The following is a 56262-nucleotide window of genomic DNA, read 5'->3' on the forward strand; positions in this document are numbered from 1 at the left end:
CGGCGGCGGTGCTTGGCCCGCTTCACGTACCAGTCCTGCAGCATCGGCTTGATCAATGCCGCGGCCATGGCGACGTCGCCCGATGCTCCCGGCAGGGTGAACAGGCCGCGGCGCGCGCCGTCGGCCAACGTATCGGCGATCAGCGATTCGGTCTTCATCTCGCTGGCCACCGCCAGCTCCCGCCCATCCCTGGGGAAGGCCTTGGCCTCCATGTAGGCGAAGACGAACCAGGGATGCATCGTCTCGGTCAGGTAGAGGTGCGTTTCCAGCAGCCAGCGCAGGCGGCCGGCGGGATCCTCGGCCAGCGCGTCCGGGGGATGGGCCAGCACCTCGTCCACCGCGCCGACCACCTGGCCGAGGATCATCATCAGCAGCGTGTCCTTGCCGTCGAAATAGGCGTAGAGCGCCCCCATGCTCAGCCCCGACTGTTCGGCGAGGTCGCGCAGGCTCATGGAGTGGAAGCCCTTGCGGTTGGCCAGCGTCAGCGTCGTCTCGACGATGCGGGCAAGGTTGGCGATGGCCACCGCCGGCTTCTTCACCCGGATCGTCGCGGCATGCCGGTCGAGGATACGGGCGCACAGCGCCTCCATCGACAGGTCGAACCGCTTCTGGAAACCCTGCAATCCGTTCATCCGCCCCATCCCGTCCGCCGGCCTATAAGGTGATCGTCGCCGCGTTTTTTCAAGGCCGCGCTGAGGGCGGGACGGCGCCCGCGAAAGGATGGGCGGCGGCATAGGCGGCGATCCGGGCCGCCAGATGGTCGGCCAGGGCGTCCACCCGCAGCGGCCGGTGGCGGCCGGAGGCGAAGAGGAGCTGCAGCGGCGTATCCTCGCGGGTCCAGCCGGGCAGCACCCTGTGCAGGCGGCCGGCGGCGACGTCGGCGGCGACGTCCAGCCAGGATTTGTAGGCGATGCCGACGCCGGCCAGCGCCCAGTCCCGCAGCAGGGCGCCGTCGTCGGTGACACGGTCAGCCTCGACCGCGACCGTCCGTTCGCCGTCCGCCATGGCGAAGCGCCAGCGGTTCAGCGGCTCGCGCCCGCGCAGCAGCACCAGGCAGCGGTGGCGGCGCAGCTCCTCCGGCGAGGCCGGCGTGCCCCGTGCTTCCAGATAGGCGGGGGCCGCCACCAGCACGCGGCCCGATGGCGCCATCCGGCGGCGGATGAAGGCCGAATCCGCCAGCGCGCCGTAGCGCAGGGCGCAGTCCACGTCGTCGCGCAGCAGGTCGGCCAGATGGTCGCCCAGCAGCAGGGTGACGCGGATGGCCGGATGCTGCTCCTGGAACGCGTCGATCCACGGCCGCAGCACCGAGCGCCCGAAGTCGGAGGGGGCTGCAAGCCGCACCGGCCCGGCGAAGCGGCCACGGTCGCCGGCCAGGCGCTCCGCCGCGCCGTCGAGCTGGTCCAGCGCCTGCCGGCAGCTCGCCAGATAGGTGGCGCCGGCATCGGTCGGCCGCACGCTGCGGGTCGACCGTTCGAACAGGCGGGCGCCCAGCGCCTGCTCGATGCGTTTCAGCGCGGCGCTGGCCGTCGCCGGCAGCAGGCCGAGTTGCCGTGCGGCCGCCGACAGATTGCCGTGGTCCGCGATGGCGAGCAGCAGCCGCAGGTCGTCGAGCGCAATCATTGTCAAACCCGGTTTGGCAATATGTCAAAAACACGGCGAATTATCACGCCCCGGCCGGCGATGCACAATCGCTTTCAGGACACGCCCCATCGCGGCCCGGCCCCTGCCAGGCAGCCCGGCGCTCCCGACGTTCGACAAGGAGAGGATCATGCAGAGTTCCCAACGGGCCACCCGTCCCCCGACGCTCCAGGGTCGCCGGGTGCTGGTCATCGGCGGCGCCTCCGGCATCGGCCGGGCGGTGGCGGCGGCGGCGCTGGCCGACGGCGCGCGCGTTACCATCGCCGGCCATGGCGAGGAGCGCGTCCGGCAGGCGGCGGCCGATCTGGGGGTCGAGGGGCTGGTCGCCGACCTCGCCGACCGCAGCAGCCTGGACGCCCTGTTCGCCCATGCCGGACCGGTCGACCATCTGGTGATCACCGCCGGCCCGCAGATCGGCTCGCCACCCTTCTCCCGCCTCGACCTCGCGGCGGCGCGCCGGGCGGTCGAGGTCAAGCTGTGGGGGGCGATGGAGGCGGTGCAGGCGGCGCTGCCGCATCTCGCAGCCGACGGGTCGGTGACGCTGACCTCCGGCCTGCTGTCCCGCAAGGCGGCGGTCGGCTCGCTGGCAAAGACGGTGATGAACGCGGCGGTGGAGGCGCTGGGCAAGGCGCTGGCGAAGGAACTGGCGCCGCGGCGGGTCAACGTCGTCTCCCCCGGCGTGACGGCGACCGACAACTGGCGGGCGATCCCCGCCGCCGAGCGCGACGCCTTCTATGCCAAGGTCGGCGCCGGCCTGCCGGTCGGCCGGGTCGGGCGGGCGGAGGAGGTTGCCGCCGCCTACCTGTTCGCGATGGGCAACGGCTTCGTCACCGGCACGGTGATCGACGCCGACGGGGGAGGGCTGCTGTGAGCGGCGCGCTGTTCTCGCCCTATCGGCTGGGCACGCTGGAGCTGCCCAACCGCATCGTCATGGCGCCGATGACCCGTGCCCGCGCCGGCGAGGACGAGGTGCCGTCCGACCTCGCCGCGGCCTATTACGCCCAGCGCGCCGGCGCCGGCCTGATCGTGACCGAGGCGACGCAGGTCGGCCCCGGCGCCAAGGGCTATTCCCGCACCCCCGGCCTCTACACCCCCGGGCAGATTGCCGCCTGGGGGGCGGTCACCGGCGCCGTGCACGACCGCGGCGGGCGCATCGTGGCGCAGCTCTGGCACACCGGCCGGGTGTCGCACCCGATGTTCCACGGCGGCGAAAAGCCGCCCGCCCCGTCGGCCATCGCCCCGGCCGACACCGCGATCTGGGCGCTCGGCCCGGACGGGCAGGGCGGCATGGTCCCCTGCGTCGAGCCGCGCGAGATGGACCGGGCCGAGATCGCCGCCACCGTCGCGCAGTTCGCCCAAGCCGCCGCCAACGCGGTGGCCGCCGGCTTCGACGGCGTCGAGCTGCACGCCGCCAACGGGTACCTGATCGAGCAGTTCCTGCGCGACGGCAGCAACCGGCGCGGCGACGCCTATGGCGGCTCGGTCGACAACCGCCTGCGCTTCCTCACCGAGACGGTCGAGGCGGTGGCCGCCGCCATCGGGGCGGAGCGCACCGGGGTGCGCCTCTCGCCGCTGATCACCTTGAAGGGCATGTCCGACAGCGACCCGCGCAGGCTGTTCACCCGCGTGGTGGAGCGGCTGGATGCGCTGGGCGTCGCCCGCCTGCACATCGCCGAGGACGACTGGGACAACGGCACGCCGCTGCCCGCCGACTGGCGCCGCGACTGGCGGGCGCGCTTTAGCGGCGCCATCATCGTCGCCGGCCGCTACACCGCGGAGCGGGCGGCGGCGCTGCTGGACGCCGGGCTGGTCGACCTCGTCGCCTTCGGCCGTCCCTTCATCGCCAACCCCGACCTGCCGGAACGGCTGCGGCGCGGCCTGCCGCTGGCGGCCTTCGACCCCGGCAGCCTGTTCGGCGGCGGTGCCGCCGGCTACACCGACCATCCGGAGGCGGCGTGAGGCGGCGCCCTCACGCCGCACCCGTCACGCCGTGACCACCAGCCGGACGTGCCGCTTGCGTCCGGCCGACAGCACGGCGTCCGCCGTGACGACCGCCGCCTCGTCGGTGACCGGCACGCCGTCCAGCCGGGCGCCGCCCTCTCGGATCAGCCGGCGCGCCGCACCCTTCGAGGCCGACAGACCGGCGGCGACCAGGGCCTCGGCTACCGTCACCCCGGACCCCGGCCCGGCGGCACCGTCGCGGGCCAGCACCACCCGCGGCAGGCCGTCGCCGCCGGCGAGGGGAGCCCCGCCGGCCGCGGCGGCGCGCTCCGCCTCGGCGGCGCCATGGCACAGGCGGGTGGCCTCGGTCGCCAGCACGATCTTCGCCTCGTTGATCTCGGCGCCGCCCAGCCGCTCCAGCCGGGCAATCTCGCCGAGCGGCAGCTCGGTGAACAGGCGCAGGAAGCGGCCGACGTCGGCGTCCTCGGTGTTGCGCCAGAACTGCCAGAAGTCGAAGGGGCTGCGCGCGTCGGCGTTCAGCCACACCGCCCCGCCGGCCGTCTTGCCCATCTTGGTGCCAGAGGCGGTGGCCAGCAGCGGCGTGGTCAGGCCGAACAGCGCCGTCCCGTCGACGCGGCGTGCCAGCTCGATGCCGTTGACGATGTTGCCCCACTGGTCCGACCCGCCCATCTGCAGCACGCAGCCGTGGCGCCGCGACAGCTCCAGGAAATCATAAGCCTGGAGGATCATGTAGTTGAACTCCAGGAAGGTCAGCGGCTGCTCGCGCTCCATCCGCTGCCGGACGGAGTCGAAGCCCAGCATCCGGTTGACCGTGAAGTGGCGGCCGATGTCGCGCAGGAACGGCACATAGGCGAGCCCGTCCAGCCAGTCGGCGTTGTCGACCATCAGCGCGCCGGCCGGGCCGCTGCCGAAATCGAGGTACTGGGCGAAGACGCCGCGCAGCCCCGCGGCGTTGGCGGCGATCCGGTCGTCGTCCAGCATCGGCCGGCTGGTGTCGCGGAAGCTCGGGTCGCCGATCCGGGTGGTGCCGCCGCCGATCAGCACGATCGGGCGGTTGCCGGTGCGCTGCAGCCAGCGCAGCGCCATGATCGACAGCAGGTGCCCGACATGCAGGCTGCCCGCCGTGGCATCGAACCCGACATAGGCGGTCAGCGCACCGCCGGCGGCCGTGTTCCGGCAGGCGGCGGCGATCCCGGAGAGGTCGTCGGCCGGGTCGCTGCACTGGTGCAGGAAGCCGCGCTCGCGCAGGACATGGAGGAAATCGGCGGCGGAGGAGGGGATGGTGGTGGGCCGTGTGGCCATGGCGGACAGTCTCGACGGTTGCGCCGTGCCTTCCGGAGACTGTCCCTTGCTTTTCGAGAACCATGGCCGCCGGAGTGCGACGGCATGGTTTCGGGTATGACCGATCGACGCCGCGCTATGTGAGCGGCGGATAATACATCGGGGCGGAAAGGGCGATGCGGTCGGTCATGCCGGCAGTCCTACACCCCGCCGCCGCGAAGATCCAGCGCCCGATGGCGACGCTGCCATTGACAACAGTTTCAAGTGAAACTAAAAGCCGGAGTGGCGAACGCCGATCACCGGGGAGGGGAGCATCATGCTGGTCGAGAAGATCCACCACGTCGCCTACCGCTGCAAGGACGCCAAGGAGACCGTGCAGTTCTACAAGCAGGTCCTCGACATGGACCTGATCGGCGCCATCGCCGAGGACAAGGTCCCCTCGACCAAGGAGCCGGACCCCTACATGCACCTGTTCCTGGACGCCGGGAACGGCAACATCCTGGCCTTCTTCGAGCTGCCGAACTCACCGCCGATGGGCCGCGACCCCAACACGCCGGAATGGACGCAGCACATCGCCTTCCAGGTGAAGGACATGGACACGCTGCTCGCCATCAAGGAGCGGGCGGAGCAGGCCGGCCTGGCGGTGCTCGGCCCGACCGACCATGCCATCTTCAAGTCGATCTATTTCTTCGACCCCAGCGGCCACCGGCTGGAGGTCGCCGCCTGGACCGCCACCGGCGACATGATGCAGCGGATGAAGGACGTCGCCCACGACATGATCGAGGAGTGGAGCGTCACCAGGCAGCCGCCGCGCCACACCGCCTGGCTGCACAGCAGCGAGTTTGCCACCTGATACAGCCCCGCCGCCGTCAGGCCGCCATTACGCCGCCGCCAGCGGCGCCGGCTTGGCGGCGCGCAGGATCATGCCGAACAGGTCGCGCGGCTCGTCGGGATCGGCCAGCATGTCGAGATCCTGGTACAGACCGGTGCCGGCCAGTTTGTCGCGGACGTAGCGCAGCGCCGAGAAATCCTCGGTGGCGAAGCCGACGCTGTCGAACAGGGTGATCTGGCGGGCGTCGCGGCGGCCGGGGGCGGCCCCGGTCATCACCTGCCACAGCTCGGTCACCGGATGGTCGGCGGCGAGCTGCTGGATCTCGCCCTCGATCCGGGTCTGCGGCGTGTATTCCACGAAGATGTCGGAGCGCAGCAGGATGTCGCGGTGCAGCTCGGTCTTGCCGGGGCAGTCGCCGCCGACCGCGTTGATGTGGATGCCGGCCCCGACCATGTTGTCGGTCAGGATGGTGGCGTACTGCTTGTCGGCGGTCACCGTGGTGACGATCTGCGCCCCCTCCACCGCCTCCTCGGTCGAGCGGCAGGCGGTGATGTCGAAGCCGCGGCCGGCGAGGTTGCGCAGGCACTTCGCCGTCGCCGCCGGGTCGATGTCGTAGAGGCGCAGCCGCTTGATGCCCAGCAGCGCCTTGAAGGCCAGCGCCTGGAACTCCGCCTGGGCGCCGTTGCCGATGATCGCCATGCAGGCGGCGTCCTTCGGCGCCAGGTGCCTGGCGACGACGGCGGAGGTGGCGGCGGTGCGCAGCGCCGTCAGGATGGTCATCTCCGACATCAGCACCGGATAGCCGGTGGCGACGTCCGACAGCACGCCAAAGGCGGTGACGGTCTGCCGCCCCTCGCGGGTGTTCTTGGGATGGCCGTTGACGTACTTGAAGCCATAGGTGCGGCCGTCGCTGGTCGGCATCAGCTCGATCACGCCGTCGGCGCTGTGCGAGGCCACCCGCGGCGTCTTGTCGAAGCTTTCCCAGCGGCGGAAATCCTCCTCGACATAGCCGGCCAGCTCGGACAGGAAGCGCTCGACGCCGACCTGCAGCACCAGCTTCATCATGTGGTCGACGCTGACGAAGGGAACGAGGTTCAGGTTCGGGATCATGCGGTGAACTCCGGTCGGAAGCTGCGGGTGGGATAGTCGAGGACGCGGCGGCCGAGCAGGCTGGCCAGCAGGTCCACCATCAGGAGCGCGGTGCGCCCGCGCTCGTCCAGGAAGGGGTTCAGCTCCACCAGGTCGACGCTGCTCACCAGCCCGCTGTCGTGCAGCATCTCCATCACCAGATGCGCCTCGCGGAAGGTGGCGCCGCCGGGCACCGTGGTGCCGACGCCGGGGGCGATGCCGGGGTCGAGGAAATCGACGTCCAGGCTGACATGCAGCAGGCCGCGCGCGTCCGCCACCTTGCGCAGGAAGGCGCGCAGCAGCGGGGCGATGCCGTATTCGTCGATGGTCCGCATGTCGTGCACGGTGATGCCCGAGGTTTCCAGCGCCAGCCCTTCGGCCGGATCGACGCTGCGGATGCCCATCATGCAGACATTCTCCGGCCTGATCCGGACGGCGGCCTCGGGAAAATAGCCGTCGAAGCCGCCGCGTCCGGTGGCGTAGGCCATCGGCACGCCGTGCAGGTTGCCGCTTTCCGAGCTGTCCAGCGTGTGGAAGTCGGGATGGGCGTCCAGCCACAGCACGAACAGCTCGCGGCCCTCCTCGGCGGCCCGGCGGGCCAGTCCGGTCAGCGTCCCGGCGGCCAGGCTGTGGTCGCCGCCCATGAAGACCGGCAGGGCGTCCGGCCCGGCGCTCGCCGCGTAGGCGGCCTCCGCCAGCGCCGCGGTCCAGCCCGCCACCTCCGGCAGCAGCTTCAGCGCCGCGTTGCCGTGAACCGGCGGCCGCAGCGCCAGCGGCGCCACGTTGCCGAGGTCGCTCACGCCATGGCCGAGCGCGGCGATCGCGCCGGCGATGTCGGCGGTGCGGAAGGCGCTCGGCCCCATCTCGCAGCCGCGCCGCCCGGCGCCGTCCTGCACCGGCACCCCGATCAGGCGGCACTGCTTCGGCTTCATCATTCCGCGTCCCTCGCCCGCTTGTTCTGCCCTGCTATCCTGCTGGGGCTTATCCGTTGCCCGACCCGGCAATCAGATCATGGGACGGCGGCGGACTGGACAGGGTAAATTGACAAAAGCACTGCTTGTGCTTAGCAAATCGGCAGCTTTCCCTTTCCAGAACGGCAGGCGCCCGCCATGTTCACGCTCGACCCGCTGGATGAGAAGCTGATCACCCTGCTGCGCCACGACGGCCGCCGCAGCATCTCCGACCTCGCGCTGGAACTGGGGGTGTCGCGCGCCACGGTGCGCGGGCGGATGGAGCGGCTGGAGCGCGGCGGCGTCATCATCGGCTACACGGTGATCCTGCGCGCCGACACGGTGGAGGCGCCGGTCCGCGGCATCATGCTGATCGAGGTGGAGGGGCATTCGGCCGACCGCGTCGTGCGGGCGCTGAGCGGCTTCCCCGAGGTGCTGGAGATCCACACCACCAACGGCCGCTGGGACCTGATCGTCGAGCTGTCGGCGCCCAGCCTGCCGGACCTCGACGCCATCCTGCGCCGCATCCGCCTGATCCCCGGCATCACCGGCAGCGAGACCAACCTGCTGCTGAACACCCCGCGCAGCACGCGCGCGCGGCTGTAGGCCGCTTTTCCCCCTCCCTAACCCTCCCCCGCTCCGCGGGAGAGGGAACTCCGCCGTCCCTGCACTTACTCCCTCTCCCGCGAAGCGGGGGAGGGTCGGGGAGGGGGAAAAGCGCCGTCCTCAACCGCCCGCCCCCGCCCGCAACGCATCGATGAACGCGCGCAGCGCCGGCGCCATCTGGCGCTGCTGCGGGTAGCACAGGAACAGGCCGGGGAAGGGCGCCGACCACGGCTCCAGCAGCGCGCGCAGCCGCCCGGCCGCGATGTGCTCCGCCACCGTGTCCTCGACGGCGAAGCCGATCCCGACGCCCTGCAGCGCCGCCCGCAGCGCCATCCGCTTGTCGTCGACGATCAGCGGGCCGCCGACCGCCACCTCGAACCACGCCCCGTCCTCGAAGAACTCCCAGGCGTAGGGGGTCGGGCGGCCCGGCCAGCGCCAGCGGATGCAGCGGTGGTTCACCAAGTCGCGCGGATGCTCCGGCACGCCGTGCAGCGCCAGATACTCCGGCGCCGCCACCGCGAGCTGGCGCAGGTCGGGACCCAGCCGCACCGCCACCATGTCGCGCTCGATCACCTCGCCGATGCGGATCGCCGCATCATAGCCGCCGGCCACCAGGTCGATCACCGCGTCGTCCAGCGTGATGTCGACGATGATCTCCGGATAGTCGCGGGCGAAGGCCGGCAGCACCGGTTCGATGTATTTCTCGGCGGCCGAACGGAAGGCATGAATGCGCACGGTGCCGGCCGGCCGGCCGCGCTGCTGGCGCGCCTGGTCGATGGCGCCGCCGAGTTCCGAGACGGCCGGGCGCACGCGGCGGAACAGCGCCTCCCCGGCCTCGGTCAGGACGACGCTGCGCGTGGTGCGGTTAAACAGCCGCACGCCGAGCCGCTCCTCGAAGCCGCGCACCGTCTGGCTCAGCGCCGACGGCGACACGCCCAGCAGCTCGGCGGCGCGGCTGAAGCTCAGGCTGTCCGCGACCGCCAGGAAGGCGCGGAGCTGGTTGAAGTCGGTGCCGGACAGCAGGGGTTCCATCCCGCGAGCCTAGCGACTTTTAAGCCTACCTTACAAGGCCTGTCAGAATCGCCGCCATTCTGAACCCGGCCCGCCGGGCGTATCTCCTGGGGCGAAGGAGACAGCACATGAAGACATGGTTCATCACCGGCATCTCGCGCGGGCTCGGCCGGGCCCTGGCCGCCGCCGCCCTGGCGGAGGGCGACCACGTCGTCGGCACAATCCGTGGCGGAACCGTCCGCAACGGCACGCCCGACCTGCCGGCGGGTCCCGGCAGGCTGGAGGTCCTGACGGTCGACCTGACCGACGGCGCCGCCGCCGAGGCGGCGGTCGGCGAGGCCTTCGCCCGGCTGGGACGCATCGACGTCCTCGTCAACAACGCCGGCTACGGCCTGCTGGGGGCGATCGAGAACGCCAGCGACGCCGAGGCCGAGCGCCTGTTCAACGTCAACCTGTTCGCACCGTTCCGCATCATCAGGGCCGCCCTGCCATACCTGCGCGCCCAGGGCTCCGGCCACATCGTGAACGTCACCTCGATCGCCGGGCGGGCGCCGGGCAGCGGCTCCGGTGTCTACGCGGCGACCAAATATGCGCTGGAAGGGCTGTCGGCCAGCCTGGCGCAGGAGGTCGGCCCCCTCGGCATCAAGGTGACCGCGGTGGCGCCGGGCGCCTTCCGCACCGATTTCCTGTCCACCCATTCGATCCGCAAGAGCGGCAGCGCCGACGCCGCCTATGCCGACAGCGTCGGGCGGATGACCGCCGCCTTCGACGCGGCGGACGGCCGACAGCTCGGCGACCCCGACCGCGCCGCCCGGGCCATCCTGGCGATGCTGCGCTCGGACGACCCGCCGCTGCATCTCCTGCTCGGCTCCGACGCCCTGCAACGCGCCCGCGCCAAGCTCGCGGCCGTCACCGCGGAGATCGACGCCTGGGAGGAGCTGACGCGCAGCACCGACTTCCCACCGGCGGACTGACGGCGGGGCAGGGGGCGGGCAGGGGGAATCGCATCTGGCGACAATCGCCCTCTCCCGCCCCGGGAGAGGGAAGGGGCCCATGCAAAGCATGGGAAGGGTGAGGGGCAATCCAAGGCTCAAGAACCGCATGGTTTCTTGGGCCACCCCTCACCCTCCCCACTTCGTGGGTCCCCTCCCTCTCCCGGGGCGGGAGAGGGCGCCGTATGGCTCTCGCCCGCTCAGTCGGCGCCGCAGGCCGACTCCGCGACCCGCGGCCGGGTCGTCCGTCCCAGCCACACCAGCCCCAGCCCGGCGGCGGCCAGCAGGCCGCCCGCCACCGGCACCGCGGCATAGCCGAGCCCGAGGCTGACCACCCCGCCGCCGACCGCCGCGCCCAGCGCGTTGCCGAGGTTGAAGGCGCCGACATTGATCGAGGAGGCGAGGCCCGGCGCCTCGGCCGCCGCCTGCATCACCCGCATCTGCACCGGCGGCACGATGGCGAAGGTCGCCGCCCCCCAGGCGAGCAGCCCGACGGCGGCACCGATATGGCTGGTCAGCAGCAGCGGCAGCGCCAGCATGATCAGGGCCAGCGTCGCCAGGAACAGCGTCGTCGCGCCGTCGAGCGACCAGTCGGCCAGCCGGCCGCCCAGCCCGTTGCCGATGGTGAAGCCGACGCCGATCAGCACCAGCGCCAGGGTCACGAAGCCGTCCGAGGCGCCGGTCAGCTCGGCCAGCACCGGGGCGACATAGGTGTAGAGGGTGAACATGGCGCCGGCCCCCATCACCGTCGTCGCCATCGCCAGCAGCACCGCCGGCCGCACCAGCACGCCCAACTCGCGCCGCAGGTCGGGCATCCGCCCCGGCTCCCCCTTGGGCAGGGCGAGCCACAGCGCGGCGATCGCCACCAGCCCCAGCACCGCCGTCCCGGCGAAGGCCATCCGCCAGCCGACCTGCTGGCCGATCCAGGTCGCCGCCGGCACGCCGCCGATGTTGGCGATGGTCAGCCCCATGAACATGGTGGCGACGGCGCTCGCCTGCTTCTCCTTCGGCACCACGCTGGCGGCGACGACGGCGCCGAGGCCGAAGAAGGCGCCGTGGTTGAGGCTGGTCACCAGCCGCGCCAGCAGCAGCGTGTCATAGCCCGGCGCCAGCGCCGACAGCAGGTTGCCGACGGTGAAGATCCCCATCAGCAGCATCAGCGCCGCCCGCTTGCCGAAGCGGCTGAAGGCGAGCGTCATCACCGGCGCGCCGGCCATCACGCCGATCGCATAGGCGCTGACCAGCAGCCCGGCGGTGGGGATCGAGACGTCGACGCCCTCGGCGATCACCGGCAGCAGCCCCATCGGCGTGAACTCGGTGGTGCCGATGCCGAAGGCGCCGATGGCCAACGCCAGCAGCGGCCAGTTGGCCCCCTGCCGGCCGCCGTCCCGATCGCTCTTGGAAAGGGTTGCGTTCATCGAACCTGCTCCTCACTTGTCCCAGGCCGGCGCCAGCCCGGCCGGGCTGACGATCCGGCCGTCCGGCCGGGCGAGTGCGCCGATTGCCGCCATGTCGGCGTCGTCCAGCGCGAAATCGAAGATCGCGATGTTTTCGGCGACCCGCTCCGGCCGCGCGGTCTTGGACAGCGCGACATGGCCCTGCTGGACCAGCCAGCGCAGCGCGACCTGTGCCGCGCTCTTGCCGTATTTGGCGCCGATCCGCTGCAGCGCCGGGTCCTTCGGCACCGCGCCGTCGGCCATGCCGTAATAGGCGGTGATCGCCACGCCGGCCGCCTTCGCCGCCGCCGCCATCGCCCGCTGGTCGAGATAGGGGTGGACCTCGATCTGGTTGGTGACGATCGGCGCCCGGCTCAGCGCCACCGACTCCCGGAGCTGCGCGATCGACTGGTTGCTGACGCCGATGTGGCGCGTCAGGCCGGCCGCCTGCACGGCGTTCAGCATTTCGATCTGCTCGGCGATGGCCACCGTGTCGCCCGGCCAGTGCAGCAGCAGCAGGTCGACATGGTCGACCTTCAGCCGGTCGAGGCTCTCCGCCACCGAAGCGGTGAAGCGGTCCGGGCTGTAGTTGTCGACCCACACCTTGGTGGTCAGGAACAGCTCGTCGCGGCGGGCGCCGGCCGCCTGGAGCGCGCGGCCGAGCGCCGCCTCGTTGCGGTAGATCTGCGCGGTGTCGAAATGCCGGAAACCGGCGTCGAGCGCCGCCGGCACCACGCGCTCGACCTCGGCGTCCGACATGCGGAAGACGCCGAAGCCCAGCGCCGGGATCGCGGCGCCATTGGCAGACACGAGGGGGGCGGAAATGGTGGGAATGGTCTGCATCTTGCCTCCTGGACCGATCGGCCTCGCGGCCCCTGGTCATCGTCGAAATCTTGACCGGGGAGATACGGCGCATCGGGGCGCTTGAAAACCGCCCCCGCCGCCACATCATCCGTGAACCGAATTCACAGGTCGGACAGCCGAATGGACAACCGTGCCGGCGAGATGCAGGTGTTCCTGCGGGTGGTGGAGGCGGGCAGCTTTTCCGAGGCGGCCCGGCTGCTCCAGATGACCCCTTCCACCGTCAGCAAGCTGATCGGCCGGATCGAGGGCCGGCTCGGCGTCCGCCTGCTCGAACGCTCGACCCGCCACCTCTCGCTGACCGCGGAGGGGCGGATCTATTACGAGAAGAGCCTGGCGCTGCTCGCCGAACTCGACGGCTTCGAGCGCGAGCTGTCGCACGGGGCGGCGAGCGCCGGCGGCACGGTGCGGGTCAACGCCTCGGTCGCCTTCGGCGTGCACGGGCTGGAACCGCTGCTGCCGGCCTTCTGGCAGGCGCATCCCAACATCCAGGTCGACCTGTCGCTGTCCGACGAGATCATCGACCTCTATCTGGAGCGCACCGACGTCGCCTTCCGCGTCGGCACCCTGCAGGACTCCAGCATGGTCGCCCGCCGGCTCGGCACCAACCGGCGGCGGATCGTCGCGTCGCCCGCCTACCTGGAGCGCCACGGCACCCCGGCCGGCGTCGACGACCTCGCCCATCACAACTGCCTCGGCTTCAACTTCCGCCGCGCCGTGCCGGTGTGGCCGCTGAAGGAGAACGGCCGCGTCGCCGACCGCGCCGTCAACGGCTCGCTGCTCGCCAACAACGGCGAGACGGTGCGACGGATGGCGCTGGCCGGCGTCGGCCTCGCCCGCCTCGGCAGCTATCACGCCCGCGCCGACCTCGCCGCCGGCCGCCTCGTCGAGGTGCTCGCCGACGCCGTCGACGGCGACGAGGAGCAGATCCACGCCCTTTATTTCGGCGGCCCCCGCCTGCCGCACCGCGTCCGCGCCTTCCTGGATTTCGTCTGCCCCCGCCTTCAGGACTTCCTCAATCCCCCTCCCGCCGCGGGAGAGGGCTAGGCTCCGGAGCGAACCGGGGCGCACGCCACCGCCCGCCTTTCCTATCCTCCACCAACCGCAGGCACCCACGATGCCCGACCCCGACACCCCGATGGTCACGCTCGGTCCCGCGCCGAAAATCATCACCTTCGACTGCTACGGCACCCTCGTGCAGTGGTACGAGGTGCTTCTGCGCGAGATCGGCGCGACGCTGGCGGCCCACGACGCGCCCGGCGCCAGCGCCCCGGCGATCCTCGACAGCTTCTCCGCCCAGGGGCGGCGCCTGACGGCGGAACGGCCGCACCGCCTCTACAAGGACATCCTGCGCACCGGCTTTGCCGCCGCCTTCGCCGAACACGGCCTGACCCCGACCGCCGACGAGATCGAACGCATCGCGTCATCACCGATGACGATGGGTCCGCACCCCGACGTTCCCGATGCCCTGCGGCGCCTGCGCGAGCGCTACAAGCTCGCGATCTTCACCAACTCCGACGACGACCTCATCGCGCCGACGGTGGCGCGCATCGGCGTGCCCTTTGATTACGTCATCACCGCCGAACAGGCGGGCGCTTACAAGCCGTCGCGGCAGCTTTTCGAGTACGCCCACCGCAAGATGGGCGTGACGCCGGACGAGACGGTGCATGTGGCGATGGGCATGTACTGGGACATGAAGGCCTGCCATGAGCTGGGCCTGCGTGGCATCTGGGTGAACCGGCGCGGCGAGACCGGCAACCCGGACTGGCTGCCCTATGCCGAAGTCCCGGACCTGACCGCCGCGGCCGCCCTGCTCCTGCCCTCCTGACGCCGCCCCCGCATGCCCCCATCCCCCCGCCCCCCATTACCCCCTTGCCTCCCGCCCGCGTCGGATTAGAGTCCCCAGCGGTCGCCCGCCGATCGCGCCGAGAGGTCCGGGCGAAACCCAATCGCGAAGAGAGCCGCCATGCTTCCTGTCGATGCCGTGCTGCGTACCGTGGATGCGTCCTTCGAGGAGTCGGTCGGCCGGCTCTGCGACCTGCTGCGCATCCCGTCGGTCAGCACCGACCCCGCCTATGCGGGCGATGTCCGCCGCGCCGCCCACTGGTGCGCCGACGCGCTGACGGCGCTGGGCTTCACGGTGACGATCAACGAGACGGCGGGCCACCCCATCCTGGTCGCCCATCACCCCGGCCCCGCGGGCGCCGAAACGCCCCACGTCCTCTATTACGGCCACTACGACGTCCAGCCGCCCGACCCGGTCGAGCTGTGGAACAGCCCGCCCTTCGAGCCGGTCGTCGTCGAGGCCGAGCGCGGCCGCCGCGTCGTCGCGCGCGGTGCCGCCGACGACAAGGGCCAGACCATGACCTTCATCGAGGCGTTCCGGGCCTGGCATGCCGTCCACGGCACCATCCCGATCCGCGCCACCGTCCTGCTGGAGGGCGAGGAGGAAACCGGCAGCCCGTCTCTGCCGAAGTTCCTGAAGGAGCATGCGTCCGACCTCCAGGCCGATTTCTGCCTCGTCACCGACACCAACGCCTGGGACGTCGACACCCCGGCAATCACCACGCGGCTGCGCGGCCTGCTCTATCTGGAGGCGACCGTCACCGGCCCGAGCCACGACCTGCATTCCGGCCTGTTCGGCGGTGCGGTGCCCAACCCGATCAACGTGCTGACCGGCATCCTCGGCCAGATCCACGATGCCGACGGCCGCGTCCGCTTCGACGGCTTCTATGACGGCGTGCGCGAGCTGCCGGCCGAACTGTCGGCGCAGATCCGCGGCCTGCCGCTGGACGAGGCCGGGTTCCTGGCGTCGGTCGGCCTGAAGCACGGCCATGGCGAGGCGGGCCGCACGCTGCTGGAGCGCATCTGGACGCGGCCGACCTGCGACATCAACGGCATCTGGGGCGGCTACACCGGCGAGGGCTCCAAGACGGTGATCCCGGCCAAGGCGTCGTGCAAGCTGAGCTGCCGCCTTGTTCCCGGACAGGACCCGCAGGCGATCGAGGCCGCGGTCCAGCGCTTCTTCGAGGAGCGCCTGCCGCCCGACTGCACCGTGAGCTTCCGCCGCTTCAGTTCCTCCCCCGGCATCGAGGTGCCGGTCGACACGCCGTGGATGCAGGCGGTGCGCGCCGGCCTGAAGGACGCGACCGAGCGGGACGGCGTGCTGATCGGCGGCGGCGGCTCGATCCCGATCGTCGGCTGGTTCCGCGAGCATCTGGGACTGGACACGATCCTGGTCGGCTTCGGGCTCGACGACGACCGCATCCATTCACCGAACGAGAAGTTCGAGCTGAAGTGCCTGCGCAACGGTATCCGCAGCCATGCGGCGATCCTGGGACGGCTGGCGGCAGGGCAGGTGGGCTGATCTGGCGGGGGAGGGGCTTGCACCTCAATCTGCAGATTTGCAAGGCAATCCGTCATTGAGACGGGCTGCCTTGCCGAGCAGACGTTGGTCATCAAGCCGCGAGGCAACACTCTGCGAGTGCCGTCTGCTTTGCGCAAAAAGCGAACACTGCACCTCCTGGAAATCTACTGAAATCGGGCGTTTTCTGGATGGTCTAGGCTGGGGCGATTATGTGGTCGACGCCCTTGTGGTATTCGGCCACAGTCATGCTGTCAGCATGTCGGCAGGCAATCTGCTTACAGCTTCTGCTCAAGGGGTGAAAGACGCAAAGGCAGGATCCTTGACCAACGTTAACGTCGTCGGATCACTCGGCTGCACGGCTCCGTAAGGAATCGCGAACGTGGATACCACGTTCGTGTTGGTCAGCGACGCCAGTGCCGATGACACGGCCTGATGGTTGACCGGCAGCCCGTGGCTCTGGCAGTGGTTGAGCATTTGAGCATGGGTTTCGACGTATGCTTTAGCGATCCGGCGAATAATAGACGCTTGTAACCCGCTCGGTGTGGGGGTGTTTGCAGCCATGTGATAGCCCCCAAGACCAGCCGCAGTAAGCCCAAGGCCGATACCATGCCGCGCGGACCAATCGTCATCGGGCATGAAGTCGCCTGTATTGGGATCAAGCCATAGCATCGCACTGGCGTAATTCATGGTCAGGGTCCAGGCCGCGTCCGCGATGATCCCGATGTCCGTGGCCCCACGCGTAGGGCTGAATTCGTACCACGACAACCCGTCGTGTCCGATCGCATACATCTTGGACAATAGCGGATTCCTGTCCACAAGTCCAATATAGTCGCTAACGCTAAATGGCCGGTTACTGGGATGGTTGTGGTAAAGCTCGCATGAGGCCGACTTCAGCAGTGCATCGGCGTTGCCTCCACCACAATACACTGCGTCGGGCTGCCCGGTTGTGGCAATCCAGATCGTGTGCGGCGCCGCGACACTATAGACCGCCAAGTGCTCGTTACCTGTAGCCATGAGCGAGCGAACTTGGTTTTCGGCCACCGTTGCCGCCGTGGAGCCAACGGGCACGGCGACTTTAATTTCTTTTAGGTTTGGGTGCGGCATACGCTGGTTCGCTTTATATGTTATTAGGGGGCAGGATAGAGCCACCGGGGCAGAGGCGGTGGCGCTCGGCGTCGATTTGGTGTCATCGGCCATCACCGCGTCCAGGGCCAAGGCGGCGATGCCGAGCAGTTTCTCCCGGTAGTCCGGGAAGGGCTGGCCGGCGCAGTCGATCAGGCACTCCGCGGCGTCGGCCAGCTCGCGGTAGTGTCGGGTCGACGGGCCAACGGATCGATCCTTCGGGCATTGTCAAAGTTGCATCTTATGCACTTCTGACTGCTAGGCCGTCGCCGGACAAGGCGCGAAGACGGTCGAAGCGTGCAGTAGCATCGCTAAAGGCGTGCTCGATCTCGGATCGCATCTCTTTTTCCCCGATCTTCATGCGCCGGAGGAATCGCGCCAGATAGCGGCACGAGTAGTCAGGCCAATCATGGAGAAATCCTACATGGCAGGCCAAGAGAACAGCCGTCATTTCAGCACGCATCTCCTCCCGACAGTATGGCTTTTGGTACTTGTGACGGAGATTAATGCCTATAATGACGGCGCCTGAAATAAGAGTCCCAAGCGATGCGCCGGCTAGACCATTATAACTCCAGCCAATTGGAGCCCCAGATATAAAGGGTATTAAGTCACGCGCGTAACCTGCTCTTATTTTATATCTGTTCCCTGCCCAATGGCCCAACTCATGACCAACTGTCATGTGCCACTCTGTGACGCGTTCGAATTCTGTCTTGCCAGCAGCTCGTTGCTTGTGCGGCAATCTAAGGGTCGTAAGCCTGAGCGCCGACTCACCCCTTATTTTAAAACAATGCCGCGTATGAGCAAGGATGGACTGATAGAATGGATGGATCCGAAAATCATCCAACCCGTTTTCCCCGTCGGGACATCTATCCGGATAGCCGTCGGGACCACCGACCAACTCCAACAGGCGGTTGTTAAATTCTGGAGTTATAATTAGGGAGGGGGGCATGGACGTAAACTCTTCTAGTTATTTGCATCAGTTCAATTTCTGCATTCTAGGAAGACCGGAATGCTGACATATCCCGGTGTCATGTTGGGAACGGGGCGTTTTTCTGGAAACGCCGGAGGGCGTTAGCTGCTGCTCCAGGGGTTGAACAGCGGAACGCCCATCGGTTCGAAATCACGCACATTGCGGGTCACGACGGTCAAGCGATGAACCAGCGCGGTGGCCGCGATCAGGCTGTCCCCCTGTGGCCGAGGATCAGGAACGTGGAGCGTCGCGCAACGCTGCGCCACATCCGCATCGACCGCCAGGATACGGCCCCTGAAGGCCGGCATCACCTGGGTGTCGATCCAGTTGCGCAGCACTGCCCCTTGCGCGGCATCCCTGCGGCCGATCTGCCCGGCACCCAGCTCGATCTCGAACAGGGTGATGGCGGAGATGAACAGGTCGGACGGCGGCACGCCGCCCGCCCAGGCGAGAAGGCCAAGGTTGGCCCGTGCCGGCCGCCGCAATTCAGAAATGGCATTGGTGTCGAGCAGGAACATCAGTCCAGCACCGCCGGCCGGGCAATGTCGCCGATCCGCGGCGGCTCGAAGTTGAAATCGGCCCCGGCCTCATCCTGGCGCAGCATCTCGACGATGGAGCCCCCCTGTTCGCCCGACAAGCGCCGATAGGTGTCGTAACGCAGAAGCACATAGGCCGGCTCGCCGCGATCGGTGACGATCACCGGGCCATCCTCGGCCGCTCGCTTCGCTTCGCTGGGATTCTGGTTGAACTCTCTGCTGGACATCATTCGGCCCATCCTATGCACTCCAGCCATTATGATGATGCTACAATACTACATCAAAGCGAGGGCTACCAAACGAACTGTAGACACAATCCTACAAAGTGGCGATTTCCGGATCTCGGCAGAAGGCGTTCAGTTAACCCCCAGCGCCTCATCAAGCAGAAGCTGCGGGCCGTCGGCAAAGGGGTTCACGATGGTGACTCCACCCAGCGTACGACCTGCCTGACCATCTTCCGAAAGGAGGAGACGGCACCCGTGACGCTTGGCCGTCGCCCAGATCATCGCATCCCAAAACGACCAACCATGATGGGTGACCGCATCCATTGCATCGGTGAGGCACGCGTCGTCGGCCACCACCACCGGCAATGTGTCGCGCCACTGCTGGACAATGTCTGTTGCTCGCGCTGGCGGGAGGCCCTGCTTAGCGCTGGTGAGGGTGCGGAAGAGTTCCGCCAGAGACTGGAGCGTCAGCACGCAATCCCGGCCGGGGAGACGGTGGATCAGGGCAACAGCCTGATGGTGCCGCTTACCGGCGGACCGGTCGACCGCATAGACCAATATGTTCGTGTCGAGCGTGAAGCGCATGGCGGTCACCGGTCATACAGAGCGTCACGGTCAAACCGCTCGCCCCCGAGGTCCACGCCGTCTTCCAGTGTCTGGAACAGACGGGTCCAGGCCAAGCCGCCATCGGCTTTGGCGGCAGACCGGTCATAGGGCGCCAACTGCGCCACGGGCTGTCCACGCTTGGTGATGATCACGGTGTGCCCACTGGTGGCCTGCCCGAGGATCTCGGAGAATTGCCGGTTGGCGTCGGCTGCGGATACGATGCGAGGCATCTCGGCATCCTTGTAGTGATCTTACTACAATACGAGCGCGGCTGTTTACCGTCAATGATAAAGTAGTGTATCCACTACTTTAAGGCGGCAGCTTCTGGATCAGTCGTTGCGAGTTATCGCCAGGCCCGGCCCAGCACCTGCGGAAGCTGATGTTGGATGCGACCGAGGGAGAGCAGCAGCACGGCCTCCCGCCGACTCCGGGAAGTCCTCCAACAAAGTTCCTGAAGGAGCATGCGTCCGACCTCCAGGCCGATTTCTGCCTCGTCACCGACACCAACGCCTGGGACGTCGACACCCCGGCGATCACCACGCGGCTGCGCGGCCTGCTCTATCTGGAGGCGACGGTCACCGGCCCGAGCCACGACCTGCATTCCGGCCTGTTCGGCGGTGCGGTGCCCAACCCGATCAACGTGCTGACCGGCATCCTCGGCCAGATCCACGATGCCGACGGCCGCGTCCGCTTCGACGGCTTCTATGACGGCGTGCGCGAGCTGCCGGCCGAGCTGTCCGCACAGATCCGCGGCCTGCCACTGGACGAGGCCGGGTTCCTGGCCTCGGTCGGCCTGAAGCATGGCCATGGCGAGGTGGGCCGGACGCTGCTGGAGCGGATCTGGACGCGGCCGACCTGCGACATCGACGGCATCTGGGGTGGCTACACCGGCGAAGGCTCCAAGACGGTGATCCCGGCCAAGGCGTCGTGCAAGCTGAGCTGCCGCCTTGTTCCCGGACAGGACCCGCAGGCGATCGAGGCCGCGGTCCAGCGCTTCTTCGAGGAGCGCCTGCCGCCCGACTGCACCGTGAGCTTCCGCCGCTTCAGCTCCTTCCCCGACATCGAGGTGCCGGTCGACACGCCGTGGATGCAGGCGGTGCGCGCCGGCCTGAAGGACGCGACCGACCGGGACGGCGTGCTGATCGGCGGCGGCGGCTCGATCCCGATCGTCGGCTGGTTCCGCGAACATCTGGGACTGGACATGATCCTGGTCGGCTTCGGGCTCGACGACGACCGCATCCATTCGCCGAATGAGAAGTTCGAGCTGAAGTGCCTGCGCAACGGCATCCGTAGCCATGCGGCGATCCTGGGACGGCTGGCGCCGGGGCAGAGGGGCTGATCTGGTTGGGGAGCTTTCATTTCCATCTGAAGATCTGCAAGGTAATCTCATAATTAAGGTAAGTTGCCTTGCAGCACATAAGCTAGTAGCTCCACTGCTCTCAAGCCGTGTAAGGGCGTGCAACTCACGGGCATTCTGCTCCGCCCCGCTGTGGACGGGGGATTGAATTATGGATTGAGGAGCTTGGAAATACCCCCCCCGTGAGTTGCCGCTTCCGGTCACCGGTATGATAGCTGACATAGAAGATATTTGTCCGCAGAAGCATTTTGATGAGAATGATGGCTACCCCAAGAAAACACTTGCCCTGTGATAGTCTAAGTAAGGAATTTGCTTGGGCGAAAAGGCAAGCGGTGGGGCTAAAGGCGTTCTTCTTAGCCCAAGCAGCATAAGTTCACTCTCTTTAATTTTTTCCGAAAAAATGACGGCGCCATCATTATCAAAGCTAATATACCCGCGGTCGAATAAAAGGTCGACATGAGGCGTCAGTAGAAGTCCGTTATTTCCATCGAGGCGTTCGAAAGAGCTTGAACATAACCTCCAAGGTTTTATGTGACTAGCGATAAGGAATGATGGTGTCTTTACGGTCGTTATACGGCACATTGTCTCAATGGATGCCACATTCCTTCGAAATAATCCCTGTCCTCTGCGGGCCAAAATAGATTGGCATCTCTCTGTTTCCGACAGTGTCTGATCAGTCTCCAAAAAATATTGCATCTTATTTTCTTGCCCCGCGATAAAATCTCCATAGAGGTTTGCAGCCGGAAAATCTATTTCCGATGCCTTGCCAAAGCCAGCGCTTAATAGAACAAACTCAAACGCAGCTTCGCTGATTTCCGCCAAATATGCCTTTTGAGTTCCGAGTCCTATTTTATTGAAAGGAGAGTATTTTTCTGGAAGCAGCGGCTGCAATCCTAAAATAATGCTGCCAATCGGAGTTGCTTTTTCAGCTCTGAACCAAGAAACTGGCAAGAGCCATCCCTCCTGACTCCAGTTCTCACCAGTTCCACGAAATTCTGCCGGCTTCATTGCGGTAAACGAAAAATCAGAGACCTGACCGACACTAATTATTCGTCCTTTAGCGTAGGATATAATTCGCTCCCCTGGAGCAGCAATTCTAAGGTTGTCATAGAATTGGCTGCGCCTGCCTCCGCGCTCCTTTTTAGGGGACCACAGATATCCTCCCTCAATTTCTTGTCGATAGGTTTTGCTATGGTTCACCCACCAATACCGCATAGTCAAAAACTCTATTTCCGAATAAGATTCAGGGGAAAATCCGTCTGCAAAGCGCGAGATAGGCTTTCTGAACCACGATAATAAATTATCGCGGGCGCTAAGCGTTCAACAATCTGCACATAATTTCGCGTTTCACATTCCCAGATAACTATATGCTGCCAGCCAGATTCAATAAGATGACTTTGTGTCTCTGCATCACGCATTTGATTGCTTTGGATTTTTGCTTTCCAGAATTCACTGTTGGTTGAAGGTAGCTTAGCCTTCCGACAGCCTTTGTGACCGTGCCAGAAGCAGCCATGTACAAAAACGGCTATTCGGGCGCGCGAAAAGCTAAGGTCCGGTCGGCCCAGGACACCTCTTGGAGCTATGCGGTACCTCAGACCACAGCTATGAGCGACCTTCCGGACGCGCATTTCCGGTACAGTTCCTACTGTGCGGACCGACGCCATTAGCGCCGAGCGCTTTTCTCGTGAAAGTATGTCCACCATACGCACCGCGTTCAGAGAGTTTGCCTCGACCGTCCGACATGCTATAACTCGGACGTATATATAGCAGGATTCAGAGCTTTATGGCCAAATTTTGGGTGAGAGCACGAGCTGTTGATATGCTTGGACGCCAGCAGATTGCTGGCATTCCGACAGCCTTGCATGAACTTTTCAAGAACGCTCACGATGCTTATGCCCGTCGTGTTGAGGTAGACTACTTTCGGGCTGACAGGCAGCTGATTCTGCGGGATGACGGCGATGGCATGAGTAGGCTCGACTTTGAGCAAAAATGGTTGACTCTAGGAACTGATAGTAAGGTTAACGCAAACCGAATTGATGAAGCCTCTCTGACGGTGGGGCCTCGTGGCCTTAAAATACGAAAAATACTTGGGGAAAAGGGGATTGGCCGGTTGGCTGTCGCCGCCATAGGACCGTTGGTTTTGGTGCTGACACGGTGCGATCCGAAGGCGTCTCAACTTGATGAGATTACTGTAGCCCTAGTTCACTGGGGTTTATTCGAGATTCCGGGTATAGACCTAGGTGAAATCGATATTCCCATCGTCTCTTTGCCTGGCGGTACCCTTCCTGGACGCGGTGTCATTGAGAGTTTGGTGGCGAAGGTAGCTGTTAGTATCAACAAACTTGTTCCAACTCAGTATCAGAGAGCTCTCACAGACGCGCTGCAGGCTATGAGCGAAGTGGATCCTGTCAGTATGGCGGATTGGCTCGCTGCTGCGGCTACTCGTGACGGCCGCTCTGATCTAAGCTTGCGACGAAATGGGCACGGTACTCATTTCGTAATTGTCCCGGTCGACCCGATTCTCAATGCTGACATTGACGTGACCGGCTATGCTGGGTCATCACCTTTTCAGCGATTGCTCCTGGGATTCGGCAATACATTGGCAGAAGACAACGTTGAGTTCTCTGCGGAATTTCGAGATCACCGTGAAGACGGAGTAGTTGAAGAGTTAATCGGTAAGAAGAGTTTTTTTAGTTTGGAGGAGTTCGAATCTGTAGATCATCATTTTGAAGGTCGATTCGATGAGTTTGGCAATTTCACCGGCACTATTCAGCTCTATAGAGGGGAAAAGCAGCACTACGCACTGAGCTGGCCCCAATCCGGGGGGCGTGAGACGGACTGTGGACCTTTCCGCCTGAGACTCGGCTATCTCATGGGGCTAGCTGATGAGAGCCGTTTACCACGGGACGAACATGGCGTGATGTTCGCAAAGCTGCAACGTTTTGGCGGGCTTTATATATATCGTGACGGCATTCGCGTGTTACCATACGGGAATTCTGACTATGACTTTCTAAACATTGAGCAAAGAAGAACGCTTAAGGCGACAGATTGGTTCTTTTCCTACCGGCGAATGCTTGGCTGGATTGATATCACACATGGCGAAAATAGTGCATTGGTTGAGAAGGCAGGGCGTGAGGGCTTTCGTGAAAACAAGGCTTACCGTCAGTTTCGTGACATTCTAGAAAACTTCTTTAAGCAACTCGCTATAGATTACTTCAGGCCCACATCAGATTTAGGTGAAGATTTTCGTCTGGAGCGCCAAAGGCGTGTTGAGGATGCAGATCGTCTTAAGCAGCGAGAAGCCTCAAGTCGTGAGAGGAAGAAAAAATTTGCTATTATATTAGGCAGGCAGCTCGACGCAATTGAGCGTGGCGAGCCTGCGGATAAAGTTAATAGATTGAAGTTAGAGTTTGATGAACGGTTGAGTTTTTTAGATTCTATCGAGCCTGATATTGCGGCTACTCGCTTACTTGATATTGAGGCTGAGTTTCTTGGTAAGCTGCAAGCACTCGAAAGCGGCATGGCTCTGGTGCGGCCACGCGGCATCGCGTTAGCTCGCTCTATGGAAGCTGCTTGGAAAGCTTATGATCAGGCAATGATCAATATTCGTGCCACGTTATTCGAGCCTGTACGGATCCATTTGGTTCAGACCGCTGCAAATTTCCGAACCGCTCGAGGGTTTGGGGTTGAACGACAAAAGCAGGCTAGGGCAACATTAGAACGAGAAAAGGCAGAGTCTTTAAGCGAAGTGAGGCGCCTGAGGCGCGAAGCAGAACAGGCTATGATGCGTGTTGAGCAGGCGGTGCGTGAAGTAATGCGTGATGAGGTTAATAAATTTCAGAGGTATACTGAGGAAATACTTATTGATCTTGGGAGAATGAATCTTGATCGACTTGATGACATTGAGGCTTACAGTCGGCAACGTGATCTGGAGCAAGCCATTGCTAACCGTCTTAACCAGGGACGAGTTTTACTCGAAGGCATGAGGGACCAGCTTACCGGTGTTGCCTCGGCGATTGTTGAGCGCAATGATCTGGAAGAAACCGCCGCCGCTCTTGAGCGTCGTGCTATCGAGTTGCAAGACCGCCTTGACCTGTATACTGATTTGGCTCAGGCGGGTTCGGCAATTGGCATTGTCGGCCATGAGTTTTCTAATGTTGCAGATGGCCTGCGGAATAGTGTCCGCCGTCTCAAACCATGGTCGGACGGCACTCCAGCATTAAAGGTTATCTATGACGATCTAGTATCTTATTTCGATGAGCTGGATAATTATCTTGGTCTTTTCGCCCCGTTGAGCCGACGCCGATATAGGAAAAAAGCATCTGTGAAAGGGGCCTTTATTGAAAAATACCTGTTGGAAGCACTGGCTTCAAGAATGCACGAATCTCACATAAACTTAGAGGTGACCGACAGTTTCCGTACAAAATCGTTAGAGGGATTTTTATCTACAATTCTGGGCGCCTCTCTGAACATAGTGGATAATGCTCTTTATTGGGCAACCTTGAGCAATGATGATGATAGGCGGATAATTTTGGATGCGGATGAAGTAGGGTGGCTATTCTCAAACAATGGACCAGGAATTCCTTTAAGAATGGCTGAACGCATCTTTGATTTCGGTGTAAGCACAAAACCTGGTGGAAGAGGTATGGGGTTGGCTATATCCCGCGATGCCTTGCAAAAAATAGGATGTGATCTGGAGCTTCTAAATCCGGGGGCACAGAACCATCCGATCTTCCGTATTGCGCCTAACGCCAATATGACTGAGGAAAATGTAAAATGACCCGCACATTTAAGTCGTTACAGGAACTGCGCCGGGATGCAGTTGAAGCTTTTGTGCGTACCGCCATTTTGATTGATAACGAACCGCTAACCGAACAGAGTTCAGACATAGTTGAAGGATCCTCTCGGACAGCGCATTCAGCTGCCTATCGGTCTGGAGGATCAGCCAGATTGGAGACTCCTGCAGAGGGTGGTACCACCTATGTTGAAGCAAGACGCCCTATCACAACGTATCCTCATCAACTCAATGTGAAGCCTGTAACGAATGCTTTTGCCGGTCGTAGAATAACCTGCGGGTTTTATTTTCCTTCTGATAGTGACACAGATATTGTCGAAACTGCGTTTTCTGCTGCTAAACACGTTGATGTTACGATCTTAGATTGGCAGTTGCGTGTAGGCGATACCACACCTGCGAAGGAGTTGATTGTCCGACTGTTAAACGATGACCAAAATGCTGGCGGGCGACTGCGCCTTATAGTTGTATATACTGGCGAAAGGCCACTGAATGAACAGTGTGAAAATTTAAATAAGCATCTTATTGCTCACGGATTCAGCAAATTTAGAACTATAGATGATGAGCGCAGTCTGTGCGGCAATAATATCATGATCACATTTGCCAACAAACCTGCCAAGGGCCCGAAGGTTGAGCAAGTCGGTCCTGCCGCTCGCCCTATAGCTTGGGATGATCTTCCTCAGTTCGTATTAGATCAGTTTAGCATTCTAACACAGGGAATTCTTCAGGCTTTTTCTTTAAAGAGCATTGGCGCTGTTCGCGATGACACACACCACCTACTCTCGGTTTTTTCCGAAGATCTTGATGGGGCCTATCTTGCCCAGCGTGCTGGTATCGGCTCTCCAACTGATGCCGAAGAAATGATGGTGTGGTTACTTGCTTCGGAGTTTGTTACCTCTATTACTGATCGCGAGATAGGAAGAGAAGTTCTTGGGGCGGAGTCTTGCATACACGCAATTAAACCGCGAACAATTCCTGAGCAGGTAGTGGTTAAGGAATACAGTGAGGAGGACAGCTACAAGAATATTGTGCATAAGCCTAACGGAAAACCCAAATATATACAAGCTGACGGGGCATCACTTCAGCGTTTGACCCAAGTTGGATTGAACAGCGGCGTATTAAATCTAAAATCGGTTAACATAAAAAAGCTGAAAAGGCAATTTTTTGAAAATGATGTGGTGGCTGATTCGGCGTTGGTTAAGTTTGCGAGATTGACGTCATTCACTCGGGAGTCCGATGGAGTACGCAAATCCGGTAAAGATCCGATTATTTTGACCGGAGGCGTTATTGTGCGGAAAGAAACCAAGGGCGTGGATAACTCTATTACGGAAACATATCTCCTTTGTATGCAACCAGGGTGTGACGCGGTCCGATTGTCCAACCCGACGGCCTTTCCGTTCTGCAAAATGACAGTGAACAATAACTGCTTTGATCTTGTTGTTCATGTAAATGAAAATAACATTTTTCTTCTGGTTGATCGGCGTCCAAAAAATATGAGTCTTATTGAGTTTGAGGTTGACACAACTGCGATGGTCGTAAAAACGGAGATGAATGGTGGGAAGCGAGGATTTTGGACCAAGGAGCGCAAGGAGTTTTGGGAATTTGTAGCTGAGTTGCGCCCCTTGGAGGCGCAAAACTTTACCACCCAGCTTGTTGGGCAGTTTAATCGTGTAGCCTTAAATGGTTCCGAGTGGTTGCGATTGAGCGGTAAAAATGATGAGCGCTAACTTCTTGAAATCGAGGACAAGAGCTTTAACTGGCGGAGACTCGCTGAACAGGCCTATTGCTATTGATCTTTTCTGTGGCTCTGGAGCGGTCACCACGGCGATGAAGGAAGATGGATATCGTGTTGTCGCTGCAGTCGATATGAACCGAATCTGTGGCGTTACTTATAGAAAGAATCATCCAGAGGTTCTATTTAGGAAAAAAGACATTCGCTCTCTTCAGCCGTCGGAGCTTTTAGTTGCAATCCCTAAGGGTAAGAAGTTGAAGTTGATGGCTGTTTGTGCTCCCTGTCAACCTTTTAGCTCACAAAACCGTAGGCGAGGAGCCTCGGATACACGGGCCCCTTTGATTCTCGAATCTGTCCGTTTAGCAAGGGCACTGAAGCCGCAGCTCATCATTTATGAGAATGTGCCAGGAATTGTCGCCAGCGCCATATTTCAGCGGCTTAAACGCTCTCTTGCCTCGGCAGGATATATCTTAGGAAATCCACAGCGAGTTGATGCTGCAGATTTCGGTGTGCCTCAGCGGCGTGTCCGATGCATTGTGGCAGCTATACGTGCGCCAGGTAGAATTAAAGACTTTGTGGTACCGGCGCAAGGTGCTGAACGCGTAACTGTACGTGATGCTTTGGCAGATTTGCGACCTCTTTCGTCGGGAGAAAGAGATCCTCACGATCTTTTGCACACTAGTCGTGCCCACCATGAGATCACGCTCAGGCGATTGGCTGCTATCCCGCAGGACGGCGGCAGTCGTGACAGCTTGCCACCTGAGCTGCAGCTTGAATGTCATCGAAATCGAAATAAAGGGGATTTTTGTGATGTTTATGGGCGCATGCGGTGGGATAGTGTTGCTCCGACATTGACTACTGGATGCACCGATGTGACTAGGGGACGTTACGCACATCCTCGTGATGATCGTGCAATTACGTTACGTGAAGCCGCGCGCCTGCAAACTTTTCCAGACTGGTACCAATTTGCGGGCAATCGTTCGGAAATCGCTGAACAGATAGGTAATGCTGTTCCTGTAGAGATGTTTCGTCGTTTGGTAGCGATATTGAGGAAATCCTACCCAGAATTGTAGAATGCAGGATGGAAATCAGTATTTTGTTCGGTTGGCGCTGACAGAATATTAGTGAGAGTACTCTTCATGTGATGTTTATGAGGCGCTGCCAGTGAAGGCTGGTGCTATGTAGTCAGCGGCAAGTTACGGGAGATTCTGTGCTGCCCCCCTTCCCCCCGGCACCTCTCGGTCATGAAACTCCCAAAACTCCCGCACGAACCGGTCCACGATCACTGACTGCCCCTGTCCCGGCGGCCGGATCACCAGAAAGCTCGCATCGATAAAGGTCCCGAACGGCCGGGTGACCAGCCCGCGCCCCTCGAACTCGCGGGCCGCGGTCGGGTCGATGATGGCGATCCCGGCCCCCTCGCTCACCAGCGTCAGCGCCGTATGCGATAGACGGGTTTCCAGCGTCGCCCGCCGCGGCACGCCGGCCAGTGCCACCTCGACGCGGGACGCGAAGATGGTGCCGGGTTCCAGCGTGATCATCTTCTCCCCCGCAAGATCGGCGGGCTGGATCACCGGCCGGCCCGCCAGCGGGTGGCCGGCCGGGATCGCCACCACCGCGGCCAGCGGGCGGCTCTCGATCAGGAAGCCCGGCCGGTCGAGCGGCCCGTCGGCGAAGCCGACGTCGGCCTGACCCGCCGCCACCGCCTCGATCACCATTGAGGAGGGTAGGCCGTTCAGCGCCGCGTGCAGCGTATCCTTGTCGCGCAGGAAGCGGGCGAGGAAGCGCGGCAGGATGCCGTTGCTCAGCGCCGGCATCGCCGCGATGCGCAGGGTGCCGGCGGAATGGCGGCTGATCTCCTCCGCCACCATGGCAATGCGCCCCAGCCCGACGAAGGAGCGCGTCACCTCCTTCATCAGCGTGACCGCCTCCTGCGTCGGGATGATCTGGTTGCCGCGTCGCTCGAACAGGTGCAGGCGGGTGGCATGCTCGAAGTCACGGATCAGTCGGCTGACCGCCGGTTGGGTGATCGCCAGCAGCTCCGCCGCCGCGGTCACCCGGCCGGTCAGCATCACCGCGCGGAACGCCTCGACCTGCCGCAGGTTCACCGCCGCCTCCATAACATCTGCTTATTCTCGACCGGCGATTACGCATTTGACCTCATGGCTAGGCGATGGGGATGATGCGGTCAAGGAAAAGGGATGTATCGAAAAAGGACGAGGCGGCGCCCTTCGCGGCCAAGGGTCCGGGCGCCCGGCGCATCCGCGGAATCTCGGCCGGGCTGCGTCTGGCGACGCCCGGGCGCGTGCCGGTTTCCCGCCCGAACCAGGCGCCCGGCACGGCATCCGCACCGGCGTGCATCCGCAACGCGCACCGGCGCGCATTCGCAACGACAAAACCATAACGACGGAACAGAGGTGGGTTTCATGACGCTGAAAAGGATCATCGCGACGACGGTGCTGGCCGTCACCGCCTTCGCCTTCTCCCTGCCGGCGGCCGAGGCGGCCGATCGCACGGTGCGCATCGCCACCGAGGGCGCCTATGCCCCGTGGAACTTCGCCGCCCCCGACGGGTCGCTGCAGGGCTTCGAGATCGACCTGGCGAAGCTGCTGTGCGAGCGCATGGGCACCAAGTGCGAGATCGTCGCCCAGGATTGGGACGGCATCATCCCCGGCCTGCTGGCCGGCAAGTACGACGCCATCATGGCGGCGATGAGCGTGACGCCGAAGCGCCTGGAAGCGATCGGCTTCTCCAAGCCCTATGCCGCCGGCATCAACGGCTTCGCCGTGCTGGCCAACGGCCCGCTCGCCAACATGCCCGGCACCGGCGAGACCTATTCGCTCGACAGCCAGGAGGCCGAGGCCAAGGTCCGCATCGCCGAGATCGCCAAGCTGCTGAAGGGCAAGTCGACTGGCGTCCAGGGCTCCACCACCGCCTCGACCTTCATGGAGACCTATTTCAAGGACGGCGTCGACCTGAAGGAATACCGCTCCACCGAGGAGCACAACTTCGACCTGATGAACGGCCGGCTCGATTCCGTGCTCGCCAACGCCACGGTGCTGGCCGCGGCGCTGGAAAAGCCCGACATGAAGGGTGCTGTGATGTCCGGCCCGCTGTTCTCCGGCGGCGTCTTCGGCGTGATCGCCGCCGGCCTGCGCAAGGACGACAGCGAGTTGAAGGCCAAGCTCGACACCGCGGTCACCGCCGCCATCGCCGACGGCTCGGTGCGCGCGCTGTCGATGAAGTGGTTCAAGGTCGACGTCAGCCCGCGCCCGTAACGGCGCGGCGGCGGACGGAGCGGACGCGGTCATGACGAAGCCAGCGGCGACGGCGGATATGGCGACAGCGGGGGCGGCAGCGGCAGCGGCAGCGGCAGCAGCAGCAGCCGGCGACCGGCCCGCCCCCCTGCGCGGCGATTGGGACGTCGCCGTCGTCGGCGGCGGACTGGTCGGCGCGTCCATCGCGCTCGGCCTGTGCCGCAGCGGCCTGCGGCCGCTTGTGCTGGACGGCGAGGATCTCGACCTGCGGGCCTCACGGGCCAACTTCGCGCTGGTCTGGGTGCAGGGCAAGGGGGTCGGCGCGCCGCACTATGCCCTGTGGAGCAAGGCGTCGGCCGAGGGCTGGCCGCAACTGGCCGCCCTGCTGCGCGAGACGACCGGCATCGACGTCTCGCTCAACCAGCGCGGCGCCTTCAGCTTCGCCCTGTCGCAGGGCGAACTCGACCGCTACCGCGACGAGATGGAGCGGGTGGCGGCGGAGACCGCCGGGGCCGCCGCCCCTTACGAGGTGCTGAGCCACAACGAACTGCGCGACCGCCTGCCGGCGGTCGGGCCGGAGGTCGTCGGCGCCATCTATTCGCCCGCCGACGGGCATGTGAACTCCCTGCGCCTGCTGCGCGCCCTGCATGCGGCGCTGCCGGCGCTGGGTGCCGGCTACCGCGCCCATCACCGGGTCGAGCGGATCGAGCCGCTGCACGCCGGTTTCCGCCTGTTCGGCCCCTGGGGCGATCTGGTGGTGCCGCGGGTGGTGATCGCCGCCGGCACCGGCGCCGAGGCGCTGGCGCCGATGGTCGGACTGCGGGTGCCGCTGACCCGCAGCAAGGGCCAGGTGCTGGTGACCGAGAAGTGCGAGCCCTTCTTCGACTACGCCTCCGCCACCATCCGCCAGACCGACGAGGGCGGGGTGATGATCGGCGACAGCGAGGAGACGGGCACCGACTCCATCGCCGCGCGGGCCGACATCAGCGCCGTGCTGGCGCAGCGGGCGATCCGCGTCTTTCCCCGGCTGGCCGACGTCAACGTCGTGCGGAGCTGGGCCGGCTTCCGCGTCAAGACGCTGGACGGGCTGCCGGTCTACGAACAGTCGGCGCGCCATCCCGGCGCCTTCGCCGTCGCCTGCCATTCCGGCGTCACGCTGGCCGCCGCCCATGCCCTGACCGTGGCGCCGCAGATCGCCGCCGGGGCGCTGGCGCCCGACCTCGCCGTCTTCGCGTCCCGGAGGTTCGATGTTCCGCCGTCTGCATGAACCGGCCGAGCCGGTGCGCTTCACCTTCGACGGCCGGCCGCTCACCGCGGCGGCCGGCGACACGGTGGCGGCGGCCCTGCTCGCCGCCGGCGTGCGCGAGGTCCGCCGCAGCGTGGTCGGCGGCGAGCCGCGCGCCCCCTACTGCCTGATGGGCGTCTGCTTCGACTGCCTGGTCACCATCGACGGCGTGCAGAACCGCCAGAGCTGCCTGACCGAGGTTCGCGAGGGCATGGAGGTCCGCAGCCAGCAGGGCCGCCGCCGGCTGGAGGGCGCGGAATGACCGCCGCCGCCGCGTCGCGCGACATTGCCGGCCCGATCACTCACGCCGCCGATCTCGCCGACCGCTACGACGTGGTCGTCGTCGGCGCCGGGCCGGCCGGCCTGTCGGCGGCGGTCGAGGCGTCCGGCCGCCTCGCCGCCTCGGGCGGCAGCGTGCTGCTGCTCGACGAGAACCCGTCGCCCGGCGGCCAGATCTACCGTGCCGTCACCCGTCGCCCACGGCGGCCGGACGATTGCCTCGGCGCCGACTACTGGGCCGGCCTGCCGCTCGCCGACGCCTTCGCCGCCAGCCCCGCCGCCTACGCCCCCGGCGCCACCGTCTGGGGAGTGGAGCCCTGCGGGGCAGGGGAGGGCGGGGCAGGGAAAGGACATGAGCCCCCCCTCGTCGGCGTCAGCCTCGGCGGTGCCGCACGCCGCATCGCGGCCGGTGCCGTCATCCTGGCGAGCGGCGCCATGGAGCGGCCGATGCCGGTGCCGGGCTGGACGCTGCCCGGCGTGATGACGGCCGGCGCGGCGCAGATCGCCCTGAAGTCGGCCGATGCCGTGCCGGCCGGCCGCATCGTGCTCGCCGGCTGCGGGCCGCTGCTCTACCTGCTGGCCTGGCAGCTTCTGCGGGCGGGGGCGGAGATCGCCGCCATCCTCGACACCGCCGACCCCGGCCAGCGCCTCGCCGCTCTGCGCGCGCTGCCGGACTTCCTGCGCTCGCCCTACGTCGCCAAGGGGCTGTCGCTGCTGGCGCAGGTGCGCCGCCGCGTTCCCGTCCATGGCGGCATCGAGTCCCTGGCGATCGAGGGCGACGGCCGCGCCGAGCATGTCCTCTACCGCCAGCGCGGCCGCGCCGGCAACATCGCTGCCGCCAGCATCGACGCTGATTGCGTGCTGCTGCACCAGGGCGTCATCCCCTCGACCCACCTCGCCGCCGCCGCCGGCTGCCGCATCGAATGGAACGCCGTCCAGCGCGCCTTCCAGCCGGCGACCGACGATGTGGGGCGCAGCTCCGTGGCTGGCATCCTGGTCGCCGGCGACGGCGCCGGGATCGGCGGGGCGCCGCATGCCGCGGTGGCCGGGCGGATCGCCGCGCTGGCGGCACTGGCCGACCTCGGCCGCCTCGCGGACGCCGATTGCCGTCGCGCGCTGGAGTCGCTGCGGCGCGAGCGGGCGCGCTGGCGCCGCGGCCGCGCCTTCCTCGACCGGCTCTACCAGCCGGCGGCGGCCTTCCGGGCGCCGCGCGACCCCGCCACCATCGTCTGCCGCTGCGAGGAGGTGACGGCCGGCACCCTGCGCAAGACGGTGGCGCTCGGCGTGCCGGGGCCGAACCAGCTCAAGACCTTCCTGCGCTGCGGCATGGGGCCGTGCCAGGGCCGGCTCTGCGCCCAGACCGTCACCGAGATCATGGCCGAGGAGCGCGGCGTCGACCCGTCGGCGATCGGCACCTACCGCCTGCGCAGCCCGGTCAAGCCGCTGCGCCTGTCCGAACTCGCCGCCCTCCCGGTCCCGCCGGACGCGGTGAGCGCCGTCACCGGCGAGCCGCCGGCCAAGGGGCCGTCCGAGAGCCCGGCCGACGCCCGGTAACACACCAAACACCCTTTCCAATCCCACACCGAAGGACACCGCCATGGCGACCCGCCACCTGCGCACGCCCATCATGCACCGCGTCGTCGAGAAGAACGGCCTCGTCTTCGTCGGCGGCACCACCTGCGACGACGAGAGCCTCGACATGGCCGGCCAGACCCGCGAGATCCTGGCCAAGATCGACGGCTACCTCGCCCAGGCCGGCAGCGACAAGAGCAAGCTGCTCTCCGCCACCATCTTCGTCACCGACCTGTCGTTGAAGCCGCAGATGGACGCGGTGTGGAAGGAGTGGCTGGCGCCCGAGAGCCTGCCGACCCGCGCCACCGTCGGCGTCGCCGACCTCGGCGGCACCACCCTGATCGAGATCGTGGTGACCGCCCACACCTGAAAAACTGCCCCAGGGAAGATGGTCAGGGAGGAAGCCGGCGATGAAGATCGAGCGCGTCAGGATCACCAGTGTCGAGGGGGGCGGGCTGCGGCCCGTCCTGGTCGAGATCGTCGCCGACGGCGTCAGCGGCTTCGGCGAGGCCGGGGTCGCCTACGGCTACGGCGCGCCGGCGGTCGCCGGGATGCTGTCGGACATGGCGGCCGAGATCGTCGGCCGCGACGCCACCGCCATCCGGGCGATCTGGCAGGACCTCTACGACAACGCCTTCTGGACCAAGGGGGGCGGCGCCATCGCCTTCGCCGCCCTCAGCGCCATCGAACTGGCTCTGTGGGACCTGCGCGGGCAGGCACTCGGCCTGCCGGTGCACGCGCTGCTCGGCGGGCCGCTGCAGCGCTCGATCCCCGTCTACGCCAACGGCTGGAACCACGAGCACGACGACGTGGTCAAATGGGCCAAGGCGGCGGCGCGGCCGCTCGCCGACGGCTACCGCAGCCTGAAGGCCTATCCCTTCGCCCACGAGCTGCCCGACGGCACCTTCCGCCACGTCCCGGCCCGCGCCGTCGACGACGGCCGCTTCCGCCGCGCCGTGGAGCGGGTCAAGGCGCTGCGGGCCGAGGTCGGGCCGGAGGTGCCCCTGATGCTCGACCTGTCGGGCGGGGTCTGCGACGACCAGCTGCTGCGCTTCCTCGACGTCTGCGCCGGGCTCGACATCGCCTGGATCGAGGAGCCGCTCGACCCCTTCAACCTGTCCGGCCTGCCGCGCGTCGCCGGGCTGACCCGCATCCCGATCGCCGCCGGCGAGCGCGTCTACGGCCGCGCCGGCTTCCGCAACCTGCTCGACACCGGCGCGGTCTCGATCGTCATGCCGGACATCGCCAACTGCGGCGGCCTGCTGGAGGCCATCCAGATCGCCGGCTTGGCCGAGACCCACAACGCCCGGGTGGCGCCGCACAACTGCGCCTCCAGCCTGTGCACGGCGGCGTCGCTGGCGCTGGCCGGGCTGGTCCCCAACATCATGACGCTGGAACTCTACCCCTACTTCCTGGACTCAGCCAGTTGGGTCCATCTCGTCGAGAACCCGCCGGAGCGGGCGGTGCGCGACGGCCGGCTGGAGCTGTCCGACCTTCCGGGCCTCGGCGCCGTGATCGACCGCAAGGCGCTCGCCCGTTTCCCCACGCGCGAGGTCGCCTGACCGGACGCCGCCCGGCGCGTGCTACGCCGCCGCCCAGCGGTTGCGCCCGGCGCGCTTGGCGGCGTAGAGCGCGTCGTCGGCCGCTTGGATGCTGGCGTCGGCGCTCCAGCCCGCCCGGTGGGTGGCGACGCCCAGGCTGAGCGTCACCCTGACGACCCGCTCGCCATAGAGGACGGCATGCCGCTCGACCAGCTCGCGCAGCTTCTCGGCGACCGTCTCGGCTTGGCTCTGGTTGGCGCCGGCCAGCAGGATCAGGAACTCCTCGCCGCCCCAGCGGGCGCACAGGTCGTTCCCGCGCAGGTTCCGGCGCAGCAGGCTGGCCAGCTCCACCAGCACGAGGTCGCCGACCGCGTGGCCCAGCTCGTCGTTGACCGCCTTGAAATGGTCGATGTCCAGCATGATCAGCGCCAGCCCGCCTGCACCTCCGGCCCCGCCATCCCGGTGGGCGTCCTGTGCCAGCTCGGCTTCCAGCCGCTCGATCATGTGGCGTCGGTTGGGCAGGTCGGTCAGCGGGTCGGTCAGCGAGGCCGTGTGCAGCGCCAGCGTCATGCGGCGGGCGTCGGTCTGGATGTGGTCGCTGATCTTGGCGATCTTGGTGAGCTGCCGCATCAGCTTCAGGTGCTCGCCGGCGAGCGCCCGGAACTCGGCCATCAGCGGGTGGCCGGCATAGTCCGCGGTCTCCGACAGCCGGCGGATCCAGTCCTGGACCTTCTGCTCCTGCGCGATCATGCCCGCCGTCCCCCGCCCGGATCCACACCCGGATCCACGCCCAGTTCCACGCCCGATCACCCGCCTGATTCCCCGCTCGGTCCCCCGGGGCGGCGCGCAGTGCCCGTCCGGGGGCGCCCCCGGTCCACCTGCCGTCATGCCGGCACCTCGGCCGTTTCCGCCCCGGCCGCCTGGACCGCCTGCGCCGCCGTCGGCAGGCGGACGGTGAAGACGGATCCGCGCGCCGGCTCGCTCGCCACCGCGATGGTGCCGCCGTGCGAGTCGACGATACAGCGCGCCAGATGCAGCCCCAGCCCGGCCCCGGTGGTGCCGGCGGCGTTGGAGGCGCGGAAATACTTGTCGAACAGCCGGGCCGCGTCGGCGGCGTTGACGCCGATGCCGTCGTCGGCCACCTGCACCGTGGCCTGGCCGTCGGCGACCGCCAGCGTCAGGCGCACCGTGCCGCCGTTGGGCGAGTACTTGACCGCGTTCTCCAGCAGGTTGGAGAAGACGACGGCCAGCAGGTCGCGGTCGCCCGGCACCGGCACCGGCCGCTCGGCGCCGGCCAGCTCGATGCGGTGGACGGCGCTGCCGCTGCCGACCTCGCCGGCGACGCAGCGCAGCAGCGCCGACAGGTCGACCGCCGCCGACCGCCGGGCGGTGCCGGGGCCGAGCCGCTCGTCGGTCAGGCAGCGCCCGATCAGGTGCAGCATCCGCTGCACGGCGTTGCGGATCTTGACCACCCGCGGCACCGCCGACGCCGGCAGCTTGGGCTCCAGCTCCAGCATCTGCGAGGCGCTGTCGATGATCGCCAGCGGCGTGCGGAACTCGTGCCCGACCATCAGGACGAACTGGCGCTGCTCGCGCGCCATCTCCTTGGTCTCGGTCTGCAGCCGGTCGCTGATCTTGGCGATCTTGCGGAACTGGCGCAGCAGCTTGCCATGCTTCTCCGCCAGGCCAAGCAATTCGGGCAGCAGCGGGTTTCCGGCATTGGCCGGGTCGTCGGCCAGCCGCTGCACCCACTGACGAAGTTCCTGCTCCTGGGACCGCATCGGCATCTCGGGTGACTAGTGCGCCAGGATTTCGAAGGGAAGCGACACGTCCTCGGCGAACTCCTCGGCCATGTCGAGCGCCCGGTCGTTGTCGCTGTCGTAGTGCCAGCGCACCGACACCGTGTGGCCCTTCTGGTGGGCGCCGTCCAGCATCTCCAGCACGTCGATCATGCACTTGATGCTGCTGGTGTTGAGGTAGCTGAGGCCGATCTCCAGCACCACCGGCGGCGCCGGCTCCTTCAGGAACTCCTCCAGCCAGGTGAACACCGGGGCATAGAAGTCGAAGGAATTCTCCGGGTAGGATTCGCCCTCGATCCGCAGCACGCCGGCGGCGGCATCGAAATCGATCAGGGGCGAGCAGGAGGTTGCCTCGATCCGCAAACTGTCCATTATTCGTGTTCCGTCGGTCTTATCGCTGGACTTAAAGCTGTACTTCCAGGCTGAAGAAGAAATAGGTGTCGTCGACCTCGCGCAGCGAGTAGTCGAGCGGCCGGCTGGCCTTGCGCGCCATGTCGATCAGCCCCAGCCCGGCGCCGTTGGCCGCCGCGTCGCGCGGCTTGCGCGACTGTTCCTTGTAGGCTGCCTTCAGCCCCGCCTTGTCCAGCCCGCGCAGCTTCTCCAGCATCGCCTCCAGCCCCTCGGCGTCGTCGCGCTCCACCAGGTTGCCGGAGCTGACCACGTAATGGTCCTCGTCCTTGCCGATGACGACGATGCCGCTGTTGGCCGGGATCGGCCGGCCCTGCGCCTCGCGCGAGGCGGCGTAGTTGCGGACGTTCTGCGCCTGCTCCACATAGACCGAGAAGACGTCCATGATCGCCGACTTCTCGATCCGCTCGTTCTCCAGGTGGTTGCGGACCGCCTTGCCCAGCTCTTCGATGACGCTGTGGCTGAACGGCCCGCTGAAGCAGATCAGCAGCTTCTGCCGCGACAGAAGCTCTTGCAGGTTGAAGAGTTCGTTGCCTTTCATCGTGCCTTGGAAACCTGCCTTACGGGTGGGAAGAGGGAGTTGCGGCCGGCGCGAAGCCGACCAGCGTGATGTCGTCGCGTTGCGGCCGGTCGCCCTGGTGGTCGGCCAGCGCCTGCACGAAGGCGGCACGGCGCTCCGCCATCGGCAGCCCGCGATGCTCCAGCAGCAGGGCGTTGAAGCGGCGGTTGCCGAAACCGAAGCCGCGCGGCCCGCCGGCCTGGTCGAGGAAGCCGTCGGTGGTCAGGTAGAAGCTGCGGCCGGCCGCCAGCTCGACCCGGTGGGTGGCGAAGCGGTGGTCGCCGTCGGAGCGGCGGTAGCCCAGGCTCTGCGCGTCGCCCTTCACCTCGCTCACCGCGCCCTCTCCGGCCTCGTCGACGATGTGCAGGCCGATGCGCCCGCCGGCGAACAGCAGGTCGCCCCGGTCCGGCCGCACCAGACACAGCCCGATGTCCAGCCCGTTGTCGAAGCGCGGATTGTCGCGCCCGCGCGCCAGCGCGGCGCGCACCATGCGGTTCAGGCTGCCGAGGATCGCCGCCGGGTCGCTGTCGGGGATCTCCGACAGCACGTGGTCCAGCACCGCCGACACCATCATGGTCATGAAGGCGCCCGGCACGCCGTGGCCCGAGCAGTCGGCGACGCCGACCAGGAAGCGCCCGCCCTCCAGCTCGCGGAAGATGTGGAAGTCGCCGCCGACCACGTCGCGCGGCCGCCACAGCACACAGACGCCGTCCAGCCGCCGCGCCATCGCCCGCTCGTCGGGCAGGATCGCCGACTGCAGCAGGCTGGCGTACTGGATGCTGTCCATCACCTGCCGGTTGACCACGGCGAGCTGCTCGCTGGAGCGGTGCAGCTCGTCGGTCCGCTCGGCGACGCGCTGCTCCAGCCGCTCGGTGTAGTCGTGGACCGTCTCGGCCATGTGGTTGAAGGCGACGGTGAGCTGGCCGATCTCGTCGGCGCGGCGGTTGCGCAGCCGGACGCGGTAGTCGCCGGCGGCGATCGCCCCGGCCGAGCGGGTCAGCCGCGCCAGAGGCGCCAGCACCAGCCGGTTCAGCAGGACGCTGATCATGCCGATGACCGCCAGCAGCGAGAAGAACACCAGCCCCGCCATCGGCGCCAGCGCCGTCAGGGTGGCGCTGTCGGCCTCCTCCAGCGAATAGCTCAGGCGCAGCATGCCGACCACCGTGCGCTCGCCGTTGCGGTCGACGATGCTGACCGGCCGCTCCACCGTGGTCAGCTCGGCCCGGCCGGCCGGGCGCTCCAGCGCCGCCATCGGCTCGCTGTGGGGGGCGCGGCCGCCGGTGGCGGCCCACACCTTGACGCTGCGCACCGCCGGGTCCTCGGCCAGCAGGCTGCCGAACATCGCCTCGACCGCGCGGGTGTCGTACTCCCACACCGCCGGCCCCAGCGAGGCCGCCTGCAGCGTGCCGATCAGCGCCGCCCGGTGGGCCAGCGCCTCGCGCTGCTGCCGTCCGACCAGCACCGAGGAGACGCCCATGGCGATCATGCCGACCAGCAGCGTGCAGCCGACGATCATCAGGATGACGCGGGTCAGCAGCGAGGAGCCGCCGGCGCGGCCGGCCTCGTCGTCCGTGCCGCGGGGGCCGGAGCCGCGAAGCGTATAGGAGTCGGCGTCTTCCCATCCCGTGACGCTCATCCACATCCTCCTCAGCCGGCCGTTCCCGGCATGCCCGTTCATGGACTCCGCGGCACGGCCCGCAAGGGGCCGCCCGTCCGGACGCGCGATCTGCAAAAACCCGTCAATAAAACCACTCCCGCGTGCAGCATACGGACAGTCGTGACGCCCTTGGGCGGACCATATCCGTATGGCGGGCAGGTCCACATATAGCACGTTCGTTTTAAACGATGTGAAAGAACATGCGGCAGTGATTATCACGATTGTCATGTGTGCGTGTAAGGTGCGGCAAGCGGCGACCGGCTGAAACGAAACACGCCGGTCTGTGACAAAAAGAAACAGAACCGCCTCGCGACTCCTGTGCAAAGCCTTTGGTGCACCAGCTTTCACTGGACGGCGTCGCCGCGGTCCGTGCTACCCTCCCGGCCTGCCGCGACCGGTGCGCGAGGCGGCGCGGGTCAACACGGAGGGCAGGGGATGGCGGGACGGGTCTGGCGTTCGTTCGGGTTCATGGCCGCCGGGACCGCCGGGGCCGCCAGGGCCGCCAGGGCCATCGCGGTCGCCGTGGCCGCCTTGCCGGGCCTCGCCGCGCCGGCTTCGGCCCGGCCGGTGACGGTGCTGGCGCCGGAGCTGCCGCCGATGATGGCCGCCGACGGCACGGGGCGCGAGGCGTCGATCATCGCCGAGACGCTGGCCGCCTGCGGCCATCAGGCCCAGTTCAAGGTGGTGCCCTTCGGCCGCCACTGGATCGACTTCCGCGGCGGTGCGGCGGTCGACGCCGTCACCACGGTGCCGGACGGCATGGAGATGCCGGGCTCGCGCTCCGTCGCCTACATCCGCTACCAGAACGGCGCCTCGGTGCTGAAGAGCAGCGGGCTGACGGTGCGCACGCTCGCCGACCTGGCGGGCAAGCGCGTGGTCACCTTCGCCGGCGCCCCCGACGTGCTGCCCGGCCTGCGCGACGCCATCCCCAGCTTCGGCGATTTCCGCGAGCGCGCCGACCAGATGGTGCATTCCAACCTGCTGTTCGCCGGCCGGGTCGACGCCGTGCTGGCCGACGGGCTGATCTTCGCCGAATACAACCGCCAGCTCCAGGAGAAGGCGAAGGCGGCCGGCGGGCTGCCCTTCGATCCGGGCCAGCCGGTGCAGTTCACCGCCATCTTCCCGCCGACGCCCTATCACCTGATGTTCCGCGACGACGCGCTGCGCGCCGACTTCGACCGCTGCTTCGCCGGGTTGAAGACGGCCGGCCGGATCGACGCCATCGACCGCGCCGCGATCGCCCGCTACGCCGACACCGTCGGCGACCGCTACCTGCACGACAGGTAGGCCCCAACGCGCGGAACCGGTTTGGGTTGGCTCACCCCGCCGAGGCGTCTAATATATCCTCATACGTTTGTGTATCGAAGGACCTTGCCGACCGTGGCCCGCATCATTGTGGTCGAAGACGAAGCCGATCTGCGCGACGACCTTGTCGAATATCTCGACCGTTGCGGGTTCGAGGTCAGGGGCGCCTCGCGGGGGTCGGAACTGGACCATCTGCTCGACGACGGCCCCGCCGACGTCATCGTCCTCGACGTCAACCTGCCGGACGAGGATGGCTTCTCCATCGCCCGGCGCGTGCGCGCCGTGTCCGGCGCCGCCATCATCATGCTGACCGCGCGGTCGGGGCTGATCGACCGGGTGATCGGGCTGGAGCTCGGCGCCGACATCTACATGGTCAAGCCGGTCGACTTCCGCGAGGTCGAGGCCCAGGTCAAGGCGCTGATGCGGCGCATGCAGAACGGTGCGGCGCCGGCCGCGGTGCCGGCGGCGCCCGATCCCGGCCCGGCCGGCGAGCCGCGCAAGGCCTGGATGTTCGACGACGTCGAATGGCGCATCCGTCCGCCGGACGGCGACGCCGTGGCGCTGACCGCCACCGAATACAAGTTCCTGGCCCTGCTGATCGCCGCTCCCGGCGAGCCGGTGAGCCGGCAGGACATCTCGGTCGCCCTGACCGGCCGCGACTGGGACCCCTACAGCCGCTCCATCGATTCGCTGGTCCGCCGCCTGCGCATCAAGGTCGAGGAGCGCAGCGGCTGCCCGCTGCCGATCCAGGCGGTGCACGGCGTCGGCTACGCCTTCGTCGGCCCGGTGGTCGGCAGCACCGTCGAGGACGGCGCCGGCTGACGCGAGGGCGCCGCACCCCTGGTCTGCGCACGTGGTCTGCGCACTCGACTCCCGGCCGGCCTTCGGCGATGGTAGCGCCCGCGAAGGAAGGGACGAGAGACGCCATGACCGACACCGCCGCCACCGACAGCAGCGCAGCCTCCACCGCGGCCGCCCCGGCCGGCGACCGCAGCGGCCTGTACCTGGTCGACGGGTCCGGCTTCATCTTCCGCGCCTTCCACGCCCTGCCGATGCTGACGCGTCCCGACGGCACGCCGGTCAACGCGGTGCTGGGCTTCTCCAACATGCTGCTGAAGCTGCTGGCCGACGTGAAGGCCGAGGCGGTCGCCGTCGTCTTCGACAGCAAGCGCCTGAACTTCCGCAACGAGTTCTACCCCGACTACAAGGCCCACCGCCCGGAGCCGCCGGAGGAGCTGAAGCCGCAGTTCGCCCTGATCCGCGAGGCGACCGAGGCCTTCTGCCTGCCCTGCCTGGAACTGGAGGGCTTCGAGGCCGACGACCTGATCGCCACCTACGCCCGGCTGGCCGAGGCCGCCGGCCGGCCGGTCACCATCGTCTCGTCGGACAAGGACCTGATGCAGCTCGTCCGCCCCGGCGTCGGCATGTACGACCCGATGAAGAACAAGGCGATCGGCCCCGACGAGGTGTTCGAGAAGTTCGGCGTGCCGCCGGAGAAGGTGGTCGACGTCCAGGCGTTGGCCGGCGACAGCGTCGACAACGTCCCCGGCGTGCCCGGCATCGGCGTCAAGACCGCCGCACAGCTCATCACCGAGTATGGCGACCTGGAATCCCTGCTGGCCAACGCCGGGCAGATCAAGCAGCCGGCCCGCCGCCAGAAGCTGATCGACTTCGCCGACCAGGCGCGCGTCTCCCGCCGCCTCGTGCTGCTCGACGACCAGGTGCCGCCGCCCCGGCCGCTGGAGGAACTGCGCGTCCGCGAGCCCGACCACCAGAAGCTGATCGACTTCCTGCGCGCCCAGGGCTTCCGCAGCATCGTCTCGCGCGTCGAGATGGAGATGCAGAAGGACGGCCGCATCGCCGACGGCGCCTCCGCCGGCCTGTCCCATGCCGTGCCCGCCGCCGGCACGCCGGCCCGCTCTCCGGCCGCCGGTTCCACCGCCACTGCCGCCACTGCCGCCACCGCCGCCGCCACCGAAGCCCCGGCTGAGTCCCGCCCGGCCCGCAAGACCGTGCTCACCGTGCCGGAGGTGCGCTACGAGCTGGTGCAGGACGCCGACGCCCTGCGCCGCTGGGTCGAGCGTGCCCGCGAGACCGGCGTGCTGGCGGTCGACACCGAGACCGACAGCCTGACCCCGGCCACCGCCACCCTGGTCGGCGTGTCGCTGTCGACCGAGCCCGGCATCGCCTGCTACATCCCGCTCGCCCATGTCGCCGCCGCTGCCGCCGCCGGCCAGCTCGACTTCGACGCCCCGCCGCCGCCCGAGCAGATCCCGGTGGCGGACGCGATGGCGATGCTGAAGGACGTGCTGGAGGACCCGTCGGTCCTGAAGATCGGCCACAATTTCAAGTTCGACCACCAGCTCTTCGCCCGCCAGGGCATCAAAGTGGCGCCGGTCGACGACAGCATGCTGATCTCCTACGTGCTGGAAGGCGGCTCGCACGGCCACGGCATGGATGAACTGGCCGAACTTCACCTCGCCTACACGCCGATCCCCTTCAAGGAGGTCTGCGGCACCGGCAAGAACCAGATCACCTTCGACCGCGTGCCGCTGGACAAGGCGCTGGCCTACGCCGCCGAGGACGCCGACATCACGCTGCGCCTGTGGACGCTGCTGAAGCCGCGGCTGGTCGACGACCGCATGGTCACCGTCTACGAGACGCTGGACCGCCCGCTGGTCCCGGTGGTCGCCGACATGGAGCGCGAGGGCGTCCACATCGACAAGGCGGCGCTGGCGCGCCTGTCGCAGGACCTGTCCGTCCGCCTGGCGGAGATCGAGAAGGAGGTCCACGCGCTGGCCGGCCAGACCTTCAACATCGGCTCGCCCAAGCAGTTGGGCGAGGTGCTGTTCGACGTGATGAAGCTCGGCACCGGCAAGAAGGGCAAGACCGGCGCCTATTCCACCGACAGCAGCGTGCTGGAGGACCTGGCGGAGCAGGGCCACACCATCGCCCAGCGCGTGCTGGACTGGCGCCAGCTCGCCAAGCTGAAGAGCACTTACACCGACGCGCTGCAGGAGAAGATCTCGCCGGTCACCGGCCGCGTCCACACCGCCTTCGCCCTGGCGGCGACCAACACCGGCCGGCTGTCGTCCACCGACCCCAACCTGCAGAACATCCCGGTGCGCACCGAGGAGGGCAAGAAGATCCGCCGCGCCTTCGTGGCGTCGGCCGGCCACAAGCTGCTGAGCGTCGACTATTCGCAGATCGAGCTGCGGCTGGTGGCGGAGATGGCCGACATCAAGGCGCTGAAGGACGCCTTCCGCGACGGGCTGGACATTCACGCCGCCACCGCCGCCCAGGTGTTCGGAATCCCGCTCGACCAGATGACCCCGGACATCCGCCGCAAGGCCAAGGCGATCAATTTCGGCATCATCTACGGCATCTCCGGCTTCGGCCTGGGCCGCCAGCTCGGCATTGCCCCCGGCGAGGCCAACACCTTCATCAAGGCCTATCTGGAGCGCTTCCACGAGCTGAAGACCTGGATGGAGGCGACCAAGGCCTTTGCCCGCCAGAACGGCTACGTGGTGACCCTGTTCGGCCGCCGCTGCTTCATGCCCGGCATCCAGGACAAGAACGCCGCCCGCCGCTCCTTCGCCGAGCGCCAGGCCATCAACGCCCCGATCCAGGGCACCGCCGCCGACATCATGAAGCGCGCCATGAACCGCATGCCGGCCGCCCTGGCCGCGGCCGGCAGCAATGCGCGGATGCTGCTGCAGGTGCATGACGAACTGCTGTTCGAGGTGCCGGAGGCCGAGGCGGAAGAGGCGGCGCGGATCGTTCGCGGGGTGATGGAGGGCGCGGCGCATCTCGGCGTGCCGCTGGTGGCCGAGGCCGGGATCGGGAACAATTGGGAAGAGGCGCATTGAGGCGCTTCGCGGGGGGAGCGGCTTTCTCCGGGGGCCGCTTCCTCTGGCGCCTCCTCTGGCGCCTCCTCTGGCGCCTCCTCTGGCGCCTCCTCGTGTGGGCACGTCTGCCCAGAAGCGGGTTGTCTTTTCCACCCGCTAGAGCCTCTCGCTTGAAATCCGAATCGAGGGTTGCGCCAGACCGTCTGTCGTGATTCACCGTATATGGAGGTGGATCATGGGTCGTAGCTACTCGTCGGACCTTCGGGTTCGGATTTACGGAGAGATCGAACAAGGCGGTTCGCGTCGGGCGGCTGCGCAGCGGTTCGGTGTGAGCGCGAGCACGAGCATACGGCTCGCCCAGCGGATGGCGGCGACGGGTTCGCTGGCCCCGGCCCGGCAGGGGCGTCCGCCCGGTGGCGGCAAGCTGGCGCCACATGCCGATTTCCTGATCGGCTGGGTGGAGAAGCAAGGCGACATCACCATGCTCGAACTGGCGGCCAAGCTGAACGCTGAACGCGGGGTCACGGCCCACCCGGCTTCGCTGTCGCGTTTCCTGCTCACCCGTGGCTACAGCGTCAAAAAAAACGCTGCTGGCGAGCGAGGCCGGTCGCGCTGACGTCGCAGAGGACCGCCGGACATGGCGCAGCCACCGTCAGCCCCGGATGCGTGAAGAGCCGGACCGGTTGGTGTTCCTCGACGAGACGGCCACCACCACGAAGATGACCCGGCTGCGTGGGCGGGCAAAGCGCGGCCAGCGGTTCAAAGCCAGGGTGCCCTTCGGCCATTGGGGCACCCAGACCTTCATAGCCGCCCTGCGCCATGACGGGCTGACCGCTCCTTGGATCATCAAGGGCGCGATGAACCGCGCTCTCTTCGAGACCTATGTCGAAACCCAGCTCGCCCCGACCCTGCGACCGGGCGACGTCGTCATTCTCGACAACCTGGCCTGCCATAAGAGCGAAAAGGCCAAGGCCACTCTCAAGGAGCGCGGCGCTTGGTTTCTCTTCCTGCCGCCCTACAGTCCCGACCTTAATCCCATCGAGATGGCTTTCGCAAAGCTCAAGGCTCACCTCCGCCGCATCGGAGCCCGCACCATCGAAGAGTTGTGGAATGCCGTCGGCTCCATCTGCGACCTCTACACTCCCGAGGAATGCTCGAACTACCTCAAGCACGCTGGATACGCGTCAGATTAAACGCCCGAAGCTCTAATGAACCGAAGCAGACGGGTGCCTGTCCTCTTCGCGCCGGAAACCACAAGTCCGCGATCGGCGGTTCGCCTACCAGGGCAGGGATTGCCCGTTCCAGTCGAGATAGAGGTTTTGCCCACTTCCCCTGTGGGCGGCCAGAACCTGCGCCATGCCCTCCACGCTCTCTTGAACGGATATCTCGGCTTCGATGGCGCCGTCGAGCGTACCCATGGCGGTTGCGGCCCATCCCGGATGGATCGAGAGCACGGTCAGCCGAGGGTTATCGGCATGGATGGTGCGGGCCAGCATGTTGAGCGCGACCTTGCTAGCGCGGTACAGGTCAAGCTTCAGTCCCGGCTCGGTGTTCAGCGCGATGCTGCCGCGATGGGACGACATCACCGCAAGCGTGCCGTCGGGGGCAAGGCGGTCCAGCAGGCGGTGCGCCAGACGGATCGGACCGAAGCAATTGGTCAGCATGATCTCGGCAAATTCGGAGTCCGTCGCCTCGGTGACCGAGTTGTGCAGGGGGCCGTAGATGCCTGCCACAAGGAAGATGACGTCGAACATTCCGTCGAGGTCGCTGCGCAGGGGCTCGATCTGGTCGGCACGGGTCACGTCCACATGGGCAACGCGCGCCACCGCTTGGAGAGCATTGGTATCGGTACCAGGACGCGCCGTCCCGGTGACGTCCCAGCCTTGCGCATGCAGTGTTTCGGCAAGTCCCAGCCCAAGGCCGCGTTCGGCCCCGATGATGAGGATGGAGGGCATGATTTGTCCTTTCAAAGAGCGGTAAAACCGCCATCCACGGTGACCAGCGAACCGGTCATGAAGGCAGACGCGGGAGAGGCGAGGAAAGCGATCACTTCGGCGATTTCCTGCGGCTGTCCGACGCGGCCCAGGGGGTGGGCCGGACCATAGCTCGCCAGGGTGGCGCGGCTGTCCGGCACGATGTCCTCCAGGATGTCCGTCTCGACGACGCCTGGGGCGACAGCGTTGGCGCGGACGTTCCGATCCCCATATTCGACCGCGATGACCTTCGTGAGTTGTGCAATCGCACCCTTGCTGGCTGCGTAGGCCGCCGTATCTTTCATCGCGACCTGCGCCACGATGGATGCGACGTTGACGATTGCTCCGCCGTTACCAGCGATCATCGCCCGTACTGCTTCGCGCGCATGGAGGAACGTACCCCGCGCGTTGACCGACATGACGCTGTCCCAATCTTCGATGGTCATGTCGATCAGCGGGCGGTTCATCGTCCGACCGGCATTGTTGACGAGGATGTCAAGGCCACCGAACCGTTCGAGGGCCAAGGCGACGCTGCGGCGGGCGGTCTCCTCCAAGGCGATGTCGCCCGTCAGCGTCACGATGCCGTCGGAGGAAAGCTCGTGGACTGTCTCGCTGATGTCTGTGGCCACGACGAGCGCCCCACGGGCGCGCAACGTCATGGCGGTCGCCCGGCCGATCCCCCGGGCGGCACCCGTGACCAAGGCGATCCGGTTTTCAAGAGCTTGCTTCATGGATGTCTCCTTCGCCGCTGAAGGTAGGCCATGGTGCGAGCCGCGATAATCCCGAGAGTATTTACAACATTGCGTAGCTTTGCTTCATAATCGTCGCATGAAGCCCGCAGATTTTGCCCGCATCCGCGCCTTCCTGGCGGTCGCCGAAACCCTCAGTTTTTCGCGCGCTGCCGAAGAACTCGGTATGACGTCCTCGGCCATCAGCCAGACGGTGAAGGCGCTGGAAGCCCATCTCGGGCAGCAGCTTTTCCAACGGACCACCCGCACGGTCACCCTGACCGACGCAGGGCTCCTCTTGCGGGAGCGGATGCGGCCGGCGCTTGACGAGATCGACCGCGCGCTGATCCAAAGCCGCGATGCGGCGGGTCGTCCGTCGGGGATCGTGCGCATCGTCTCGTTCCGTTCGGCAGGAGAGAAGTTCATCCTGCCGATCCTTCAGGACCTGCGACGCGATCTGCCCGAGGTGACGCTGGACATCACTTTGGATGATGGCTTGGATGACCCCGTCGCGGGCGGCTTCGATCTCGCCTTGCGGATAGGAGAGGTCATTGCGCGGGACATGATCGCCCTGCCCCTTGGCGGAGAGCTGCGTCAGATCGCCGTCGCGGCGCCCGATTATCTTTCCCGTCACGGGACGCCGGACCATCCGCGCGCGCTGTTGTCGCATGACTGCATCTGCTGGCGCTGGCCTGGTCAGCAGCATCCCTTTCCCTGGGAGTTCTTCGACAACGGCCGGTGGTTCTCCATTACGCCTTCCGGTGGGCTGATCGTCAACGACAAGCCGATGGCCCTGCAGATGGCACTGGCCGGGCTTGGAATCGCCTTCTGCATCGAAGAGACGGTCCGAAGCCATATCCAGACCGGCCGGCTGGTATCCCTGCTGGAGCAGTGGAGCGCCCCATTCCCAGGCTTCTACATTTGCTATCCGCGTCAACGCCAGATGCCCGCGGCGACCCGCGCCGTCATCGAGCGCATACGGGCAGGGACGTGACGGGAAGCAAGAGTGTTGCGTGATCGCTCACCAGATCACAGGATCTCGACGGCCGTTTGTGCCGCAAGGCAGTTGTCCGATTCACTCTTGAGGCGTGTTTGGCAATCGGAGACCCTGCCAAGGCCCCTGCCAAGGACCCTGTCAGCAGATCCTGGTGGCGGGCATGGAAGAGACGCGGTGCCATCCCGGCATCGCTTCGATGCACGGACATGGTCTGTTCAAGGAGCAGGAAATTAAACGCATTCAGCCATTTGCGAGGCGGCCGATTGAAAGATGAGGCGAAGAGGACCGCGTCAGCCAGCGAAGCCGGTGAGGCTGCGGTCATTTCCGAATCCCCAGGCAAGTCTTCCGCGACGCGGCTCTATGCGATTCTTGCCCGGAATGCGCGCACCGGAGTGATCTTCCGGCGTGGGCCGTCCCGGCACGTCCAGTTGATCCGCTGGGATTTGCGTGACGACACGTTCGAGCATGGCCAGTGGTTCAAGGGCCGCATTTATGAACGGCGGTGCGACCTCTCCCCCTCGGGCAGGCTGCTGGTCTACTTCGCGGCGACCTACCGCCCTCCTTACGGAAGCTGGACGGCCTTGTCCGTGCCCCCTTGCTTCACCGCGCTGACGCTATGGCCGAAGGGTGACGGCTGGGGCGGCGGCGGCATGTTCGAGGACGAGAAGACGCTGCTTCTCAACCATAGGATGGTCAGCCATCCGAACGGGTTCGAACTGGCCGAAGGTTTCCGGCTGGCTGCGGGCATGCAGGTGAAGCCGCTGGGAGAGAGGTCCGGTGGTGGCGAGGACAATCCGGTCAACTGGTGCATACGCAGCCGAGATGGCTGGCGCATGGTCGCCGAGGGCAAGGGTCGGAAGGGCGGGAGACGGGCGGGTGCCTTCTACACATTTGAAGCGCCGCAGATTGTCGAGAAAGAGGGGGTGGGCGGACGGCGGCTGCAGGAACTGCTTCATGCCATCGGGCGCCGGAAGGGTGCCTGGTACGACCTCACCCATCGCGTGCTCGATCGTGACGGACGGGTGCTGGTTGACCTCCCTGGAAGTGACTGGGCCGATTGGGATGGCGGCGATCTTGTTTTCGCCCGCGACGGCTGCCTGTACCGGTTGCCTGAAAGCCACCTGCCTGAGAGCCACCTGAAGAACTGCGAGAAACCGGAGGCCGAGGCTTCCCGTCTGCTTCACGATTTCAGAAACGCCCGGTTCACCTCCATCCGGCCAACGGAGAAGCCATCATGACGGATGATGATTTCGATGCGGACGCTGGCCCGGATCATTCATCGGCATTTTGGCACGGTTGCCCGAAGCCGGCGGACGGGACCCCTTGGCCTTGTCAGGATTGCGGCGCCCGGTTTGGCGGGTAATCAGGAACCACCCCTCGACCGATGCGTTGGGCGCGCCTTCTGGCAAAGGGAGGTAGGCTCGCCCCGCCGACCAACAAAGGGGCCGGATAGCAGCACTGGACACCACCGCTGGACATTCTGCCACTGGTGGAGAGCTCTGAACGATCCGGGGAGCGCCGCAGTCATCTCCCCCTCTCAAGAACAACAAAAGTCCAGTGGATGTCTGACCGCCCCAGCATATCGTTTCGCTTTGCAACATGGACCTCGCTCAGCCCGTGCAAACCCGCAAGCTCAATTGTTTCAGCCGCCGAGACTTCGAACATCCTCCGTCCTTGAGGAACCGGACCATGGCGCAGTGACATGCTGATTCGGCCATGCGGATTGAGGAGTCCCGCCAACGATCTCATTGCTGTTCGCCGTTCCTCGCTGTCCAGGTGCATCCATACAGCCGTCAAAAGGATCAGGTCGAAGCGCTCCTTTCGATGATGAAGCTGCGCGAGATCAGGAAGATGGTCGTCGATCCATTCAATGGGTTTATCACCATGAAGGCGCATTCCTTCCCGTCGCAGCGCATCGGTCGGCTCCACGGCAACGACCCTGTGGCCGATCACGGTGAGCGCTGCGGCGTCGCGACCCGACCCAGCCCCGACGTCGAGGATCCGCGCCGGTGGGGAGGGAAAGAGATGCATCACCTCATGGTGAACATCGCCAAACGTGATGCTCTCATACTGTTCGGCCAGGGCCGGCGCATCGTTGCCGTACCCTTGGGTTCCTTCGATCATCAGTTCCTCTCCAGTCCCGCCGGGTGGTTATCGGATCGCCGGGCATGAGCATGTCCACCAGCAAGCACCACGGCTTCCGATTTCCGGCCACAGTCGTCAACGAGGCTGTGTGCCTGTATCCGGTGTTGTCAAGCCGCGTCCCTCAGCGCCTCAGGGCGATCGCATGTAGCTCCCTCTCCCAGGGCGGGAGAGGGCGATTATTGCCATAGGCGATAGCCGTCCTCGGCGCCTCACCCCAGCAGCCCCACCACTTCCACCCCGCGTTCCGCGCACAGGCTCTCCAGCATCCCGATGGTCGCCGTGCTCAGCGGAATCCCCTCCGCCAGACGCGCTGCCCGCGTCCGCCGCTCCGGCTCGCCCGGCAACAGCACCCCTTCCGTGCCTGCCGCCGCCGGGGTGTCCCGCACATAGGCCACGATGTCGTCCACGCCGTCCGCCCACTGCGCGTTGCCGCCGCGCGCCGGGTCGAAGACGATGGCGAACATGTTGTTCATCACCCGCGCCGCCTCCTGGTGCGGTGGCGTGCCGGGCATGGCCGCAGCCAGCGCGCCGGCCAGCACGTCGCACATCAGCGCGAGGCCGAACCCCTTGTGGCCGCCCAGCGGCAGCAGGGCGCCGGTCGGCTCTTCGAACATCACCGCCGGGTCGCGTGTTGGATTTCCCTGTGCGTCGAGCACCAGGCCGGGCGCCATCTCCTGGCCCTTGGCCATCGCCACCCGGCACTTGCCGACCGCGACGGCGCTGGTGGCGAAATCCAGCACGAGGGCAGGGGTGGCCTGCGTCGCCGGAACGGCGATGCAGATCGGGTTGGTGCCCAGCCGTGCCCGCAGCCCGTCATGCGGCGCCACCATCGGCCGGCTCGCGACATTGACGAAGGCGATGCAGACCAGCCCGGCGGCGGAGCACTGCTCGCCATAGGATCCCACCCGGCCGATATGGTGGGTGTCGCGCAACGACAGCGCCGCCAAGCCGTCGCGGCGCGCCCGCGCGATGGCGATGTCCATCGCCTCCCGCGCGATCGCCTGCCCATAGCCGTTGCCGCCGCCCACCGCCAGGAAGGGGCCGGACTCGCCGATCACCGCCGCGTGCTGGTTGGGCCGCAGGAAGCCGCCGGCGATGGCGCCCATATACAGCCCCAGCATGCCGACGCCGTGGCTGTCATGCCCGCGCAGGTTTGCCTCCACCAGATGATCGGCGACGATCCGCGCCTCGTCGGCATCGCTGCCGGCGGCCCGCAGCAGGCGCCGCACCGCCTCGGCCAGATGCTCCGCCGTTACCTTGCGGATGCCGGGGCCGGCGCTGCCGGCGGCGGGAGTGCTGGCGCTGTCGCTCATCTCGTCCTCTCCAATCCCGCGGCCCGTCCCGGACCGAACCGGTGATCCAATCCGTTCCCCCGAGCCGGGGGCACCTGCGTTCGCACCGCGATCCTGCGGGCGGCTGCTATTTGGACGCGAGTTTCGCAATCGAAACAAGGGGGAGATGACGCAAGGCCGCCGCCTTGTGCCTGCTCCCCGCACAGGGTCGTCCCATCATCCGGCCGCCTCGGAGGAAGAGGCCGATATCCTGCAGGAAAGCCGCGCGTCCTGTTCGCTTGACCCACAGCAACAGCCTCATCCGATGGCCGCCTGCCGTGCAGGCAGCGCTGCCCCGGCCGGCGAGCGGCACTACAGCAGCGTCCAACAGCGCGGCGGGCAGGCGATTGTGCTTGAAGGAATGCCATTATGGTTGATGGAGATTAATTTTCCTGTCGATATTTGAGTCATCAATACAGATTGACGCCAATAAGTTGCCGAAGCCATCATGTTTTGGTCGCAAACAAACCAGGGGGCAGGTCATGTCGGTTGATCCGGAAACTGTCGTGAAGGTCGCTGAAGTTGGTACCGATGCCGCCGAAGGCGCCGAGGATGGCGCGGAACTCGGCGCCGAGATCGGCACCCTGATCGATCCGCTGGGCGGCGAAGCCGTCGGTGCCGTGGTCGGCGGCGCCCTCGGCGGCGCAGCGAATGCCCTCAAGGACTTGGTGTAACGGCCTCCTAGACGCGACAAGGGCCGCCCCGCGGGACGGCCCTTCCGGCGCATGGCGCATCATGGCGCTTTGGGGACGCTTGGGCGTGATCCGCCCAGGCGTCTCTTTGCGTTCCGGGCGGGAAAGCCGATGTCCCGCACGATGTCCCGCACCGCGACCGGCTCCACATGCAGGCTCCATCGCCCAGCCCGCTCGCCGGCCGTGCGGCCGGTCGGAGCCCCGGCCCGAGGCATGGGACCGCCGGCATCATGCCTTCGCCCCCGGCCCGGTTCTCAGCAGCAGCCGGCCTTGCCCGCGCCGTAGCGGGCGCCCATCCGGTTGTCGAGGAACTCGCTGTAGCTCATCACCGGCTTGTCCGGGTGCCGGTCCTGCATGTGGGCGACATAGGTGTCGTAATCGGGCACCCCGACCATCAGCTTTGCGGTCTGCTCGAACAAGCCGCGGAACCGGCTGAGGTTGCTTCTCATGCTGCTCATGTTGCCCATGCGGCGGCCTCCCGGACGAGTGGCATCGGTGTGGCCCCGGCGCGGCACGGGGCCATGGTCGTGGTCAATCCCCGGCCCCGGCGGTGACGCCGCTCGCCGGGATCTCGCGTGCCGTCGGCCGGTCGCTGCGCAGCGCCAGCAGGCAGGAGCGGATGCCGAAGAACAGCACCGCCAGCACCACCAGCACGAACAGCGACGCCAGCGCCGCGTCGAGGTAGTCGTTGAAGATCACCTGGCGCATCTGCTCCATCGACGTCGCCGGCGCCAGCAGCTTGCCTTCCGCGGCGGCGGCGCTGAACCGTTCGGCATGGGCGAGGAATCCGACCGTCGGGTTGGCGTGGAACACCTTCTGGACGCCGGCCGTCAGGGTGCAGATCAGCAGCCACACCGCTGGCACCATGGTCACCCAGGCGTAGCGCTCGCGCTTCATCTTGAACAGCACCACCGTGGCCAGGATCAGCGCGATGCCCGCCAGCATCTGGTTGGAGATGCCGAACAGCGGCCAGAAGGTGTTGATGCCGCCCAGCGGATCGACCACGCCCTGGTACAGGATGTAGCCCCAGGCGGCGACGCACAGCGCGGTGGCGATCAGGTTGCCGGCCCACGACGCCGTCTGCTGCAGTGGCTTGAAGAAGACGCCCAGCAGGTCCTGCAGCATGAAGCGGCCGGCGCGGGTGCCCGCATCGACGGCGGTCAGGATGAACAGCGCCTCGAACAGGATGGCGAAATGGTACCAGAACGCCATCATCGCCTTGCCGCCGAACAGCTCGGAGAAGATGTGCGCCATGCCGACCGCCAGCGTCGGGGCGCCGCCGGCCCGCGACAGGATGCTCACCTCGCCGACGTCTGTCGCCATCTGGTGGATCATCTCGGGCGTGATGACGAAGCCCCAGTTGTTGATCACCTGGGCGGCGGCCTCGGCCGTGGTGCCCAGCACCGCCGGCGGGCTGTTCATCGCGAAATAGACGCCGGGCTCGATACAGGAGGCGGCGACCAGCGCCATGATGGCGACGAAGGATTCGGTCAGCATGCCGCCATAGCCGATGAAGCGGGCCTGGACCTCGTTCTCCACCATCTTCGGCGTGGTGCCCGACGAGATCAGGGCATGGAATCCCGACACCGCGCCGCAGGCGATGGTGATGAACAGGAACGGGAACAGGCTGCCCGACCACACCGGCCCTGTGCCGTCGATGAAGCGGGTGACGCTCGGCATCTTCAGCGGCGGCGCCACCAGCAGGATGCACAGCGCCAGCACCACGATGGTGCCGACCTTCAGGAAGGTCGAGAGATAGTCGCGCGGCGCCAGCAGCAGCCACACCGGCAGCACCGATGCGACGAAGCCGTAGCCGATCAGGATCCAGGTGATCTGGATGCCGGTCAGGGTGAACAGCGGCGCCAGCGTCTCGCTCTGGGCGACCTGGCCGCCCATCAGGATCGAGCCGATCAGCAGGACGAACCCGATGACCGAGATCTCGCCGATCCGCCCGGGGCGGATGAAGCGCATGTAGACGCCCATGAACAGCGCGATCGGGACGGTGGCGGCGACCGTGAAGAAGCCCCACGGGCTGTTGGTGAGCGCCTTCACCACCACCAGCGCCAGCACCGCCAGGATGATCACCATGATCATGAAGGTGCCGAACAGCGCGATCACGCCGGGGATCTCCCCCAGCTCCGACTTGATCAACTCGCCCAGCGACCGGCCGTCGCGGCGCATCGAGATGAACAGGACCATGAAATCCTGCACCGCCCCGGCGATCACGACGCCGGCCAGGATCCACAGCATGCCCGGCAGGTAGCCCATCTGGGCCGCCAGCACCGGGCCGACCAGCGGGCCGGCGCCGGCGATGGCGGCGAAATGGTGCCCGAACAGCACGTACTGGTTGGTCGGCACATAGTCCAGCCCGTCATTGTGGCGGGCGGCCGGCGTCGGCCGGTTCGGGTCCAGCCGCATGACGCGGTTGGCGATGAACAGGCTGTAGTAGCGGTAAGAGATCAGGTAGGTGCAGACGGCGGCCACGACCACCCACAGGGCGTTGATGGTCTCGCCTCTGGCCAGCGCCACCGTGCCGAGCGAAACCGCTCCCAGCACGGCGACGATCAGCCATGGAACATGGTTGACGATGCGCGACATGCGTACTCCTCCCAAACGATGCCGTATCGCCGGGTGAGCGCCATCGTCCTGATCGAAGTAACGAAACGGAAGCGGGACCCCGGCAGATCAGCGGGGCAAATCATCGCTCCAAGCGGCCGTCGCGGAAAGCGGAAATCAAACCATTGCAACCAAATGCAGCAGAATGCCGCCGTCCTATGAGGAAGGGCAGCCATCCGTCAGAGCAACATACGCATGCTAACCTTGATCTTCACCGTGACTTGCCGGCGACCCCGCGACTGCCCCCGCCCCAACCCTTCTCCCACCTATCCTCCCCCGCCTAGCGGGGAGGATAGGTGGGGACAATGTCGTGTGCATCAGGTCGTGCAACAGGCGGAGGAGGAGCGGGGAGGAGGCAGGCGTGCCGACGCCGGCGCCGCGGTTACCGTCCGGGAGAGCTGGACGGTCCCGCCCTTCACGCGCTGAACCCGCCATCCACCGCCAGCGACGCGCCGGTGACGAAGCGCCCTTCCTCGCTGGCCAGATAGGCGACCATCCCGGCGATGTTCTCCGGGGCGCCATAGCGCGGGATTGCCAGCATGGTGCGCGCCGCATCCGCCTTGTCGCCGACCGCCGGGTTCATGTCGGTGTCGGTCGGGCCGGGATGCACGACGTTGACGGTGATGCCGCGCTGCCCGAGGTCGCGCGCCATGCCCTTGGTCAGCCCGACCAGCGCCGCCTTGCTGGCGGCATAGAGCGCCAGGCCGGGTCCCGGCACCCGCAAGGCGAGGCCGCTGCCCAGCGAGATGATCCGCCCGCCTTCGCCCAGATGCGCGGCGGCGGCCTGCGAGGCGGCGAAGACCGCCCGCACGTTGACCGCCATCGTCTGCTCGTACTCCTCCAGCGTCAGCTCGGTGAAGGGCTTGG

Annotated in this window: 53 protein-coding genes (2 of these 53 running past the window's edge); 25 read left to right on the top strand and 28 right to left on the bottom strand. The window is 66.1% G+C overall.

Going from position 1 to position 56262, the window contains the following annotated elements:
• Together J2850_RS16090 and J2850_RS16095 are read right to left on the bottom strand one after the other, a co-directional pair.
• Positions 1-632: the 5' portion of a TetR/AcrR family transcriptional regulator gene (locus J2850_RS16090; RefSeq protein WP_209983423.1), read on the bottom strand. The gene continues 139 nt to the left of window position 1, outside the view; 632 of the gene's 771 nt are visible here — the first part of the coding sequence; the start codon lies at positions 630-632; its stop codon lies off the left edge, out of view.
• 49 nt (positions 633-681) lie between these two features.
• Positions 682-1620 (bottom strand): LysR family transcriptional regulator, encoded by a 939-nt coding sequence (locus J2850_RS16095; protein WP_209983425.1) that lies wholly within the window; start codon positions 1618-1620, stop codon positions 682-684.
• A 148-nt stretch (positions 1621-1768) separates the two neighbouring features.
• On the opposite strand from J2850_RS16095, the gene J2850_RS16100 reads away from it, so the two are divergent.
• Both J2850_RS16100 and J2850_RS16105 read left to right on the top strand, forming a co-directional pair.
• A complete protein-coding gene (locus J2850_RS16100) occupies positions 1769-2509 on the top strand; it encodes an SDR family oxidoreductase (protein WP_209983426.1) in 741 nt (246 codons plus the stop codon).
• The gene (locus tag J2850_RS16105; RefSeq protein WP_209983428.1) at positions 2506-3597 is read left to right on the top strand and encodes an alkene reductase; all 1092 of its coding nucleotides are present in this window, start codon (positions 2506-2508) and stop codon (positions 3595-3597) included. Before J2850_RS16100 ends, J2850_RS16105 begins: the two co-directional genes overlap by 4 nt.
• A 24-nt stretch (positions 3598-3621) precedes the next feature.
• Here J2850_RS16105 and tyrS read toward each other — a convergent pair whose 3' ends face one another.
• Entirely contained in the window at positions 3622-4902 is a 1281-nt protein-coding gene (gene tyrS / locus J2850_RS16110) for a tyrosine--tRNA ligase (protein ID WP_209983430.1), read from the bottom strand.
• Between the two features lie 295 nt (positions 4903-5197).
• Here tyrS and J2850_RS16115 point away from each other — a divergent pair, with 295 nt between their 5' ends.
• The gene (locus tag J2850_RS16115) at positions 5198-5734 is read left to right on the top strand and encodes a VOC family protein (protein WP_209983432.1); all 537 of its coding nucleotides are present in this window, start codon (positions 5198-5200) and stop codon (positions 5732-5734) included.
• Positions 5735-5761: 27 nt separating this feature from the next.
• On the opposite strand, the gene J2850_RS16120 is transcribed toward J2850_RS16115, so the two are convergent.
• Positions 5762-6823 (bottom strand): ornithine cyclodeaminase, encoded by a 1062-nt coding sequence (locus tag J2850_RS16120; protein ID WP_209983433.1) that lies wholly within the window; start codon positions 6821-6823, stop codon positions 5762-5764.
• Positions 6820-7776, bottom strand: a complete 957-nt coding sequence (gene rocF, locus J2850_RS16125; RefSeq protein WP_209983436.1) for an arginase — start codon at positions 7774-7776, stop codon at positions 6820-6822. Before rocF ends, J2850_RS16120 begins: the two co-directional genes overlap by 4 nt.
• 174 nt (positions 7777-7950) lie before the next feature.
• Here rocF and J2850_RS16130 point away from each other — a divergent pair, with 174 nt between their 5' ends.
• Positions 7951-8397 carry an Lrp/AsnC family transcriptional regulator gene (locus tag J2850_RS16130; RefSeq protein WP_209983438.1) on the top strand — a complete coding sequence of 149 codons (447 nt, stop codon included), beginning with the start codon at positions 7951-7953 and terminating at the stop codon, positions 8395-8397.
• Between the two features lie 120 nt (positions 8398-8517).
• Here J2850_RS16130 and J2850_RS16135 read toward each other — a convergent pair whose 3' ends face one another.
• Positions 8518-9429: a LysR family transcriptional regulator gene (locus J2850_RS16135; protein ID WP_209983440.1), complete on the bottom strand. Its 912-nt coding sequence runs from the start codon at positions 9427-9429 to the stop codon at positions 8518-8520.
• A 107-nt stretch (positions 9430-9536) separates the two neighbouring features.
• On the opposite strand from J2850_RS16135, the gene J2850_RS16140 reads away from it, so the two are divergent.
• A complete protein-coding gene (locus J2850_RS16140) occupies positions 9537-10382 on the top strand; it encodes an oxidoreductase (protein WP_209983442.1) in 846 nt (281 codons plus the stop codon).
• A 218-nt stretch (positions 10383-10600) separates the two neighbouring features.
• Here J2850_RS16140 and J2850_RS16145 read toward each other — a convergent pair whose 3' ends face one another.
• Together J2850_RS16145 and J2850_RS16150 are read right to left on the bottom strand one after the other, a co-directional pair.
• On the bottom strand, positions 10601-11818 hold the full coding sequence (locus tag J2850_RS16145; protein ID WP_209983444.1) for an MFS transporter: 1218 nt from the start codon (positions 11816-11818) through the stop codon (positions 10601-10603).
• A gap of 12 nt (positions 11819-11830) precedes the next feature.
• Positions 11831-12679, bottom strand: coding sequence for an aldo/keto reductase (locus J2850_RS16150; RefSeq protein ID WP_209983446.1), 849 nt, complete (start codon positions 12677-12679; stop codon positions 11831-11833).
• Between the two features lie 141 nt (positions 12680-12820).
• On the opposite strand from J2850_RS16150, the gene J2850_RS16155 reads away from it, so the two are divergent.
• The 3 genes from J2850_RS16155 to J2850_RS16165 all read left to right on the top strand — a co-directional run bounded on the left by J2850_RS16155 (position 12821) and on the right by J2850_RS16165 (position 16064).
• Positions 12821-13744, top strand: coding sequence for a LysR family transcriptional regulator (locus J2850_RS16155; protein WP_209983448.1), 924 nt, complete (start codon positions 12821-12823; stop codon positions 13742-13744).
• 70 nt (positions 13745-13814) lie between these two features.
• Complete coding sequence (locus J2850_RS16160; protein ID WP_209983450.1) at positions 13815-14525, top strand: haloacid dehalogenase type II; 711 nt, start codon at positions 13815-13817, stop codon at positions 14523-14525.
• 138 nt (positions 14526-14663) lie between these two features.
• Entirely contained in the window at positions 14664-16064 is a 1401-nt protein-coding gene (locus J2850_RS16165) for a M20/M25/M40 family metallo-hydrolase (protein ID WP_209983452.1), read from the top strand.
• Positions 16065-16352: 288 nt separating this feature from the next.
• Here the strand turns inward: J2850_RS16165 and J2850_RS16170 are convergent, their stop codons facing one another.
• From J2850_RS16170 to J2850_RS16190, 5 genes are all read right to left on the bottom strand, one after another.
• Positions 16353-17261, bottom strand: coding sequence for a hypothetical protein (locus tag J2850_RS16170; RefSeq protein ID WP_209983454.1), 909 nt, complete (start codon positions 17259-17261; stop codon positions 16353-16355).
• Positions 17262-18257: 996 nt separating this feature from the next.
• Positions 18258-18674, bottom strand: coding sequence for a type II toxin-antitoxin system VapC family toxin (locus J2850_RS16175; RefSeq protein WP_209983456.1), 417 nt, complete (start codon positions 18672-18674; stop codon positions 18258-18260).
• The gene (locus tag J2850_RS16180; protein WP_307354443.1) at positions 18674-18922 is read right to left on the bottom strand and encodes a type II toxin-antitoxin system Phd/YefM family antitoxin; all 249 of its coding nucleotides are present in this window, start codon (positions 18920-18922) and stop codon (positions 18674-18676) included. Before J2850_RS16180 ends, J2850_RS16175 begins: the two co-directional genes overlap by 1 nt.
• Before the next feature lie 126 nt (positions 18923-19048).
• Positions 19049-19501 carry a PIN domain-containing protein gene (locus J2850_RS16185; RefSeq protein WP_209983460.1) on the bottom strand — a complete coding sequence of 151 codons (453 nt, stop codon included), beginning with the start codon at positions 19499-19501 and terminating at the stop codon, positions 19049-19051.
• Between the two features lie 5 nt (positions 19502-19506).
• Positions 19507-19752 (bottom strand): type II toxin-antitoxin system Phd/YefM family antitoxin, encoded by a 246-nt coding sequence (locus tag J2850_RS16190; protein ID WP_209983462.1) that lies wholly within the window; start codon positions 19750-19752, stop codon positions 19507-19509.
• Positions 19753-19901: 149 nt separating this feature from the next.
• Here J2850_RS16190 and J2850_RS16195 point away from each other — a divergent pair, with 149 nt between their 5' ends.
• Positions 19902-20861 carry a M20/M25/M40 family metallo-hydrolase gene (locus J2850_RS16195; protein ID WP_246513123.1) on the top strand — a complete coding sequence of 320 codons (960 nt, stop codon included), beginning with the start codon at positions 19902-19904 and terminating at the stop codon, positions 20859-20861.
• A 282-nt stretch (positions 20862-21143) separates the two neighbouring features.
• On the opposite strand, the gene J2850_RS32230 is transcribed toward J2850_RS16195, so the two are convergent.
• The gene (locus tag J2850_RS32230; protein WP_307354444.1) at positions 21144-22079 is read right to left on the bottom strand and encodes an HNH endonuclease; all 936 of its coding nucleotides are present in this window, start codon (positions 22077-22079) and stop codon (positions 21144-21146) included.
• Between the two features lie 26 nt (positions 22080-22105).
• Entirely contained in the window at positions 22106-22582 is a 477-nt protein-coding gene (locus J2850_RS16205) for a very short patch repair endonuclease (protein WP_209983465.1), read from the bottom strand.
• An 80-nt stretch (positions 22583-22662) separates the two neighbouring features.
• On the opposite strand from J2850_RS16205, the gene J2850_RS16210 reads away from it, so the two are divergent.
• Genes J2850_RS16210 through J2850_RS16220 form a run of 3 tightly spaced genes read left to right on the top strand, consistent with a single transcriptional unit; the run spans position 22663 to position 28476 of the window.
• Complete coding sequence (locus J2850_RS16210; protein WP_209983467.1) at positions 22663-25659, top strand: ATP-binding protein; 2997 nt, start codon at positions 22663-22665, stop codon at positions 25657-25659.
• Complete coding sequence (locus J2850_RS16215; protein ID WP_209983468.1) at positions 25656-27398, top strand: response regulator receiver domain; 1743 nt, start codon at positions 25656-25658, stop codon at positions 27396-27398. The genes J2850_RS16210 and J2850_RS16215 overlap by 4 nt, the downstream gene beginning before the upstream one ends.
• Complete coding sequence (locus tag J2850_RS16220) at positions 27385-28476, top strand: DNA cytosine methyltransferase (protein WP_209983470.1); 1092 nt, start codon at positions 27385-27387, stop codon at positions 28474-28476. Before J2850_RS16215 ends, J2850_RS16220 begins: the two co-directional genes overlap by 14 nt.
• Positions 28477-28599: 123 nt before the next feature.
• Here J2850_RS16220 and J2850_RS16225 read toward each other — a convergent pair whose 3' ends face one another.
• A complete protein-coding gene (locus tag J2850_RS16225) occupies positions 28600-29511 on the bottom strand; it encodes a LysR family transcriptional regulator (protein WP_209983473.1) in 912 nt (303 codons plus the stop codon).
• Between the two features lie 318 nt (positions 29512-29829).
• Between J2850_RS16225 and J2850_RS16230 the strand changes: the two genes are divergently transcribed.
• The 6 genes from J2850_RS16230 to J2850_RS16255 are packed head-to-tail and all read left to right on the top strand — an operon-like array spanning position 29830 to position 35358.
• Positions 29830-30681 carry a transporter substrate-binding domain-containing protein gene (locus J2850_RS16230; protein WP_209983474.1) on the top strand — a complete coding sequence of 284 codons (852 nt, stop codon included), beginning with the start codon at positions 29830-29832 and terminating at the stop codon, positions 30679-30681.
• A 31-nt stretch (positions 30682-30712) separates the two neighbouring features.
• Positions 30713-31927, top strand: coding sequence for an NAD(P)/FAD-dependent oxidoreductase (locus tag J2850_RS16235; RefSeq protein ID WP_246513124.1), 1215 nt, complete (start codon positions 30713-30715; stop codon positions 31925-31927).
• Entirely contained in the window at positions 31908-32207 is a 300-nt protein-coding gene (locus J2850_RS16240; protein WP_209983476.1) for a (2Fe-2S)-binding protein, read from the top strand. Before J2850_RS16235 ends, J2850_RS16240 begins: the two co-directional genes overlap by 20 nt.
• Positions 32204-33778, top strand: coding sequence for an NAD(P)/FAD-dependent oxidoreductase (locus tag J2850_RS16245; protein ID WP_209983478.1), 1575 nt, complete (start codon positions 32204-32206; stop codon positions 33776-33778). Before J2850_RS16240 ends, J2850_RS16245 begins: the two co-directional genes overlap by 4 nt.
• A 43-nt stretch (positions 33779-33821) precedes the next feature.
• A complete protein-coding gene (locus tag J2850_RS16250) occupies positions 33822-34166 on the top strand; it encodes a RidA family protein (RefSeq protein WP_209983480.1) in 345 nt (114 codons plus the stop codon).
• A gap of 40 nt (positions 34167-34206) precedes the next feature.
• On the top strand, positions 34207-35358 hold the full coding sequence (locus J2850_RS16255; protein ID WP_209983481.1) for a mandelate racemase/muconate lactonizing enzyme family protein: 1152 nt from the start codon (positions 34207-34209) through the stop codon (positions 35356-35358).
• A 21-nt stretch (positions 35359-35379) separates the two neighbouring features.
• Here the strand turns inward: J2850_RS16255 and J2850_RS16260 are convergent, their stop codons facing one another.
• From J2850_RS16260 to J2850_RS16280, 5 genes are all read right to left on the bottom strand, one after another.
• Positions 35380-36087, bottom strand: coding sequence for a diguanylate cyclase (locus tag J2850_RS16260; protein WP_246513125.1), 708 nt, complete (start codon positions 36085-36087; stop codon positions 35380-35382).
• A 134-nt stretch (positions 36088-36221) separates the two neighbouring features.
• Positions 36222-37118: a sensor histidine kinase gene (locus J2850_RS16265; RefSeq protein ID WP_246513126.1), complete on the bottom strand. Its 897-nt coding sequence runs from the start codon at positions 37116-37118 to the stop codon at positions 36222-36224.
• A 15-nt stretch (positions 37119-37133) separates the two neighbouring features.
• The gene (siaC, locus tag J2850_RS16270; protein WP_209983486.1) at positions 37134-37508 is read right to left on the bottom strand and encodes a biofilm regulation phosphoprotein SiaC; all 375 of its coding nucleotides are present in this window, start codon (positions 37506-37508) and stop codon (positions 37134-37136) included.
• A 31-nt stretch (positions 37509-37539) separates the two neighbouring features.
• Positions 37540-38085 carry a SiaB family protein kinase gene (locus J2850_RS16275; protein ID WP_209983489.1) on the bottom strand — a complete coding sequence of 182 codons (546 nt, stop codon included), beginning with the start codon at positions 38083-38085 and terminating at the stop codon, positions 37540-37542.
• 19 nt (positions 38086-38104) lie between these two features.
• On the bottom strand, positions 38105-39739 hold the full coding sequence (locus tag J2850_RS16280; protein ID WP_209983491.1) for a SpoIIE family protein phosphatase: 1635 nt from the start codon (positions 39737-39739) through the stop codon (positions 38105-38107).
• Between the two features lie 456 nt (positions 39740-40195).
• Between J2850_RS16280 and J2850_RS16285 the strand changes: the two genes are divergently transcribed.
• From J2850_RS16285 to J2850_RS16300, 4 genes are all read left to right on the top strand, one after another.
• Entirely contained in the window at positions 40196-41047 is an 852-nt protein-coding gene (locus J2850_RS16285; RefSeq protein ID WP_246513127.1) for a substrate-binding periplasmic protein, read from the top strand.
• A 93-nt stretch (positions 41048-41140) separates the two neighbouring features.
• Positions 41141-41887: a response regulator transcription factor gene (locus J2850_RS16290; protein ID WP_209983492.1), complete on the top strand. Its 747-nt coding sequence runs from the start codon at positions 41141-41143 to the stop codon at positions 41885-41887.
• 104 nt (positions 41888-41991) lie between these two features.
• On the top strand, positions 41992-44934 hold the full coding sequence (gene polA / locus J2850_RS16295) for a DNA polymerase I (RefSeq protein WP_209983494.1): 2943 nt from the start codon (positions 41992-41994) through the stop codon (positions 44932-44934).
• Positions 44935-45148: 214 nt separating this feature from the next.
• A protein-coding gene (locus tag J2850_RS16300; protein WP_209983496.1) for an IS630 family transposase occupies positions 45149-46106 on the top strand; the annotation gives its coding sequence in 2 pieces (ribosomal slippage) (positions 45149-45480 and positions 45479-46106; 960 coding nt in all).
• A gap of 84 nt (positions 46107-46190) precedes the next feature.
• Here J2850_RS16300 and J2850_RS16305 read toward each other — a convergent pair.
• Together J2850_RS16305 and J2850_RS16310 are read right to left on the bottom strand one after the other, a co-directional pair.
• Positions 46191-46868 (bottom strand): SDR family oxidoreductase, encoded by a 678-nt coding sequence (locus tag J2850_RS16305; protein ID WP_209983498.1) that lies wholly within the window; start codon positions 46866-46868, stop codon positions 46191-46193.
• An 11-nt stretch (positions 46869-46879) separates the two neighbouring features.
• The gene (locus J2850_RS16310) at positions 46880-47617 is read right to left on the bottom strand and encodes an SDR family NAD(P)-dependent oxidoreductase (protein ID WP_209983500.1); all 738 of its coding nucleotides are present in this window, start codon (positions 47615-47617) and stop codon (positions 46880-46882) included.
• Between the two features lie 97 nt (positions 47618-47714).
• Here J2850_RS16310 and J2850_RS16315 point away from each other — a divergent pair, with 97 nt between their 5' ends.
• Both J2850_RS16315 and J2850_RS16320 read left to right on the top strand, forming a co-directional pair.
• Positions 47715-48608, top strand: coding sequence for a LysR family transcriptional regulator (locus J2850_RS16315; protein WP_209983502.1), 894 nt, complete (start codon positions 47715-47717; stop codon positions 48606-48608).
• 266 nt (positions 48609-48874) lie between these two features.
• Positions 48875-49849, top strand: coding sequence for a hypothetical protein (locus J2850_RS16320; RefSeq protein WP_209983504.1), 975 nt, complete (start codon positions 48875-48877; stop codon positions 49847-49849).
• A 286-nt stretch (positions 49850-50135) separates the two neighbouring features.
• On the opposite strand, the gene J2850_RS16325 is transcribed toward J2850_RS16320, so the two are convergent.
• Positions 50136-50735, bottom strand: coding sequence for a class I SAM-dependent methyltransferase (locus J2850_RS16325; RefSeq protein ID WP_209983506.1), 600 nt, complete (start codon positions 50733-50735; stop codon positions 50136-50138).
• Between the two features lie 230 nt (positions 50736-50965).
• Positions 50966-52069, bottom strand: coding sequence for a malate/lactate/ureidoglycolate dehydrogenase (locus J2850_RS16330; protein WP_209983507.1), 1104 nt, complete (start codon positions 52067-52069; stop codon positions 50966-50968).
• 500 nt (positions 52070-52569) lie between these two features.
• On the opposite strand from J2850_RS16330, the gene J2850_RS16335 reads away from it, so the two are divergent.
• A complete protein-coding gene (locus tag J2850_RS16335) occupies positions 52570-52761 on the top strand; it encodes a hypothetical protein (RefSeq protein WP_209983509.1) in 192 nt (63 codons plus the stop codon).
• A gap of 272 nt (positions 52762-53033) precedes the next feature.
• On the opposite strand, the gene J2850_RS16340 is transcribed toward J2850_RS16335, so the two are convergent.
• The 3 genes from J2850_RS16340 to J2850_RS16350 all read right to left on the bottom strand — a co-directional run.
• The gene (locus J2850_RS16340; RefSeq protein ID WP_209983511.1) at positions 53034-53237 is read right to left on the bottom strand and encodes a YbdD/YjiX family protein; all 204 of its coding nucleotides are present in this window, start codon (positions 53235-53237) and stop codon (positions 53034-53036) included.
• 73 nt (positions 53238-53310) lie between these two features.
• On the bottom strand, positions 53311-55377 hold the full coding sequence (locus J2850_RS16345) for a carbon starvation CstA family protein (RefSeq protein WP_209983513.1): 2067 nt from the start codon (positions 55375-55377) through the stop codon (positions 53311-53313).
• A 433-nt stretch (positions 55378-55810) separates the two neighbouring features.
• Positions 55811-56262 carry the 3' portion of an SDR family NAD(P)-dependent oxidoreductase gene (locus tag J2850_RS16350; protein ID WP_209983515.1) on the bottom strand. The gene runs 334 nt beyond the window's last position, so only the last 452 of its 786 coding nucleotides appear in the window; its start codon lies off the right edge, out of view — the gene reads right to left on this strand; it ends in the stop codon at positions 55811-55813.

The organism is Azospirillum picis, assembly GCF_017876115.1.
GTDB classification, from domain to species: Bacteria; Pseudomonadota; Alphaproteobacteria; order Azospirillales; family Azospirillaceae; genus Azospirillum; species Azospirillum picis.

Coding starts and splice junctions, on each gene's coding strand:
- J2850_RS16095 (WP_209983425.1), bottom strand. CDS start 1,620: ATGATTGCGCTCGACGACCTGCGGCTGCTGCTCGCCATCGCGGACCAC.
- J2850_RS16100 (WP_209983426.1), top strand. CDS start 1,769: ATGCAGAGTTCCCAACGGGCCACCCGTCCCCCGACGCTCCAGGGTCGC.
- tyrS (WP_209983430.1), bottom strand. CDS start 4,902: ATGGCCACACGGCCCACCACCATCCCCTCCTCCGCCGCCGATTTCCTC.
- J2850_RS16115 (WP_209983432.1), top strand. CDS start 5,198: ATGCTGGTCGAGAAGATCCACCACGTCGCCTACCGCTGCAAGGACGCC.
- J2850_RS16120 (WP_209983433.1), bottom strand. CDS start 6,823: ATGATCCCGAACCTGAACCTCGTTCCCTTCGTCAGCGTCGACCACATG.
- rocF (WP_209983436.1), bottom strand. CDS start 7,776: ATGATGAAGCCGAAGCAGTGCCGCCTGATCGGGGTGCCGGTGCAGGAC.
- J2850_RS16130 (WP_209983438.1), top strand. CDS start 7,951: ATGTTCACGCTCGACCCGCTGGATGAGAAGCTGATCACCCTGCTGCGC.
- J2850_RS16135 (WP_209983440.1), bottom strand. CDS start 9,429: ATGGAACCCCTGCTGTCCGGCACCGACTTCAACCAGCTCCGCGCCTTC.
- J2850_RS16140 (WP_209983442.1), top strand. CDS start 9,537: ATGAAGACATGGTTCATCACCGGCATCTCGCGCGGGCTCGGCCGGGCC.
- J2850_RS16145 (WP_209983444.1), bottom strand. CDS start 11,818: ATGAACGCAACCCTTTCCAAGAGCGATCGGGACGGCGGCCGGCAGGGG.
- J2850_RS16150 (WP_209983446.1), bottom strand. CDS start 12,679: ATGCAGACCATTCCCACCATTTCCGCCCCCCTCGTGTCTGCCAATGGC.
- J2850_RS16155 (WP_209983448.1), top strand. CDS start 12,821: ATGGACAACCGTGCCGGCGAGATGCAGGTGTTCCTGCGGGTGGTGGAG.
- J2850_RS16160 (WP_209983450.1), top strand. CDS start 13,815: ATGCCCGACCCCGACACCCCGATGGTCACGCTCGGTCCCGCGCCGAAA.
- J2850_RS16165 (WP_209983452.1), top strand. CDS start 14,664: ATGCTTCCTGTCGATGCCGTGCTGCGTACCGTGGATGCGTCCTTCGAG.
- J2850_RS16170 (WP_209983454.1), bottom strand. CDS start 17,261: ATGGCCGATGACACCAAATCGACGCCGAGCGCCACCGCCTCTGCCCCG.
- J2850_RS16175 (WP_209983456.1), bottom strand. CDS start 18,674: ATGTTCCTGCTCGACACCAATGCCATTTCTGAATTGCGGCGGCCGGCA.
- J2850_RS16180 (WP_307354443.1), bottom strand. CDS start 18,922: ATGATGTCCAGCAGAGAGTTCAACCAGAATCCCAGCGAAGCGAAGCGA.
- J2850_RS16185 (WP_209983460.1), bottom strand. CDS start 19,501: ATGCGCTTCACGCTCGACACGAACATATTGGTCTATGCGGTCGACCGG.
- J2850_RS16190 (WP_209983462.1), bottom strand. CDS start 19,752: ATGCCTCGCATCGTATCCGCAGCCGACGCCAACCGGCAATTCTCCGAG.
- J2850_RS16195 (WP_246513123.1), top strand. CDS start 19,902: ATGTTGGATGCGACCGAGGGAGAGCAGCAGCACGGCCTCCCGCCGACT.
- J2850_RS16205 (WP_209983465.1), bottom strand. CDS start 22,582: ATGGTGGACATACTTTCACGAGAAAAGCGCTCGGCGCTAATGGCGTCG.
- J2850_RS16210 (WP_209983467.1), top strand. CDS start 22,663: ATGGCCAAATTTTGGGTGAGAGCACGAGCTGTTGATATGCTTGGACGC.
- J2850_RS16215 (WP_209983468.1), top strand. CDS start 25,656: ATGACCCGCACATTTAAGTCGTTACAGGAACTGCGCCGGGATGCAGTT.
- J2850_RS16220 (WP_209983470.1), top strand. CDS start 27,385: ATGATGAGCGCTAACTTCTTGAAATCGAGGACAAGAGCTTTAACTGGC.
- J2850_RS16230 (WP_209983474.1), top strand. CDS start 29,830: ATGACGCTGAAAAGGATCATCGCGACGACGGTGCTGGCCGTCACCGCC.
- J2850_RS16235 (WP_246513124.1), top strand. CDS start 30,713: ATGACGAAGCCAGCGGCGACGGCGGATATGGCGACAGCGGGGGCGGCA.
- J2850_RS16240 (WP_209983476.1), top strand. CDS start 31,908: ATGTTCCGCCGTCTGCATGAACCGGCCGAGCCGGTGCGCTTCACCTTC.
- J2850_RS16245 (WP_209983478.1), top strand. CDS start 32,204: ATGACCGCCGCCGCCGCGTCGCGCGACATTGCCGGCCCGATCACTCAC.
- J2850_RS16250 (WP_209983480.1), top strand. CDS start 33,822: ATGGCGACCCGCCACCTGCGCACGCCCATCATGCACCGCGTCGTCGAG.
- J2850_RS16255 (WP_209983481.1), top strand. CDS start 34,207: ATGAAGATCGAGCGCGTCAGGATCACCAGTGTCGAGGGGGGCGGGCTG.
- J2850_RS16260 (WP_246513125.1), bottom strand. CDS start 36,087: ATGATCGCGCAGGAGCAGAAGGTCCAGGACTGGATCCGCCGGCTGTCG.
- J2850_RS16265 (WP_246513126.1), bottom strand. CDS start 37,118: ATGCGGTCCCAGGAGCAGGAACTTCGTCAGTGGGTGCAGCGGCTGGCC.
- siaC (WP_209983486.1), bottom strand. CDS start 37,508: ATGGACAGTTTGCGGATCGAGGCAACCTCCTGCTCGCCCCTGATCGAT.
- J2850_RS16275 (WP_209983489.1), bottom strand. CDS start 38,085: ATGAAAGGCAACGAACTCTTCAACCTGCAAGAGCTTCTGTCGCGGCAG.
- J2850_RS16280 (WP_209983491.1), bottom strand. CDS start 39,739: ATGAGCGTCACGGGATGGGAAGACGCCGACTCCTATACGCTTCGCGGC.
- J2850_RS16285 (WP_246513127.1), top strand. CDS start 40,196: ATGGCGGGACGGGTCTGGCGTTCGTTCGGGTTCATGGCCGCCGGGACC.
- polA (WP_209983494.1), top strand. CDS start 41,992: ATGACCGACACCGCCGCCACCGACAGCAGCGCAGCCTCCACCGCGGCC.
- J2850_RS16305 (WP_209983498.1), bottom strand. CDS start 46,868: ATGCCCTCCATCCTCATCATCGGGGCCGAACGCGGCCTTGGGCTGGGA.
- J2850_RS16310 (WP_209983500.1), bottom strand. CDS start 47,617: ATGAAGCAAGCTCTTGAAAACCGGATCGCCTTGGTCACGGGTGCCGCC.
- J2850_RS16315 (WP_209983502.1), top strand. CDS start 47,715: ATGAAGCCCGCAGATTTTGCCCGCATCCGCGCCTTCCTGGCGGTCGCC.
- J2850_RS16325 (WP_209983506.1), bottom strand. CDS start 50,735: ATGATCGAAGGAACCCAAGGGTACGGCAACGATGCGCCGGCCCTGGCC.
- J2850_RS16330 (WP_209983507.1), bottom strand. CDS start 52,069: ATGAGCGACAGCGCCAGCACTCCCGCCGCCGGCAGCGCCGGCCCCGGC.
- J2850_RS16335 (WP_209983509.1), top strand. CDS start 52,570: ATGTCGGTTGATCCGGAAACTGTCGTGAAGGTCGCTGAAGTTGGTACC.
- J2850_RS16340 (WP_209983511.1), bottom strand. CDS start 53,237: ATGAGCAGCATGAGAAGCAACCTCAGCCGGTTCCGCGGCTTGTTCGAG.
- J2850_RS16345 (WP_209983513.1), bottom strand. CDS start 55,377: ATGTCGCGCATCGTCAACCATGTTCCATGGCTGATCGTCGCCGTGCTG.